General features: G+C 52.0%; 54 protein-coding genes and 1 pseudogene. 17 read left to right on the forward strand and 38 right to left on the reverse strand.

Annotated features, from left to right (window positions below):
• The first annotated feature begins 734 nt into the window (after window positions 1–734).
• Both AC3G2T_RS21260 and AC3G2T_RS21265 read left to right on the forward strand, forming a co-directional pair.
• Complete coding sequence (locus AC3G2T_RS21260) at window positions 735–1,190, forward strand: MarR family winged helix-turn-helix transcriptional regulator (protein ID WP_474685302.1); 456 nt, start codon at window positions 735–737, stop codon at window positions 1,188–1,190.
• Between the two features lie 65 nt (window positions 1,191–1,255).
• A complete protein-coding gene (locus tag AC3G2T_RS21265; protein WP_488436809.1) occupies window positions 1,256–2,071 on the forward strand; it encodes an SDR family oxidoreductase in 816 nt (271 codons plus the stop codon).
• A gap of 121 nt (window positions 2,072–2,192) precedes the next feature.
• On the opposite strand, the gene AC3G2T_RS21270 is transcribed toward AC3G2T_RS21265, so the two are convergent.
• Window positions 2,193–3,167 carry an S-layer homology domain-containing protein gene (locus tag AC3G2T_RS21270; RefSeq protein WP_488436810.1) on the reverse strand — a complete coding sequence of 325 codons (975 nt, stop codon included), beginning with the start codon at window positions 3,165–3,167 and terminating at the stop codon, window positions 2,193–2,195.
• Window positions 3,168–3,438: 271 nt separating this feature from the next.
• On the reverse strand, window positions 3,439–3,783 hold the full coding sequence (locus tag AC3G2T_RS21275) for a winged helix-turn-helix transcriptional regulator (RefSeq protein ID WP_488436811.1): 345 nt from the start codon (window positions 3,781–3,783) through the stop codon (window positions 3,439–3,441).
• 148 nt (window positions 3,784–3,931) lie between these two features.
• Here AC3G2T_RS21275 and AC3G2T_RS21280 point away from each other — a divergent pair, with 148 nt between their 5' ends.
• A complete protein-coding gene (locus tag AC3G2T_RS21280) occupies window positions 3,932–4,297 on the forward strand; it encodes a DoxX family protein (RefSeq protein WP_488436812.1) in 366 nt (121 codons plus the stop codon).
• A 50-nt stretch (window positions 4,298–4,347) separates the two neighbouring features.
• Here AC3G2T_RS21280 and AC3G2T_RS21285 read toward each other — a convergent pair whose 3' ends face one another.
• The 10 genes from AC3G2T_RS21285 to AC3G2T_RS21330 all read right to left on the reverse strand — a co-directional run bounded on the left by AC3G2T_RS21285 (window position 4,348) and on the right by AC3G2T_RS21330 (window position 14,785).
• Window positions 4,348–5,010: a bifunctional 2-keto-4-hydroxyglutarate aldolase/2-keto-3-deoxy-6-phosphogluconate aldolase gene (locus tag AC3G2T_RS21285; protein ID WP_474685307.1), complete on the reverse strand. Its 663-nt coding sequence runs from the start codon at window positions 5,008–5,010 to the stop codon at window positions 4,348–4,350.
• A gap of 30 nt (window positions 5,011–5,040) precedes the next feature.
• Entirely contained in the window at window positions 5,041–6,012 is a 972-nt protein-coding gene (locus AC3G2T_RS21290; RefSeq protein ID WP_488436813.1) for a sugar kinase, read from the reverse strand.
• A gap of 445 nt (window positions 6,013–6,457) precedes the next feature.
• Window positions 6,458–6,841 carry a hypothetical protein gene (locus tag AC3G2T_RS21295; protein ID WP_488436814.1) on the reverse strand — a complete coding sequence of 128 codons (384 nt, stop codon included), beginning with the start codon at window positions 6,839–6,841 and terminating at the stop codon, window positions 6,458–6,460.
• Between the two features lie 824 nt (window positions 6,842–7,665).
• A complete protein-coding gene (locus AC3G2T_RS21300) occupies window positions 7,666–8,526 on the reverse strand; it encodes an inositol monophosphatase family protein (RefSeq protein WP_474685310.1) in 861 nt (286 codons plus the stop codon).
• Between the two features lie 990 nt (window positions 8,527–9,516).
• Window positions 9,517–10,287, reverse strand: a complete 771-nt coding sequence (gene fabI, locus AC3G2T_RS21305) for an enoyl-ACP reductase FabI (protein ID WP_474685311.1) — start codon at window positions 10,285–10,287, stop codon at window positions 9,517–9,519.
• A gap of 197 nt (window positions 10,288–10,484) precedes the next feature.
• Window positions 10,485–11,477, reverse strand: coding sequence for a UV DNA damage repair endonuclease UvsE (gene uvsE / locus AC3G2T_RS21310; protein ID WP_488436815.1), 993 nt, complete (start codon window positions 11,475–11,477; stop codon window positions 10,485–10,487).
• A 105-nt stretch (window positions 11,478–11,582) separates the two neighbouring features.
• Window positions 11,583–11,903 carry a hypothetical protein gene (locus AC3G2T_RS21315; RefSeq protein WP_474685313.1) on the reverse strand — a complete coding sequence of 107 codons (321 nt, stop codon included), beginning with the start codon at window positions 11,901–11,903 and terminating at the stop codon, window positions 11,583–11,585.
• A gap of 344 nt (window positions 11,904–12,247) precedes the next feature.
• Window positions 12,248–12,568 (reverse strand): hypothetical protein, encoded by a 321-nt coding sequence (locus AC3G2T_RS21320; RefSeq protein WP_474685314.1) that lies wholly within the window; start codon window positions 12,566–12,568, stop codon window positions 12,248–12,250.
• An 8-nt stretch (window positions 12,569–12,576) separates the two neighbouring features.
• The gene (locus AC3G2T_RS21325; RefSeq protein WP_488436816.1) at window positions 12,577–13,734 is read right to left on the reverse strand and encodes a D-alanine--D-alanine ligase; all 1,158 of its coding nucleotides are present in this window, start codon (window positions 13,732–13,734) and stop codon (window positions 12,577–12,579) included.
• Window positions 13,735–13,771: 37 nt separating this feature from the next.
• A complete protein-coding gene (locus tag AC3G2T_RS21330) occupies window positions 13,772–14,785 on the reverse strand; it encodes an amidase domain-containing protein (protein ID WP_488436817.1) in 1,014 nt (337 codons plus the stop codon).
• Between the two features lie 218 nt (window positions 14,786–15,003).
• On the opposite strand from AC3G2T_RS21330, the gene acnA reads away from it, so the two are divergent.
• Entirely contained in the window at window positions 15,004–17,718 is a 2,715-nt protein-coding gene (acnA, locus tag AC3G2T_RS21335) for an aconitate hydratase AcnA (protein WP_488436818.1), read from the forward strand.
• Window positions 17,719–17,851: 133 nt separating this feature from the next.
• Here the strand turns inward: acnA and AC3G2T_RS21340 are convergent, their stop codons facing one another.
• Window positions 17,852–18,763 carry a cation diffusion facilitator family transporter gene (locus AC3G2T_RS21340; protein WP_488436819.1) on the reverse strand — a complete coding sequence of 304 codons (912 nt, stop codon included), beginning with the start codon at window positions 18,761–18,763 and terminating at the stop codon, window positions 17,852–17,854.
• Window positions 18,764–19,000: 237 nt separating this feature from the next.
• Entirely contained in the window at window positions 19,001–19,744 is a 744-nt protein-coding gene (locus AC3G2T_RS21345; RefSeq protein WP_474685319.1) for an IclR family transcriptional regulator, read from the reverse strand.
• Window positions 19,745–21,167: 1,423 nt separating this feature from the next.
• Here AC3G2T_RS21345 and AC3G2T_RS21350 point away from each other — a divergent pair.
• The 4 genes from AC3G2T_RS21350 to AC3G2T_RS21365 all read left to right on the forward strand — a co-directional run bounded on the left by AC3G2T_RS21350 (window position 21,168) and on the right by AC3G2T_RS21365 (window position 24,500).
• Window positions 21,168–21,797: a PadR family transcriptional regulator gene (locus AC3G2T_RS21350; RefSeq protein ID WP_474685320.1), complete on the forward strand. Its 630-nt coding sequence runs from the start codon at window positions 21,168–21,170 to the stop codon at window positions 21,795–21,797.
• A complete protein-coding gene (locus tag AC3G2T_RS21355) occupies window positions 21,794–22,171 on the forward strand; it encodes a hypothetical protein (RefSeq protein ID WP_488436820.1) in 378 nt (125 codons plus the stop codon). The genes AC3G2T_RS21350 and AC3G2T_RS21355 overlap by 4 nt, the downstream gene beginning before the upstream one ends.
• Before the next feature lie 59 nt (window positions 22,172–22,230).
• Window positions 22,231–23,250, forward strand: coding sequence for an alpha/beta fold hydrolase (locus AC3G2T_RS21360; protein WP_488436821.1), 1,020 nt, complete (start codon window positions 22,231–22,233; stop codon window positions 23,248–23,250).
• A 236-nt stretch (window positions 23,251–23,486) separates the two neighbouring features.
• Window positions 23,487–24,500, forward strand: coding sequence for an alpha/beta hydrolase (locus AC3G2T_RS21365; RefSeq protein WP_488436822.1), 1,014 nt, complete (start codon window positions 23,487–23,489; stop codon window positions 24,498–24,500).
• Between the two features lie 306 nt (window positions 24,501–24,806).
• On the opposite strand, the gene AC3G2T_RS21370 is transcribed toward AC3G2T_RS21365, so the two are convergent.
• Together AC3G2T_RS21370 and AC3G2T_RS21375 are read right to left on the reverse strand one after the other, a co-directional pair.
• The gene (locus AC3G2T_RS21370) at window positions 24,807–26,522 is read right to left on the reverse strand and encodes a sensor histidine kinase (RefSeq protein ID WP_488436823.1); all 1,716 of its coding nucleotides are present in this window, start codon (window positions 26,520–26,522) and stop codon (window positions 24,807–24,809) included.
• A gap of 125 nt (window positions 26,523–26,647) precedes the next feature.
• On the reverse strand, window positions 26,648–27,055 hold the full coding sequence (locus tag AC3G2T_RS21375) for a sensor histidine kinase (RefSeq protein ID WP_488436824.1): 408 nt from the start codon (window positions 27,053–27,055) through the stop codon (window positions 26,648–26,650).
• Window positions 27,056–27,328: 273 nt separating this feature from the next.
• On the opposite strand from AC3G2T_RS21375, the gene AC3G2T_RS21380 reads away from it, so the two are divergent.
• Window positions 27,329–27,901: a phospholipase A2 family protein gene (locus AC3G2T_RS21380; protein WP_488436825.1), complete on the forward strand. Its 573-nt coding sequence runs from the start codon at window positions 27,329–27,331 to the stop codon at window positions 27,899–27,901.
• An 841-nt stretch (window positions 27,902–28,742) separates the two neighbouring features.
• On the opposite strand, the gene AC3G2T_RS21385 is transcribed toward AC3G2T_RS21380, so the two are convergent.
• From AC3G2T_RS21385 to AC3G2T_RS21460, 16 genes are all read right to left on the reverse strand, one after another.
• A complete protein-coding gene (locus tag AC3G2T_RS21385; RefSeq protein WP_488436918.1) occupies window positions 28,743–30,059 on the reverse strand; it encodes a deoxyguanosinetriphosphate triphosphohydrolase family protein in 1,317 nt (438 codons plus the stop codon).
• Between the two features lie 191 nt (window positions 30,060–30,250).
• The gene (gene folE, locus AC3G2T_RS21390; RefSeq protein ID WP_474685330.1) at window positions 30,251–30,838 is read right to left on the reverse strand and encodes a GTP cyclohydrolase I FolE; all 588 of its coding nucleotides are present in this window, start codon (window positions 30,836–30,838) and stop codon (window positions 30,251–30,253) included.
• 21 nt (window positions 30,839–30,859) lie between these two features.
• Complete coding sequence (locus tag AC3G2T_RS21395; protein WP_488436826.1) at window positions 30,860–31,438, reverse strand: TetR/AcrR family transcriptional regulator; 579 nt, start codon at window positions 31,436–31,438, stop codon at window positions 30,860–30,862.
• 118 nt (window positions 31,439–31,556) lie between these two features.
• Window positions 31,557–31,766 (reverse strand): YneF family protein, encoded by a 210-nt coding sequence (locus AC3G2T_RS21400; RefSeq protein WP_474685332.1) that lies wholly within the window; start codon window positions 31,764–31,766, stop codon window positions 31,557–31,559.
• A 92-nt stretch (window positions 31,767–31,858) separates the two neighbouring features.
• Window positions 31,859–32,893, reverse strand: coding sequence for an HD-GYP domain-containing protein (locus tag AC3G2T_RS21405; protein ID WP_474685333.1), 1,035 nt, complete (start codon window positions 32,891–32,893; stop codon window positions 31,859–31,861).
• A 38-nt stretch (window positions 32,894–32,931) separates the two neighbouring features.
• Window positions 32,932–33,453: a methylated-DNA--[protein]-cysteine S-methyltransferase gene (locus AC3G2T_RS21410; protein ID WP_488436827.1), complete on the reverse strand. Its 522-nt coding sequence runs from the start codon at window positions 33,451–33,453 to the stop codon at window positions 32,932–32,934.
• A gap of 299 nt (window positions 33,454–33,752) precedes the next feature.
• Entirely contained in the window at window positions 33,753–34,934 is a 1,182-nt protein-coding gene (queG, locus tag AC3G2T_RS21415) for a tRNA epoxyqueuosine(34) reductase QueG (RefSeq protein ID WP_488436828.1), read from the reverse strand.
• A 30-nt stretch (window positions 34,935–34,964) separates the two neighbouring features.
• Window positions 34,965–35,567, reverse strand: a complete 603-nt coding sequence (gene lepB / locus AC3G2T_RS21420; protein ID WP_488436829.1) for a signal peptidase I — start codon at window positions 35,565–35,567, stop codon at window positions 34,965–34,967.
• Window position 35,568: 1 nt separating this feature from the next.
• Window positions 35,569–36,120 (reverse strand): DUF402 domain-containing protein, encoded by a 552-nt coding sequence (locus AC3G2T_RS21425; RefSeq protein WP_488436830.1) that lies wholly within the window; start codon window positions 36,118–36,120, stop codon window positions 35,569–35,571.
• A 138-nt stretch (window positions 36,121–36,258) separates the two neighbouring features.
• On the reverse strand, window positions 36,259–36,690 hold the full coding sequence (locus AC3G2T_RS21430) for a GNAT family N-acetyltransferase (protein ID WP_474685338.1): 432 nt from the start codon (window positions 36,688–36,690) through the stop codon (window positions 36,259–36,261).
• 1,154 nt (window positions 36,691–37,844) lie between these two features.
• The gene (locus AC3G2T_RS21435; RefSeq protein ID WP_488436831.1) at window positions 37,845–39,509 is read right to left on the reverse strand and encodes an extracellular solute-binding protein; all 1,665 of its coding nucleotides are present in this window, start codon (window positions 39,507–39,509) and stop codon (window positions 37,845–37,847) included.
• A gap of 60 nt (window positions 39,510–39,569) precedes the next feature.
• Window positions 39,570–40,013, reverse strand: coding sequence for a carbohydrate ABC transporter permease (locus AC3G2T_RS21440; RefSeq protein ID WP_488436919.1), 444 nt, complete (start codon window positions 40,011–40,013; stop codon window positions 39,570–39,572).
• Window positions 40,014–40,442: an ABC transporter permease family protein gene (locus AC3G2T_RS21445; protein ID WP_488436832.1), complete on the reverse strand. Its 429-nt coding sequence runs from the start codon at window positions 40,440–40,442 to the stop codon at window positions 40,014–40,016. It abuts the gene before it with no gap.
• A 14-nt stretch (window positions 40,443–40,456) separates the two neighbouring features.
• Window positions 40,457–41,392: an ABC transporter permease gene (locus AC3G2T_RS21450; protein WP_488436920.1), complete on the reverse strand. Its 936-nt coding sequence runs from the start codon at window positions 41,390–41,392 to the stop codon at window positions 40,457–40,459.
• Window positions 41,393–41,562: 170 nt separating this feature from the next.
• Complete coding sequence (locus AC3G2T_RS21455; protein WP_488436833.1) at window positions 41,563–42,660, reverse strand: response regulator transcription factor; 1,098 nt, start codon at window positions 42,658–42,660, stop codon at window positions 41,563–41,565.
• On the reverse strand, window positions 42,654–44,468 hold the full coding sequence (locus AC3G2T_RS21460; protein WP_488436834.1) for a sensor histidine kinase: 1,815 nt from the start codon (window positions 44,466–44,468) through the stop codon (window positions 42,654–42,656). The genes AC3G2T_RS21455 and AC3G2T_RS21460 overlap by 7 nt, the downstream gene beginning before the upstream one ends.
• 413 nt (window positions 44,469–44,881) lie before the next feature.
• Here AC3G2T_RS21460 and AC3G2T_RS21465 point away from each other — a divergent pair, with 413 nt between their 5' ends.
• The 4 genes and pseudogenes from AC3G2T_RS21465 (at window position 44,882) to AC3G2T_RS21480 (ending at window position 47,473) form a co-directional block, all read left to right on the forward strand.
• Window positions 44,882–45,496 carry a superoxide dismutase gene (locus tag AC3G2T_RS21465; protein ID WP_488436835.1) on the forward strand — a complete coding sequence of 205 codons (615 nt, stop codon included), beginning with the start codon at window positions 44,882–44,884 and terminating at the stop codon, window positions 45,494–45,496.
• A 707-nt stretch (window positions 45,497–46,203) separates the two neighbouring features.
• Window positions 46,204–46,455, forward strand: a pseudogene (locus tag AC3G2T_RS21470) (HD-GYP domain-containing protein); the annotation flags it as partial.
• Between the two features lie 64 nt (window positions 46,456–46,519).
• Entirely contained in the window at window positions 46,520–46,762 is a 243-nt protein-coding gene (locus AC3G2T_RS21475) for a hypothetical protein (protein WP_488436836.1), read from the forward strand.
• A gap of 27 nt (window positions 46,763–46,789) precedes the next feature.
• On the forward strand, window positions 46,790–47,473 hold the full coding sequence (locus AC3G2T_RS21480) for a Crp/Fnr family transcriptional regulator (protein WP_474685346.1): 684 nt from the start codon (window positions 46,790–46,792) through the stop codon (window positions 47,471–47,473).
• On the opposite strand, the gene mutY is transcribed toward AC3G2T_RS21480, so the two are convergent.
• Entirely contained in the window at window positions 47,470–48,621 is a 1,152-nt protein-coding gene (gene mutY, locus AC3G2T_RS21485) for an A/G-specific adenine glycosylase (protein WP_474685347.1), read from the reverse strand. The two genes, AC3G2T_RS21480 and mutY, sit on opposite strands and share 4 nt — an antisense overlap.
• A gap of 108 nt (window positions 48,622–48,729) precedes the next feature.
• Here mutY and AC3G2T_RS21490 point away from each other — a divergent pair, with 108 nt between their 5' ends.
• Together AC3G2T_RS21490 and AC3G2T_RS21495 are read left to right on the forward strand one after the other, a co-directional pair.
• A complete protein-coding gene (locus AC3G2T_RS21490; RefSeq protein WP_488436837.1) occupies window positions 48,730–49,296 on the forward strand; it encodes a hypothetical protein in 567 nt (188 codons plus the stop codon).
• 31 nt (window positions 49,297–49,327) lie between these two features.
• Window positions 49,328–49,708, forward strand: coding sequence for a c-type cytochrome (locus AC3G2T_RS21495; protein WP_474685358.1), 381 nt, complete (start codon window positions 49,328–49,330; stop codon window positions 49,706–49,708).
• On the opposite strand, the gene acpS is transcribed toward AC3G2T_RS21495, so the two are convergent.
• The 4 genes from acpS to AC3G2T_RS21515 all read right to left on the reverse strand — a co-directional run bounded on the left by acpS (window position 49,692) and on the right by AC3G2T_RS21515 (window position 52,842).
• Window positions 49,692–50,102 carry a holo-ACP synthase gene (gene acpS / locus AC3G2T_RS21500; protein WP_488436838.1) on the reverse strand — a complete coding sequence of 137 codons (411 nt, stop codon included), beginning with the start codon at window positions 50,100–50,102 and terminating at the stop codon, window positions 49,692–49,694. The two genes, AC3G2T_RS21495 and acpS, sit on opposite strands and share 17 nt — an antisense overlap.
• Window positions 50,103–50,190: 88 nt before the next feature.
• Window positions 50,191–51,039: an SDR family oxidoreductase gene (locus tag AC3G2T_RS21505; RefSeq protein ID WP_488436839.1), complete on the reverse strand. Its 849-nt coding sequence runs from the start codon at window positions 51,037–51,039 to the stop codon at window positions 50,191–50,193.
• Entirely contained in the window at window positions 51,036–52,118 is a 1,083-nt protein-coding gene (gene uxuA / locus AC3G2T_RS21510) for a mannonate dehydratase (RefSeq protein ID WP_488436840.1), read from the reverse strand. Before uxuA ends, AC3G2T_RS21505 begins: the two co-directional genes overlap by 4 nt.
• Before the next feature lie 22 nt (window positions 52,119–52,140).
• Window positions 52,141–52,842 carry a GntR family transcriptional regulator gene (locus AC3G2T_RS21515; RefSeq protein WP_488436841.1) on the reverse strand — a complete coding sequence of 234 codons (702 nt, stop codon included), beginning with the start codon at window positions 52,840–52,842 and terminating at the stop codon, window positions 52,141–52,143.
• Window positions 52,843–53,554: 712 nt separating this feature from the next.
• Between AC3G2T_RS21515 and AC3G2T_RS21520 the strand changes: the two genes are divergently transcribed.
• Window positions 53,555–55,117, forward strand: a complete 1,563-nt coding sequence (locus AC3G2T_RS21520) for a copper amine oxidase N-terminal domain-containing protein (protein ID WP_488436842.1) — start codon at window positions 53,555–53,557, stop codon at window positions 55,115–55,117.
• Between the two features lie 254 nt (window positions 55,118–55,371).
• On the opposite strand, the gene AC3G2T_RS21525 is transcribed toward AC3G2T_RS21520, so the two are convergent.
• Window positions 55,372–56,043: a hypothetical protein gene (locus tag AC3G2T_RS21525; RefSeq protein WP_474685360.1), complete on the reverse strand. Its 672-nt coding sequence runs from the start codon at window positions 56,041–56,043 to the stop codon at window positions 55,372–55,374.
• Between the two features lie 345 nt (window positions 56,044–56,388).
• On the opposite strand from AC3G2T_RS21525, the gene AC3G2T_RS21530 reads away from it, so the two are divergent.
• Complete coding sequence (locus AC3G2T_RS21530) at window positions 56,389–57,075, forward strand: class I SAM-dependent methyltransferase (protein WP_488436843.1); 687 nt, start codon at window positions 56,389–56,391, stop codon at window positions 57,073–57,075.
• Window positions 57,076–57,493: the final 418 nt, after the last annotated feature.

Below are 57,493 nucleotides of genomic sequence, written 5' to 3' on the forward strand. Positions count from 1 at the left end.
TTTATATATATATCGAATTATAGTAAATTGCAACCAAACGACACTCAACTACATGCGTGCCATCTCATCACGAATACCTTTATATGGATTTCATCCCACAGTTAGGGTTTTGTTTGCAAAGCCAGTGGGAATTTTCGACGAAAATGAATCTGAGCCCCTGTTCGCCGCGAAAAGCCTGCACAATTGCAGGAATTTTTCGTGGCCAGCGTATCAACCGAGCAAAAACTGCACTTTTGCAGGTTTTCCTCGCGCTACCAGGCAGATTGTACGACCGGCTCTAGCGTGTGGGGCTCACAACAGCCTGGCTTTTTCGAAACCGGACCACCAAGGAGCAAAAGGGTGCACTCACACAGTAGACCTGATTATTTTTGGCGTCCACGACGCCATGGGAGTTTTTGCAGGCTTTCGACGCGTTGCCAAGTAGATAAACTAGCTCTTGTGAGCGGTTTTTCTCGCAGTCTGGCTTTTTCCAGTTTCTACGCACAACGTTACCTATGTTCCCAAGCCCTTACGACCGGGGTTCTCGGCAATCCGGCTTATTCGGTCTACGCACAATGTTACCGGCGGCGTTGCCCCAGCTCTTGCGGGCGCACCTCCACACTTTAAGGTGCCTCGGCGGGCACCTTTTCTCGTTTTTCCGCGGCCATCTCCGAATTTGGTTTGACAACCCCGGTCCTTTTGCACTATTCTATATTTAGTTAAATACTTAACTATATACGTAGCAGGTGATTTTGATGTCGGATCTTCAGCAGTATGTGCTTGACCCTCCACTGCATACGCAAGCTTTTTTTGCTTTGGTCGATACGACGGCTCATTTAGTCGGCGTTTCCGAAAAATACTGGAGTTCCCAAGGGCTTAACGGCGCCCGAATACGGGTACTGGTTGAAATCTCCAAAGAAGGCGGAACGATTCTGCCTTCCAAACTGGCGCAAAAAATTGGCGTGACCAAGCCGAATATCAGCACTTTGCTGGTCCCTTTGGAAAAAGACGGCTATATCAGCCGCTCCAGCCACCCGGAAGACGGCAGAAAATCGGTGATCGCTATAACCGCCGAAGGCCGGGAACTTTTGCACAAACACCTGCCGGGAAATCGCCGGGAAATCGCCGAAAAAATGAAAAGCCTGAGCGAAGCGGAGTTGAATCAGCTTATTTCTTTGCTGCGCAAGCTGACGAAAGCAGGTCAGGAGTAGCCTTATTTTTTTCACTAATTAGTTAACCATTTAACTATCACCCCACCATCAAAAGGAGCGATCGTATGTCAATTATGATTACTGGCGCCAACGGCCAATTAGGCAAATTCATTATCAAGCATCTCCTGCAAAAAGTCGCGGCGAGCTCCATCGTTGCATGTGTGCGCCAACCGGACAAAGCGGCCGAATTCGCCGACCAAGGGATAGAAGTCCGATATTGTGATTATGACCGGCCCGAGTCTCTTGAACCGGCTTTTACCGGAGCCTCGAAGCTGCTGCTCATTTCCAGCTCCCACACCGATGATACGACCCGCATCCGTCAGCATGCCCACGCCATAGAAGCGGCCAAAAAAGCGAATGTCGGGCACCTCCTTTATACCGGATTTGCTTACCCGGAAAAAGGTTCCGTTTCGCTAACACATCTGCACTTGGCCACAGAATACGCGATCCGCACCACGGGTCTTCCTTACACGTTTTTCCGAAACGCTTTGTACACCGATTTCATCGCCTCTCTCGGTCTGAGCGAAGCTATTGCTAACGGCGAACTGGTCACGTATCCGGGCGAATGGCGGTTTAACACTGTGACGCGCAGCGATCTCGCGATGGGCATCGCGGCTGTTCTGGCGGCGCAGGGTCATGAAAATCGAACGTATGAGCTCACCGCTTCCCGTTCGTGGAGCTTTAGCGAGCTTGTGCAAATTTTATCGGAGCTTGCAGGCAAGCCGATCGCACATCGTGAGGACCCTTCCGTCAAAAGCTGGATTTACGGATTTTTGGCCCGAATAGACACGTCCTCCACCTCGCCCGATCTGGAAAAATTAAACGGAGGAACATGGGTCCCCCTAAAAGAAGCCGTCGGCAGTATGCTCAAAAAGCAATAATGCGCTCGACACAAAAAGCGCCTGCTTCGCAGTCGAAGCAGACGCGTATTACGTTTTCGTGCAAAAGGGGCCCGTCACCTCAAGTAGAAATTTCTGCTTTTGGGACAACCCCTTTCCCTCTTTACGGCAGCAGCTGCAAATACTTCAGCATGCGCTTCAGCATGACTGCGGCTTGCGCGCGGGTAGCCAAATCATTTGGAGCAAAACGGCCTCCGCTTGTTCCTTCAACAATGCCTGTCTCAACCATGTGAGACACGGCAGCTTCGGACCAAGCCCCGATGAAATCCCTGTCTCCGAATCGGGCCAACTGCCCGCCGGCGGCCGCCTTGGGGGCACTGCCTTTGAGCTTCAGCGCCCTGGACAGCATGACGGCCATCTCCGAGCGCGTGATCGGCGCTTCCGGCTTGAACGTGCCGTCATTGAAGCCGCTCACGAGCCCGGCCTGAGCCGCCGCACCGATGCTGGGCGCAAACCATTCTGTGCCGGCAACATCGGCGAAAGCGCCGGCTTTGGCCCCGGTTCCAGCCAGGCCGAGCGCCCGAACGAGCAGCGCCGTAAATTGGCTGCGGGTAATCGCTTTGTCGGGCTGAAACTTGTCGGCGCTTTCCCCGTCGATCAGCAGCCGAGATGCGAGCAGCTCCACATCCGTCTGCGCCCAATGGTCTTTCAAATCCGCAAAAGATTTCCGGATGACGAGAACGGCCAAAGCTTCCGAGGTCTGCGCGGGAATCGAAATCCAAGCTGCGCCGTCCTGCAGCGATACCGGAACAGACACGATCCTCAGACTTCCATTAGTAGTATCGTACGATACAACTACAGCCTGTTTGGGATCGATCCCGCTTTTCAGCTTCCATACTGCGGCCAGTTCCTGGGCTGAGCCGAACTCCAGCGCTTTGACGCTGCCACCGCTCTCCAGCAAAAACGATGCGACGAGCGGAATTTCCGTCACTGACGCCCCGGCTTCGCGGGCTTTATTAGTCAGCAGCTCCGCCGTTTGTCCGCCCGCCGGCACGAGCCTGATGCGAAGGAAAGCTTGCTCCGCATCGCGGGCACCGACTGCTTTCTTAAGCAGAGAGGCCAGCACCGACAGGTTCAAACGCAACAGCGCTCCGTCAGCGGTTTCCGCTTCAAGCGTTGCATCGCCGGCGCTCTCGACGCCCTGCAATTTTTCCGCGGTTGAAAACGAATTTTGTAGAATTTTAGAAGTTGAATGGTACGGGCCCACAAAATGGCCGGCTTGCCACACGTCCCGGGCGGCTGAAAACTCGCACTTTTGAAATGCTACAAAGAAAAAGAAACCGCTCCTTTTGCAATGGCTGCTTGACGCTTCCATTTTAACAAAGAACGGTTATTTATCGCCTTGTCTTTTAACCTTTTGTGTCTATTTCACCGTACAACTCATTCAAATGCTCGATATGAGCCACTCCCCAATCATTCAATGCCTGCAGGACCGTATGCATACCTTTGCCGTATTCCGTAATGGAATATTCAACTTTTGGGGGAACTTGCTGATAAACTTCGCGATGAACGATATCGTGATACTCCAACTCCCTTAATTGTTGGGTAAGCATTTTTTTGGTTATATCCGGTATCGCTTTTTGAAGTTCGCTAAATCTCATTGTGCCGTTTGAAAAAAGGCGAAGCAGAATAACAGGCTTCCATTTCCCGACAAAAATTTCTAACGCCGTTTCAAATTTACAATAGTTGGCCATTGGTCATCTTCCAATCCTTTATTTTCCCAAGGTATATTTTTGTATACTATGTTTAATTTAAGTAACTACTTCTCAAAAGAAATCCTATAGCTTATTATGCACCTATCGGTCAATGGTTACAAGAGGGACATCACTAAGGGATAAGGAGTTGGCGGAATTAATGAATGCTGCGTTATGGATTATGCAGGGGATTTTAGCATTTGGCTTTATTTATTCCGGTTGGATGAAGGCGTTTCAGTATGAAAAAACAAAAACGTCCTGGACTTGGGCGAATGATGTGCCGAAAGGGTTTGTTTCCTTTATCGGGTTAGCGGAATTGTTGGGGGTACTTGGGTTGATTTTGCCTCAAGCGACGAACATCGCGCCTGTATTAACACCGCTTGCGGCAATCGGGCTTGGCGCAGTCGTTTTTTTCGGGGCCTTATTCCATGTTATGCGTAAAGAATACCGGAAAATTGGCGTGAACATCGTTTTCTTGGCGTTAGCCGCGATTGTTGCGATTGGCCGGTTTTAACGGCTAAAAAAATACGCTCCGCCTTGAATTCGACGGAGCGCGTGCATATCCTACTGTTTGGCGGCCCGGTAGGCCTCGATATATTGGGCGGCTTTTCTCGCCACAAGGCTGTAATCGCCGGATTTGACCGCTTCACTGGTCAAATCGGAACCGATGCCGACCGCTACCGCGCCTGCCTTCACCCATTCGCCGAGGTTGCTCAGCGATACGCCGCCGGTCGGCATGATGTTGGCCTGCGGCAGCGGGCCTTTAATGGCCTTAATCATTCCCGGCGAGTAGAGATTGCCGGGGAACAGCTTTACAATATCGACGCCGAGCTCAAGCGCCGTCTGGATTTCCTGGATCGTCATGCAGCCCGGCATGACGGGCACCCGGTACCGGTTGCATAGCGCAACCGTGTGCGGGTTCAGCGAGGGGCCGACGACGAACTCGGCCCCGCTCAAAATCGCGGCTCGCGCCGTCTCGGGGTCGAGTGCGGTGCCGACCCCGATGACCGCGCGCTTCGCCGCGTCCTGCGCTGTGCTCGAGTAGCGCTTCGCCAGCTCCTCGATGGCGCGCAGCGCAAAAGGCACGGTCATCGTTACTTCGATGACCTTAATGCCGCCGGAAATGGCCTGCTCGGCCATTTCCACGACTTCGTCAGGCGTGTCGCCGCGCAGCACCGCGACCACGCCTTCCTCGGATATTTGCTGAATCAGTCTGATTTTGTTCATCGGATTCTACACCTTTCTGCGAATAAACATTTAGCGTTCAATATGTTTAACGTCATTAAGCACGGCCTCGACCTGCTCCCAGGTCGGAGCGCCTTCCCAATCGCCCTCGGTCTGCACCACGAGCGAGCCTACCAAATTCCCGATGCGCACCGCTTCGGGATAATCATAACCCTTGAGCACGCCGACCAGGAAGCCTGCGCAAAATCCGTCCCCCGCCCCGACCGTATCCACCAGATGCTCCGCGCGGAAATACGGCACAGCGGTCACGGACTCCCGGTCGACGACATAAGTCTCGTCGTCTCCGCCTTTTACAATAGAAATGCCGGGCAATTCGCGCAGCCTGCGGACGATTTCGTTCCAATCCTCCGTCTCGTAAAGCAGCTTCAGCTCGTCCAGCCCCGGAAGGAAATAATCGGCCTCCCGGGCAAGCTCCAGCAGCGTTTCGCGCGCTTCATCGATGCTCCACAGCTTCAGGCGGAGATTCGGGTCGAAGCTGACCTTGACGCCGTGCCCCCGCGCAATGCGGATAGCTTCGGCCGCGGTCTGCTTGCAGGATTCGCTCAAAGCCGGCGTTATGCCCGTCACATGCAAAATTTTCGCCTGAGCGATGTAAGACTCGTCCAGATGCTGAGGCGTCATGCGGCTGGCCGCCGAATTTTTGCGGTAATAATAGACGGAGGTTTTGCCCATGAGCACCTCGCGCATCATAAGCCCCGTAGGCGCCTCCGCCGTAAGCTCGGCACGCGATACGTCGACGCCTTCGCCGCGGATTTTTTTGAGGATCATCCGCCCCAGCGGGTCTTTGCCGAGCCGTCCGCACCAGCCGACCCTGGCTCCGAGCCGGGCCGCGCCGATCGCCAAGTTGCTCTCCGCGCCGCCAAACAAGCTGTGCAGCTCGGAGGAATATTCCAAACCTTTGCCGTTCGTAGGCATCATAAGCGCCATCGTTTCCCCGAAAGTGACGATCTCCGGAGCGTTCGTCTGCATTTGCTGATTCGTCATGCGACCTCCATCCATTAACCGGAACGCAGCGGGGCGTACCGGCTAATTGAAACGTTTAAACTGTTAATATAGTTTATATTATAGTGCATGCCGGCTCTTTATACCAGAGCTGTTTGAAGGGCTGTGAACGGCTGCAAGGGTTTGACCGCCGCCATGCGTCGGCGGCACAATGCGCGTCAGGGATTCGTGTTTTTTCGAAAACCGGCCGCCGGAACTTGCGCATCTGCTTGTTGGCAATGCGGTGAGCGCCTGCAGAGGCAGAGTGCCTGAAAAAGAGCCGCTCTGTTAGGAGGGCATGGCGTACCCTCTCTGTGGTCGACCGACCGCACGAAGCGGCTTGACGAGCCAAAAACCTGCGAAAGTGCAGGCTTTTTCTGTGTTTACGGTTCATTTTTAGGAAAAGCCTGCAAATGTGCAGGAATTCCCGGTAAAAATGAGCCTGAGCTCAAGTATTCGTCAAAATTGATGCACATTTGCAGGAATTTTCAGTTGCAAGCGTATCAACGCGCAAAAAACTGCACTTTTGCAGGTTTTCTTCACGGAACCAGGCAGATTGTGCGACCGGTTCTGGCGTGCAAGTTTCTGGGCTGGTTCTCCCCTCCTCATCGCCAAACAGATGTGCCGCCCCCAAATGTTCGAGTTTTTCAACAGTCTGAAGCTCGTATTTTTTGCTCCTTGCTGCGCTTGCGGAGAAATATTCCTGCGAATCTGCGGCAATTACAGCTGCTGCGCAGAGTTCTGATAGTCGCAGGCTCTCCCTCCAACCGAATCGGTTCCATTCAAAAAAGCAGCAGACCTGAATATTTTCATTCTGTGGGGTGACATCCATGCGCCATAAGAGTTTTTACGGGCCTTCCCTTTTGTTGACCGCCATGCCGCATAACGAACGACTGTGACGTCTCAGACGACAAAACGAAACATTTTTGCTCCGGACGTACCTTGCCCCATATCAAAAATTTGAGCTACCGCGCCCAGTTCCTCCTAATAAAATATCAAGACTTCTCAGGCACTTTGAACGCTTGCTGCACAAACCCATTCGCCGCTCCAACTGCTGCGCCACATGCACCCGCGCACAAAAAACGAACGGCGCACGCGGTCCCCTAACTGCCACGCCACATGCACCCGCGCAAAAAAACGAGCGGCACACGCGGTCCCCCGGCTGCCGCGCCACATGCACCTGCGCACAAAAAAACGAGCGACGCACGCGGTCCCCCGGCTGCCGTTCGTTTTTTGTTCATTCGTTGTTACACTCCCTCGTGTCTAGGAGTCTGTCTGACGGAGTTACTTTGTGCATATCCCAGTAAATCATGACTGCAAATATGCCGTTAACGCTTCGTAGAAGCCGTCATTTGCATGCACACACCTTCTACTGGAGTTCATCGGACAGACTCCCTAGCAGAACGTTTCAAAAAAAACATTCATACAGGACAACCGGTTCGTCTGCGTTATGATCCGTAGGTTCCCGGCGATAACGAACTGGGCGAGCGTTATTCGCCCTTATTTCTTCGTAGCTGCGTTTTAACGAACCTGAGCGTCGTTATCGGGCTCACCCATCGTTCAAACGGGCAGTTTATTTCGAAGTAAGGGGGCCTCAGTTCGTTAGATTCACGTTTTAAGACTTGTACGGTTCATTACAGTTTGTGTGGTCGTATGCTAGAAGCCGGTAGCTTCCGCTTGAGCGAGTTCCTGCTGCAGCTCCTCGTGGATGCTGCCGTTCGTAGCCAGCACGTTGCGCACGGACAGACTGTACGGCCTGCCCGCCGTATCCGTAACTTTGCCGCCCGACTCCGTGATCAGGAGAGCTCCCGCAGCCATATCCCAGGCGCTCAATCCAATCTCCCAAAATCCGCTCAAACGGCCCGCGGCCACGTAAGCCATATGCAGCGCCGCCGAGCCCGCTACGCGGAGGTTTCTCACTTTGGGCGCCAAGGCTTGGGCGCCTTTCATATTGACGGGAAGCGCACCGTCCCGATCGGCCGGGAATCCGGTTGCGACCAAAGAATCCGCGAGCTTGGTTTCCCGCGATACGGCCGTTACTTTGCCATGCCTGTAAGCGCCTTTACCTTTTTCGGCGACAAACAGCTCGTCGCGAATCGGGTCGTAAACGACGCCGACGATGACATCGCCTTTGTGCGCGAGAGCAATCGATACCGAGAAAAACGGGAATCCGTGAACGAAGTTCGTCGTACCGTCGATCGGATCTACGATCCACAAATACTCCGCGTCGCTGGCTTCCTCCAGCGCTTTTGCCGAAGCGGCAGGGCCGGGCTCAACCCCCTCCTCGCCAAGAATCGAATGATGCGGAAAGTGCGTCAAAATAAGATTTCGAATCATCGTCTCCGAACCCTTATCCACTTCCGTCACAAGGTCATGCGGGGTATATTTCTGATCGATCCGGTTGATGTCTCCCAGCTTGCTTTTGATCCATTCCCCGGCTTTGGCCGCCGTGTTAATTGCAACTGCAGTAAAGCTTTTGCTCCCCACCACAAAGGGCTCCTGGGTTCCGCTTGCCATTTATATCAACTCTTTCTTGAATATGAATTTGATACACTTAGTATAGTAAATTATACGCAGAAATTACTAGAGCGTTTCATCCCAATTTATTTGTGCATTTTTTACATAAATATATATAATTACATTTTTGTCCATTATTCCTGTTTTTTTTAAAAGATTGCTCGGCGCATCACTTTTCGTATGCGACCGTCCCCTATTCGCACGGCTTGGTGCTTGTTGTCCATCGTCCCCGAGAGGAAAAGGCGGCTTGGCAGGGAGAAAGCCTGCGAAAGTACAGGTTTTTTTCGTGAAAATGGTTCATTTTGGCGAAAAGCCTGCGATTGTGCAGGAATTTTCGATGAAATCGAGTCTGAGCCCATGTTTGTGGCGAAAAGCCTGCACATTTGCAGGAATTTGTCGCGGTTGGCGGATTAACCGGGCAAAAACTGTACTTTTGCAGGTTTTCTCCGCATTTCCAGGTAGATTTGCTATTTTCCAGCGTGTGTACGGGTAATCTCGACAGTTTGATTTGCAGGCTTTCTTCGTGCAACCAGGCAGATGGCGAGACCGGCTCTGGCGTGTGGGGTGGGGGGTGGGGCATGGGGCGTGGCGTGTGCGTGGGGCGTGGGGCATGGGTGCGGGGTGGGGCATGTGACGTGTGGGGTGTGGGGTGTGGCGTATGGCGTGGGGCGGGTGGGGTTCTGGGCAGCCTGACTTTTGCAAGTTTTCTGCACACTGTGTTCCAAAGTAGATGCGCCGACTTCTGGTAGGCGGGTTTGTGCGCAGGCTGACGTTTACTAGTGTTCAGCACGTTGTGCTCCCAAGTAGATGCATCAGCTCTGGCGGGCGGGTTCTGGGCAGCCTGGCTTTCTCAGGTTTTCCGGCACCTTACCGGCGGTATCGGCGGTGTCTTTGCGGGCAGGGGATGTTTCCACATCGTGCCGCCGCGGGAGATTGGAACGAAAAAAATCCGCACGCCTGTTAGGCAGTACGGATTTGTTGAATTGAGCTTTACACGCCTACGATATGGTAGCCGCCATCCACATAGATGACTTCACCGGTAATTCCGCGGGACAGGTGGCTCATGAGGAACATCGCCGTGTCCCCGACTTCGGCTGTTTCCGTCGTGCGGCGGAGCGGCGCTTTTTCCTCTACTTGGCGGAGGATCGAGTTGAAATCCTTGATGCCTTTGGCCGCCAGGGTGCGGATCGGGCCGGCGGAAATGCCGTTTACGCGGATGCCGTATTGTCCGAGGTCGTTCGCCAAATAACGCACGCTCGCTTCGAGCGCAGCTTTGGCAACGCCCATGACGTTGTAGTTCTTCATCGCGCGCTCGGCGCCGAGGTAGGTCATCGTCATGATGCTGCCGCCTTCGGTCATCAGCGGGTATACGCGCTTGGCTACAGCCACAAGCGAGTAGGCGCTGATGTCGTGCGCCAGGGCGAAGCCGTCGCGGGACGTATCCACGAACAGACCTTCCAGCTCTTCGGTTTTCGCGAACGCGATGCTATGTACAAAACCGTGAAGCACGCCGAACTGCTCTTTCAAGGTGCTTGCAAGCGTATCGATTTCGGCGTCGACGGTGACGTTGCACGGCAGCAGGATCGATCCCGGGATCGTATCGGCAAGCTTGCGCACGCGCTCCTCGACGCGTTCGTTTTCATAGGTAAAAGCGAGCTTTGCGCCTTGCGAAGCAAGAGATTGGGCGATTGCCCAGGCGATGCTGCGGTCATTGGCGACACCCATGACCAATATATTTTTGCCGGATAATAATTGACTCATTTTTTCAAGAAACCCCTCTCACCAATGGTTTGTACTTCGAGTATCCCAATCTTCAAAGTACCCCATTTTTCCAAACATTTCAAGGACAATTCTCACCGATCGCCGAATGGGGTCCGACCACCCGCCGTGCAGCGCCGCAACGCGCACCGGGAGAGGCGCGCGCCTCCCCTCCCCTGCAAGCACCGACCTTCACAGACTCACAGCTCGATAGAAGCCTGATTGACGACGGAAACGCCGCTTCGCTCCCGCAAATCGTCCATTAGCCGAAACAAGGCGGAGTCCTTCATTTTGGCTTCGATCATAACGTCCAGTCTGGGCGTGATCGGCGCAATTTTTTTAAGGAAGGCGAGCAGCGGCTCCGTTTCTACATAATCGGCATGACTTCGCGGATCATGCTCGCTTTTCGGGCTGGAAACGTGAATTTTCGGCGGCAGCATAGCGGCAGAAGCCGGATCGGACCGGGAAGCGTCTGCATAACTCCACGTCCGCAATATTCTCGGCCACAGCTCGGCGGCATCCTCCCCGTTGTTGTTCACTTCATGATGATGAATATCCAGCACCATGGGCGCCTGTACCCGTTCCGCGAGCTCCAGCGTCTCCATGGCCGTGAACGTTTTATCGTCGTTTTCCAGCGTAATCCGCCGCCGGACTTCGGGACGCAGCGCCGCAAAATTCCTCGCAAACCGCTCGCCCGCCGTCTCCTTATCGCCGTATGCGCCGCCGACATGAATGTTGCACATGGCCTCGGGGCCGAGCCCCATCGCATTCAGCATCGCGTTATGACGTTCCAGATCCGCTCCCGACTTCCGCAGCACATCCTCCTTGGGAGTGCTCAGCACCGTAAAATGTTCCGGGTGGAAGCTGACCCGCATCCCATGGCGCCTGACGTAATCCCCCGTCTCTTTGAATTCGGCCGCCAGCACCCGGATCGGATCCCAGTCGGCCAGCAGCTCATGACCGATCAGCGGGATCAGCCTGGAGGAAAAACGGTACACCATAATGTCATGCGCGCGGTTATGCCGCAGCAGCCGCAGCGAATTATGCAAATTTTCGGCGCCCAGCCGCTCCAGTTTGCGAATAGCCGCCTCGCGGTCCGCCAGCTTGCTGAAACCCGAAACCGTCATTGTCTTGGACGGAGAAGCGCCTGCGACCACAGTCGACATAGCCACGTACCCAAAGCGAACGATCATGCGCGCGTACCTCCCGTGCTTTTTGGCATAGGTTTCCCTATCCATGAAAAGGACATACCCGGCCGGCGCGGCGCCTTAGCCTTCCCCCTGCCTATGCCCTCACTGCTACATGGAGGAGACAAACACGACGAACCTGTAGCTCAAAAAAGCGGAAGCTCCGATTATCAAAGGACTGAGCGCCTGCAAGCCGATTCTGGTGCCTGCATCTTCCTTGCGCAGACAGAAATAATTTCCCGCAAACCAGATCGTCAAATAGGCCGCCAGCACGCCCAAAGCCGCCAGCCGCTCCTCCTGCCCGGGTGGAGACATAAAGCCGTAATACCCCAAAATGATCCATATGAGCGCATAGGGAGCCGGAATCCCCAAAATGATATTAAACAGCCAATATGCCGAAAAACGGCCGCCTCTCACATCCATCCCCTTCACTGTACACCACTCCCTGCCCGAAACTCGCCTATTCCAATAGTGTAGTCCCCGGACGCGGCGAGAGTAAGTACTAACTTCACATAGTACCATGACCAACCCCTCTGAAACTATGAGATAAACCTCTATCGAAGTCTTTCGAAGATGAGCGACCGCGTTTAGAGGTAGGTTTATTCGCCAATAAGAATGCTGTTCTTCGCGCTGTAAAGAACTTTAACATTCTTATGTAGTGAAAAAACACCGCCTCTCGCAAAGTCCTGCCGACAAGCCGGGTTGAGGATCGTGCCCTCCATCCGGTTTGCCGTCAGTCCCATGCGCAGGGACGGTGTTATTTTCGTCATGCCGTTTTATTGCTGCTGCTCGCCAAAAAACATTTCGTGCGCCAGCGCCGTTTGAATGCGCGCTTCCTCTTCGTTCAGCCGGCGCACCAGCTCCATCTCGACCTGCGTCACTTCTTCGCCCTGGAAATTGATTTCGGCGATGGAAGCGACGATTTTGACGATCGCGATAGCCTGGTTGTCAGGCGTGTAGGCGATGACCTTTTGTCCGGTGGGAAATACCCGGAACCCGCTTTTCACCATTTTGCCGCGGCCGTACTCAAGCAGCTCGTAGAGCTCCTGACCGGATTTGAATTTGCAGACGGAATTGAACTCGGTTTGAAATCCCATAGCTTCATCTACTCCACATCAAAAGTATATTGAATCGCTTGCTTCGCTTGATGCCGCTCGATCGCCAAATGGATCAAATCGTCCAGCAGTTCGCCGTAAGGCTTGCCGGATTCTTTCCATAATAGCGGGTACATGCTGAATGGGGTGAAACCCGGCATGGTGTTGATCTCGTTGACATACACTTTGTTATCGGCTTTGCCGAGGAAAAAGTCAACGCGGGACAAGCCGCTGCCATCCACGGCCTGAAAAGTGCGGATAGCCAGTTCTCGAAGCTGGTCCGCCGTCTCCTGGGGAATTTCCGCAGGAATGATCATGGCGGATTTGCCGTCAATGTATTTTGCTTTGTAATCGTAAAATTCATTCGAAGAAACGATCTCGCCCGGGACGGACGCCTGCGGCTCCTCGTTGCCGAGCACGCTGACCTCGATTTCCCGCGCATCGATGTTTTCCTCGACGATCACCTTGCGGTCATATTGGAAAGCGAATGCAACGGCTTTGATCAGCTCCTCCTGATTTCTCGCTTTGGTGATGCCGACGCTGGAACCCAGATTAGCCGGCTTGACGAAGCACGGATACCCGATCGCGGTTTCGAGCTCCAGCAGATGATAGGTCCGGTCCTTTTCCCATTGCTTACGGGTGAAATAGCGGAACACGCACTGCGGCAGCCCCTCCTGCGCGAACACTTTTTTCATCATTACTTTATCCATGCCTACGGCGGAAGCAAGAACGCCCGCCCCCACGTACGGAATGTTCGCTATTTCCAGCATTCCCTGAATCGTGCCGTCCTCGCCGAAGGTGCCGTGGAGCAGCGGAAATACGACATCAAGGCCCGCAGACGGAGCCTGTGCCGCACTATCGGCGCTTTTTGCGGAAATGTGGACTTCGCCCTTGGCTGACAGCGAACCGAAGATTGGGGCCAGCGCGTTGGAGCCCTTGGCGCCGGAGGAGGCCGCGGATTGGCCGAAAGTCAACGCCTGCACATTGGCCGGAGGGGCTTGAAGCTGAGCCCCGCTCTTCCATTCTCCCTGCTTCGATATATAGAATGGAGTTATTTCATATTTATTGAAATCCAACGCTTTCATAACGGCGAGCGCGGTTTGCAAAGACACATCATGCTCTCCCGATTTTCCACCGTAAATCAGCCCTACTCGTATTTTGCGGTTCATTACGTACCTCCGTCTAGTATTCCTACTTCATAATCTACTACATGTCATCGGCAATTCGAACAAATACGTAACGCGTACGTTCGTTCCAAGCCGGCGAATCCCGGTAGTCCCAATAACGGTCGCGGCTGTTATAGGTATGCGCATTGACCAGCGGCATGCCGTTGGCATCCATGGACGTGACGAACGTGTTGTGTTGACACCGTCCGTTGCCGTCCCAATCGTAGCTTATCATATCGCCGGGTCTCAGCTCTGTGGGATCGGTCACCGCAACACCTTGCAATCCCCGTCGGCTGTTCGGCACGAACGATTGCAGGCTGTGGGCAACAGCCCAACTGTAGCTCCAAAGCTCCTGGGAGCCCTTTTTTCCCGAGTACCACCAGCCCGCTCCCCTTTTCCCAGTATAGTCCATCGGCGCCCCGCCTGCAAAGAGGCACTGAGATACATAATTCGTACAATCCACTTCATATTCCAAATATTTCGGATTCGCCGTACTCCACCACGTTTGCGCGTATTCGACCGCTTTTTCCCGATTGTATCGGATTTTCCTTGGAAGGGTTTCACCGCTGTTGAGTATACTATGGTTGAGATACGGGAGCGACGGAGAACGGTTCGTAAGGACCGGTTCTTCCACCTGGTCGGAAAAGAAAGTTCCGGGCTGCCCCGCCGGCATGGATTTCTCGTGTCCGAGCATTTCCGCGCTTCTGACAAGCCATTTTCCGGCGATCGGGTCAAGCAGCACTCGTTCCGCTTCAATCCGCTGTTCGGTATGCCGGGCGGAGCCGATCCGGTAAAGCAGCTGACGGCGCAGCTCGATATCGGCGATGACGCCGTGCGCCGTTTCTTTGACGCGGGTAAGGCGAAGCTTCGTTTCACTGCGCAGCGGAACCGCGTTGCGGTCCTGATAGCTGCGGGACAGCCGCCCCAATCTGGCCTCCTGCATCCCGATATAAGCGCTGTCTGCGACAAAAGCTGTTAGCGATTCGGCCGAGCATCGCAGCTCCGCCTGATTTTTGGCGTGAACGTAGTTATAGAGCGCCGGTTTCCAGGACATGGCTTTGTACCTCCGAGCAAGCATGAATTTGATTCAATATATGTTTTTTTTAGATGAAAAATGATTTAAACATGGAATAAACGAAGAGTTACTTTACAAAATAGTGCTAAATAATCCTTTACGGGAACAATGTAAGACGGTATACTTGAAACAGAGGGTATAATGAAATTCAGTTTCATCTAATGAAACGAATGAAGTTTAATTGAGGAGGAAACATCATGTCTAACAAGGACTCTTTTTCCGTACGCAAGCAGTTGAACGTCGGAAGCAAGACTTTCCAGTATTACAGCTTGCCTGACTTTGAAAATCAGGGCAACGGCACGATCAGCAACTTGCCGTTTTCCATTAAGGTACTGCTCGAAGCGGCTGTCCGCCAATTCGACGGCAGAGCGATCACGAACGAACACGTCAAACAAATTGCCGGCTGGGCTAATGGCCGCGATGAAAACAAAGAAATTCCTTTCATTCCTGCCCGTATCGTTCTTCAAGACTTCACAGGCGTACCTGTCGTCGTTGACCTTGCGGCAATGCGCGCGACAATGGCCCGTGAAGGCGGAGACCCTAAACGGATCAACCCGCTTGTACCGGTTGACCTCGTTATCGACCACTCCGTCATGGTTGACGCTTTCGGATCTCCGGACGCTTTGAACACGAACATCAACCTGGAATTCGAAAGAAACGAAGAGCGCTACCGATTCCTCCGCTGGGCACAAACCGCATTTGACAATTTCCGTGCCGTGCCTCCTTCAACTGGTATCGTTCACCAGGTTAACTTGGAGTATTTGGCATCCGTTGCAGCGACCAAAACCGTTGACGGCGAAACCGTCGTATATCCGGACTCGCTCGTAGGTACCGACTCCCATACAACGATGATCAACGGCCTTGGCGTCGTAGGCTGGGGCGTCGGCGGTATCGAGGCGGAAGCCGGCATGCTCGGACAACCTCTTTACTTCGTAGCACCTGAAGTTATCGGCTTCAAATTGACAGGCAGCCTGGCTGAAGGCGCAACTGCAACCGACCTGGCGCTGACCGTTACCCAAATGCTGCGCAAAAAAGGCGTAGTAGGCAAATTCGTAGAATTCTACGGCCCTGGCCTCAGCAACATCTCCCTGGCTGACCGCGCAACAGTTGCCAACATGGCTCCTGAATACGGCGCGACAATCGGTTTCTTCCCGGTTGATAGCGAAACTTTGAACTACCTGAGAGGCACAGGCCGCGAAGAAGAGCAAATCGCGCTGGTCGAAGCTTACTATAAAGCGCAAGGCATGTTCCGCACGGACGCTACTCCTGACCCTGTGTTCACAGACGTCATCGAGCTTGATCTGAGCCAAGTCGTACCAAGCTTGGCAGGTCCTAAACGTCCTCAAGACCGCATCGAGCTTACGAACATGAAGGAGTCCTTCAACTCCATCATCCGTACGCCGATCGACAAAGGCGGATACGGCCTGACTGAAGAAAAAATCGCGGAAGTCATCGATGTAACCTACCCTAACGAAACGGTAAAAATGGGTACGGGCGCAGTCGTTATCGCAGCGATCACTTCCTGTACGAATACATCCAACCCTAGCGTTATGCTTGGCGCAGGACTTGTGGCGAAGAAAGCCGTTGCCCTCGGCCTGAAAAAACCGGCGTACGTAAAAAGCTCGCTGACTCCGGGTTCCCTGGTCGTTACCGAGTACCTGATCAAAGCAGGCTTGCTCGAGTCTCTTGAAGCGCTCGGCTTCCATGTTGCAGGCTACGGCTGCGCAACTTGTATCGGTAACTCCGGTCCGCTTCCGGACGAAGTAAGCAAAGCGATCGCAGACAACGATATGACGGTAGCTGCCGTGCTTTCCGGCAACCGTAACTTCGAAGGCCGCGTTCACGCTCAAGTAAAAGCGAACTACCTGGCTTCTCCGCCGCTTGTAGTTGCCTATGCGCTTGCAGGAACAGTAAACATCGACTTGGCAAAAGATCCTATCGGTTACGACCAAAACGACAAACCTGTATACCTGAAAGATATCTGGCCTACAAACCAAGAGATTCAAGAAGCGCTGAGCACCGCTCTGAATGCAGACATGTTCCGCGACAAATACAACAACGTATTCCGCGCGAACGAGCGCTTCAATCAAATCGCGGTTCCGGAAGGCGATCTGTACGAGTTCGATACCAACTCCACGTACATTCAAGAGCCTCCGTTCTTTACGGATCTGGGTACGGTTCTTGACGATATCGCCGATATCCGCGGCGCGAAAACTTTGGCACTCATGGGCGATTCCGTAACAACGGACCATATCTCCCCTGCCGGCAACATCAAAGTTGACAGCCCTGGAGGCAAATATCTGATCGAGCACGGCGTGAAAAAAGAAGACTTCAACTCCTACGGCTCCCGCCGCGGCAACCACGAAGTGATGATGCGCGGAACGTTCGCAAACATCCGTATTCGCAACCAAGTGGCGCCGGGAACTGAGGGCGGCGTAACGACTTACCTGCCAACCGGCGAAGTTGAATCCATCTATGACGCTTCCATGAAATATCAAGATGCCGGCACGAACCTTGTCGTTATCGCCGGTAAAGAGTACGGTACAGGTAGCTCCCGTGACTGGGCGGCCAAAGGTACGTTCCTGCTCGGCGTAAAAGCCGTTATCGCAGAAAGCTTCGAGCGTATTCACCGCAGTAACCTGGTCGGCATGGGCGTACTGCCTCTCCAATTCGTGAACGGCGAAAGCTGGAAGTCTCTCGGCATCACAGGCCGTGAAACATTCGACATCACGGGCCTCAGCAACGACGTTCAACCGGGCTCCACTGTAAAAGTGACAGCTGCCCGCGAAGACGGCTCTACATTCGCATTCGACGCCCTCGTGCGTCTGGACAGCATGGTTGACGTAGACTACTACCGCAACGGCGGTATTCTGCAAACCGTTCTCCGTCAAATCATCGCTGAAAAGAAATAATCGTTCGACACGCAAAAAATCCGGGATTGCCGTTTTGGCAAACCCGGATTTTTTTGTGTTCAGGCCCTGCGCTGGGAGTCTGTCCGATGAACTCAGTGGAAGGTATATTTATGCAAAATAGTCGGACAGACTCCTATTTAGCCGGACGAGGAGCCGTGGATTCGTCTTCGTACCACGGGTTCAGATGCACAAGCACCTCGTCTACGTCCGCATGCGCGTCCTGTATTTTCTTTTTGATCAAACGGCTGATATCGTGCCCTTCCTGGATCGTCAAATTCCCCGAAACGCCGATCCGGGCGTCTACCAATATGTAATGGCCGTGCTCCCGCGCACGCAGGCGATCGATTCTCCGGACCTCCGGCACAGAGCGGATCAGCGCGGCGTACTGTTCGATTTGCTTCGCGCTCACGCTTCGCTCCATCAGCACGTCGAACGATTCGCTGCCCATTCCATAGGCCAATTTCAGCACCAGAAACGAGACGATCATCCCTGCGACGGGATCCCCGTAACTGAGCAGCCGGATATCGAAACGGTCTCCGAGCAGCGCCAGCCCGATCCCCACGGAAGCGGCTATGGAAGCATACACATCCGCAAGATGGTCGTAAGCCGTGGCGATCAGGCCTTTGCTGTTCGTTTGACGCCCGACGCGTATGGTATACATGTATAAGAGCTGTTTCCAGATCAAGGAGACCACTGCGGCTGCAAAAGCGATAACGTGCGCCTGCTCCGGCGTTTCGAACAGCGCGCGAATGGAGTGATAGCCCATGTACAGAGCCGCGCCGCCCAAAATAATCGCCACGATAAAAGCCCCCAGCACCTCCGCCTTGCCGTGCCCGTAAGGGTGATCTTCATCGGCCGGTTTGTTCGACACGCGCATGGAGCTGTACGCGGTGGCCGAAGCAATAACGTCTCCCGCGTTATGGATACCGTCGGCGATCAGCACCTGGCTTTTGAACACGATGCCGACGACGATTTTGATGGCGGTCAGCACGATGTTGCTCGCCAGGCTGATCCAGATCGCCAGCATGGATGCCGTATTGCGCATCGGTGAAGCCACTCCCTTCCATCTTCTAGTATGGCCCGCCGGAAGCAAAACATCCCTCATCCCGCCTTCGGATGAGGGAATGCCGACGATTGACCGCCAACTCCGCCGGACAGGCTCCTGCGAGTCTGTCCGATGAAACACAATATGCAAAATGACAGCAATTATGCGGCGTGAGCGGTAATGTATGCAGTCATTAGTCACCCGGTATGCACAAAAGCAACTCCGTCGGATAGGCTCCTAGCGCAGCATCGTACCCATATGCCGCGCCGCTTCCATGATCAGCGGCGCCTGCTCTTGCATCAGCTCCAGCGTGAGCCTGTTCGCTGGGCCGGACACCGCGAGGGCGGCGACAAGGCGCCCCCCGCGGTCAAGAATCGGTGCGGACACTGCCGCCGCACCGGGTTCGCGCTCTTCGACGCTCGTGGCGTAGCCGAGCCGTCTTGTTTCGCCGAGCTGCTGCCGGAACGCAGCCTTGTCCAGCCCGGCCGGCCAATCGGCCGAGGACAACAGGCGCTCCTGCAGCGCAGGCTCGGCAAAGGCGACGAGCACCTTGCTCGAGGCGCCGACGTAAAGCGGCATTCGCGCCCCGACAGGGGCAACGCGGCGAATGGCGTGGTTGCTCTGCACGGCCTGGATGCGCACGCGCTCGAGGCCGTCCTGCACGTACAGCGAGATCGTCTCGCCGAGCTGGGCGCGCAGCTGCTCCATCTCCGGCAGCAGAATGAGGCCGGGGTCGCCGTCCTGCGACAAATTCGCGGACAGCTCCCAGAGACGGTAGCCGAGCCGGTATTTATCCGTCGCGGCATCGCGCATGATGAAGCCCTTGCCTTCCAGCGAGGCCAGCAGGCGGTGCACGGTGCTTTTGTGCAGTTCTACCCGGCTGGCGATTTCGGTCAGCGTTAATTCGGACGCCCCCGTAAAACAAAGCAAAATATCTAAAGCGCGCTCAACGGCGCGAACTGTCAGCTTGCCATCTTCCATTACTAAACACCGCTCTCATAGCAAGGTTGTTTCACCATATGAAACTGAGTTCCTTCTAGTATACCAATAACAGCCGCATATACGCAACCATTGTTAATCGGCCGTCGAGCAGCTCCACAACAGCCATATTTCGGCACTTCCATGTCCGTTTTGCAGACATTCTCGTCCCGTTGAAAACATCGAATTAAACGGCTGGCTCCGACAAGTTCATTGCCCACTCGAAGCCCTGCGCGGGCTGTTTGTTTGTGAAGCGGCTTGCCAGCCCGGGTGCCGCCGGGTAGCAAGCCGCGAAAACCCGCCTATTGAAAAACTCGCTTGCTGGGAGACGGCACGTCCACTTAGGCACGTAGAAAACCTGTAGAAATCAGATGCTTGATAAAACGGCGGGATTGAGTAACCTGAGGGACGGCCTTCTTCCCCAACATACTCATCTCTTGCACGGGTTGCGGCTCTGAGGAAGGGGGCACAAGACGATTGGTTGGGGAAAACCTGCAAAAGTGCAGGTTTTTTCCGCAAAAGTAGTTCATTTTGGCAAAAAGCCTGCAATTGTGCAGGAATTTTCGATAAAAATGAATCTGAGCCCATGTTCGCGGCGAAAAGCCTGCACATTTGCAGGAATTTATCCTGGTCAGCGCATCTATCGAGCAAAAACTGTACTTTTGCAGGTTTTCTTCGCGCAACCAGGCAAATGGTGCGGCCGGCTTTGGCATGGGAGGGTCTGGACAGATGGTCCGCCCGGCTCTGGCGTGGGAGGGTCTGGACAGATGGTCCGCCCGGCTATGACGTGGAGGGGGTCTGCGCAACCCGAAATGTGAGAGTTTTTCATCCCACACTCGTGCTTCAGCTTGCGAAAATTCCTCCACAATCCAAGCTGTTGAGAAAGTCCCATGGATTTCCCCGCCGCGTCCTGCACATCTTCGCAGGTTTTCCCCGAGTTGATAAGCAGATTTGCCTCCCTGGCTGTTTTTTTTCAACACTCTCGCTTTCGCAGGTTCGCGCTGCTATGATCGCTTAGCACCTTCACGAACGGCCTCACCCGAAATTGCCTTCTTCTTCTTCTGGCTACCTTAAAACAGAGTGCCGCGATTTTCTCGAGCACACTGACTTTGCGGGTTTCCTAGGTGACGCCAGCGATTTTGGCGTACAAGTGGCCACGGCCTTTCAATCCCCAAAATATGTATAAATTTCACGGTCAGGTGCAGCATATTTCCTGTAGTCAGGCCCTTGGCAATGTTGCCAAGCTCCTTGGTACTGTAGTCAAGCTCCTTGGTGCTATAGTCAAGCTCTTGGCGCTGTAGTCAGGCTCCTTAACGATTACCGAATTTTGGCTGCATAGCGCAAATTCCGGAGGCTTGACAAAAGATAATCCGCAGTGAGATGATATCTCTTGAAGAGACATTAAACAAAAGCCGGGTGAACTTTTATGAAAAATAACGACATAACGGAGCCGGCTTCAGCATCGGCGCGGCCGGCTGCGGATAATTTCGAACTTACCTCGACTGCATGGACGATATTGGGTTTTCTTTCTTTGCAGCCGCGAAGCGGTTACGAAATTCGCGAGGCCGCGAAACGATCGGTTCGCTTTTTCTGGGGCATCAGTGACGGGCAGCTGTATCCCCAGCTGAAAATACTTGAGGATCTGGGGCTGATCGAAGCGCCCAACGGCGTCGAGGGCCCCAGGTCGCGCCAGCGGTGGCAGTTGACGGGCACGGGCCGAGAAGCTCTCCGCAAATGGCTTGTCAGCCCGTCCGCCCATTTGCAGATTCGCGATGAGAATCTGGTCAAATTTTTATTTGCCGCCCAGGAAGGGCCGGAGCTGCTGCTGCATTTGATCCGGGAAAGACGGGAAAGTTTCACCTGGTTTTTGAACGCAATTAAAGGAACCCAGCCGGGAAGCACGTGGGAAAGTCCGAAGGAAGACTCCTCCCTCGCAGGACCGCTGCTGCTGCAGCGCTATGGAATCGGGTTCGCGGAAGCGGTCCTGGATTGGTGCGACCAAGCCGAGGCATCGCTGCTCGGGGAATCTGTTAACGGCAAGGAGGAATCCGTATGACAAACGGAATGCAGGCCAGCGCCAAAAAACCGGCAGCAGTCACGTTCGCCCAGGTTTTGATGTACTTGGCGGCGGCTGTGAACATTGTGAACGGCATCTATTCGCTAGGCAGCGAAGGAGCGGTTAAAAAAATGCTGTGCCTGGCCATGATCGTCGTCGGCGCCGCCTCAATATGGGTCGGAGCCCGTCTTAGCGAACCCCACGCGTCCCGGCGCAGTTTTGCCGTCTCGCTCTCTATCGTGATGATCGCGCTGCGGTTAATCGAATTTGCCGTCTGGCAGAGTCTCGGGTTTTTGCTAGGTGTTATTTTGCCGGTGCTCGTTATTTGGAGACTAAGCGGCTCAGAAGCGAAAAATTGGTTCGGCTTAAGATGACAATCTGACAATCGCCGTGCGCAGAACCCAAGCCACGGCGGGGAGGAGTTGCTGCAACGATGAAACTGATCAAGCGACTGCTGCTAATCATCCTTGCTATTATAGTTATCGTCTCGATCGCCACAATCACTTACGCGGCTACCCCTCTCTCTTCCTGTACGTTTTCTGAAAACGTAGTTTCCGACGTGTCGACAAGCGGCCTCGGCCAGTCGGACTCGAACGGCGGGAAGCCGTCCGCTGCGGATCATGTGCAATATGCGGACGCGAATGATCATATTCGTCTGGCTTACCGGGCGTACGTTCCCGCAAACCCGAAAGCTGTTGTCATTTTCTATCACGGTTCGGGCGCGAATAGCGGAGCAGGCTATCAGCCAATAGGGGAAGAGCTGAGTCAAAATTTCGGAATTGCCACGTATTTGCCGGACATTAGAGGTCATGGCTTGTCCGAAGGTCCCCGGGGAGACGCGCCAAGCGTCCAGCAGGTGTACGATGATGTCACAAGCATCATTGACGCTGCGCACCGCCAATTTCCCTCCGTGCCTGTATTTTTGGGCGGGCATTCCGCGGGAGCGGGGTTAGTGGTCAATTATATCAATTCGCCGCATCCCGAATCCGTGAACGGCTATTTGTTCGTCTCGCCGGATTTCGGTCCGAAATCCAACACCATGAAAGAGGGCAACGGGAATTTCGCGACCGTATGCGTCAAAGCGTTCGTAGCCAACGCTCTGACCGGCGGGCTGCTCAAGGGGCATGCCGTCGGTGTCCGGTACAACTACTCGGAGGAACAATTGAAGTCGAGCATCGGGCTCGTCCAGTACAACAGCGTCAATATGGCGCTGGCGCTCAATCCTTCGAAGCCGTCGCAGGAAGTTGCCCGAATCGGCAAGCCTTTCGGGTTATGGGTCGGGGCTGAGGATGAAATCATGGATCCGCAAAAAGTAGCTGCATTCGCCGGTCTGGCAACGCAGGTAAGCCGGCAATCATCGACGGAAATCGTGCCCGGCGAGAAACATTTGACGATTTTGAACGATACCGCCAAGCTGATGGGCCCTTGGATTTTACAAGCGTCGGCGCATTGATACGAGCCTCCATCTCCACCCTTTTACGGTGGTTGTGGAGGTTTTTTTCTGCCCGAGCCAATACTCCTCTCCCTCCCCGTTCGGAAGGTTCCATTATTACAGGATCGTTACAGCAGGCTTACAAATTCCGTGCGCCGATTGACTTGTAAGCGCATACAGATTAACATTAAATTAAAGAGGTACTAATCAGAATATTTTGTAAAATCGAATATTTTTCATGCAAGGAGGGACGCTTCATGTCTACTACTTCTGTAACACCCGGATCTCTTCACCCTCCTTTGGAGCAGGCGGCAACAGTACCGCTCCTGCGCAAAAAACGGCTGATTACGACCATCCTGATTTCATTTTTGCTGCTCTGCATGAGCTTATTGCTCTCTTTCCACGCTTATATCGCCTGGACTTTGGCGCGGCCGCACATCGATCCGCTGCACTCCAATCCAATGCAGGCTGTCGGCCTGCACTACTCGAACGTGAGTTTTCCTAGCCGCAACGGCTCCTCTACGCTTGAAGGCTGGCTTATTCCCGGCAATTCGGATAGAACCGTTATTTTCTCGCACGGCTACGGAGGCAACCGCGAAGAACTATGGGTTCCGATCTATACGTTAGCCCGCGAGCTGCATAAGCAGCAATACAACGTTTTGATGTTCGATTACGGTTATGTCCAACCGGGCAACAGCCGCGTTATGACCGGCGGCATTCAAGAATCGCAAGAGCTGCTGGGAGCCATCGACTATATCAAACAGCTGTCCGGCGGGCAGATTTATATTTGGGGCTTCTCCATGGGCGCCGGAACTGCGCTGCAAGCCGCTCTGCAAAGCGGCAGCGACATATCCGGCATGATTCTGGACAGCACCTTCCTGCTGAACCCCGATACGCTGTACCACAATATGAAACAGTACGTCAACCTTCCCAGGTTCCCTTCGCTGCCGCTCGTCCGCTTGTTTTTTCCGCTGCTTAACGGGGTAAGCCTTAAGGAAGTGCCTTACAACAAGGTCACAAGCACTTCATACGACATGCCGATCTTCTTCATTCACGGAACCGACGACAGCAAGGCGCCTTATGACCTGATCGAGGACATGTACGCGAAGCAAACCGACCACTCGAAGACGAAGCTGTGGATTTTGCAAAATGCGCAGCATGAACTGCTCTATCGTGCCGAGCCCCAAACTTATTTGAGCAGAACGCTCGGCTTTTTGCGGGGAATTTCCAATCCCGCGCCCATTGATTCCGGTATTTCCTCCTCCCTATAAACCTCGGCCCCTGATGGGGTCAATTTTTTTGCCACAAACATTTTCAATGTCACATGATCCGTTGATTATCTTACATGCTCGACTTGCTGCTATCGTTTTTAAATGGTAAGTATTTACCATAGCATAATTTCAGGAGGACTAGCATGTATCGAATTTTTAAGACGATGAAAAAATAAGCACTTATCTCTTCTGATAACACGTCTAATCGTAAAGAAATGGCTATAATCCAAGTATATATTCCTTCTTTTCATAAGTTCCTCCAGAGAATAATATTCACTGATTTGTAAATTGAAATATAAATCAAACTCATAGTACTATATGCAAATTAAATTCATTACCTTCATTTGTAGTTAAGAGCTGTATAGTTCCTTGATATTTTTTTACTAGTTTAGTTACAATAGCTAACCCCAATCCAAAATTCCCGTCTCCTTTTGTTGAAAAGCCTGATTCGAAAATTTTCTCGCTGATTTCTACAGGGATTGGCTCGCCAGTATTAAATACGCTAATTTTAAGCCGACCATTTACTATGGAACCAGTAAGTATTACCTTCTTTTCTTTCGACATAATTGTTGCATCAAAGGCATTGTCCAGTAGATTACTAATTATTTTAACTACATCAGTGGCTTTTACTGTGCTTTCACTTAGGTCTCTCATATTGGCAAGTTCATGTTCGAATATGATCTTTTTATCAATCGCTAGGGCTGCCTTTGCTTGAACTAGAGCACAAAGTGCTGGATTGTCTATCATGATTATATCGTTTAGCGCCACCGTTTCTCCAATAATTTCCTCTGTATAACTCTTCAATTCATCATATTTTCCAAGCTCGATCAAGGAGTGAATTGTACTTACGTGATTATTGAAATCATGCCTTTGTTCCTTAATTGCATTAAAAAGGCCAAGAATGTTACCTGTATATATACCTTGAGCGCTTAAAAGAGCTTCCTCCTTGGATCGGTTTGTAATTCGAAATATTGTTACAAAAATAATCAGAGCTATTAATGTAACTAATGAGGTAATAAGGAATAATTTCATTTGTTGCTTGTATAATGATTGTTGAATACTTTTGTAATCAGAAACTATGCACAAGAGTAAATCCGTATGATATGCACCTAAAGTGACATTTTTTATTGGAACATATGTCCTCATGATATCTTTATCATTAACTTGTCCAAAGGTACTGACTGTTTTTCCGTACTTCATTCCGTCTAAAGCTATATTTACCACGTTTTCGTCTGGGTACGAGTAACTTCCGAATAATATCTTTCTTTCTTGGTACCAATTTGGTTTCTCGGGATCTTGATTAATGAGTCCTCCAATAACAACGGGATTTAAGACTCCAATTTCGATAAGCCAATTATTTTTTTTAATCATTTCAGAGATTGTTGTTTCTACGCCTGTGGCTTTTTTATATTCCAAAAAATGTGTATCGTGAACATAAGGATCTATTAAGTAATTTGTATCTCCATCATTGTAATAACCCCATTTATCTATATTAATTCTGTTCGTTGAAGATGTATCAAAAGGCCCGCTCCAATAATCGGGTAGAAATTGCCCGAATGTTAATGATCCGCCAATTTTAGCCTCATGCTCATTCAATAATTGATTAAAGGCATCAAACCAACCATTTGTCCACCCCCTTGTACTCATGCCAATTTCTTTTGGGTCTGTTGATTTATAGCCAATAATATCATCATCTTTTTTCTTTAATAAAGTGATACCATCAACCATTAATTTATTTTTTATTTCAATAAGTTTGTTATTGTCGACTTTCTCAATATCTGGGGGAAGTGCGTATTGTACAGCTATTGATGCTGTTCTAAGGTTAAGGCCTAGCATATCCTCAAATAGTTGCTCCCCAATATTAGAATTATGTATCGATATGGTAATGCTATTAACCATAGTTGTTATTTTATCTTGTTGTTCTTGTATTAAGGTATTTTTAGTAGTCGAATAATAAGTAATATTTATAGCGAAAATGCCAACTAAAGCCAGGGTTATCGCGATTAATCTAGTTTTCTTCAAAGGCAGGCCATCCTCCCACTTTAGTTTGTTAAAAAGGCAAGCTTCGAACCTTGGTTCTACGGTGGCGCAATCGTCAACCGCACCTAAGAGTAGTTAGCTAGCGCTAGCCAACAGTTCTTTATTCATCAAGCAATCCCCTCCTTTAAAGGCAGAATAATGTGGAATTTGATTATATTCATATCGGAATCAACCTTAATATCGCCGCGATACTTTTGGATTAGATTATGAATAATAGCTAACCCTAATCCTTGATGCCCCTCAGTTTTCGAACTATAACCGGCTTTGAAAAATTGGGTTCGCTGATTCTGATCTATCTCTCTTTGGATGGGATTTGTCACAGCGAAATGAAACTCCTTCCCCTCAACCAAACACTTACATTCAATCCAGAGATTGTCACCTTCAAGCTTCTCAACTTCATCAAAAGCATTGTCAATCAAATTTCCAATAATCCTCACAATATCTACAGACATCGCTCCCGAAATAGTGTAGTTGATACTCTCAAAATCATGGATGAATTGAATTCTTCTATTCATTGCTGAAACCATCTTAGCTTGGATAATTGCCGCGATCTCAGGCTGTCCACAGAAATATCCGCTTGGGCGCAATTTTTTAAAAAAAAACGATCCACAACGTTTCGCTCTTGCTACGCTGCTGCAAATTTTATTATGAAATTAACTCCCTTTACTATCACATTATTTTCCATTATACTAAATGTAGTTGCACAACAAAAAAATGTTATTAGAGGGATTATTTGGGATGTTTAAAAATGTGATTAAGTTTTTACTGTATTCGCAATTATTTTCAGCATGATTCTACCTAATAGACTTGTATACGCAACTACAGACGTTGATAGCAACAATTTTGATGGTGTAAGTAAATTAGTTAAAAAATATGTAGTAAAGTCTCAGAACAAAGGGGTTTACTTTGATATTGAAAGAGCAAAAGAAGACGGTGCTTCTACAGATTTGATTGAAATCGGCAGAATATTGAATACTTACATTGATGCTAACAAAGAATTTAAGTCGCGATCATCACAGCAAGGATTAAGCATAAGTTTTCCTGTGTATGGGAATTGGTGTGGGCCTGGCTATGGAAGTGGGACTCCAATTGATATACTAGATACCGCTTGTATGGTACATGATAAATGCTACGACAGCACAGGATATTTTGCTTGTAGCTGTGATAGAGAATTGATTACAACTATCGGTGACAACTTGTACAGAATGGGTACAAAAGAAAAATTAGCAGCATATGCTATAGGGACATATTTCAATCTGGCACCTTGTAACCCTTTTAAAATTATTTCGGATGAAGTCCTAGGTGAATTAAATCAAAATAATTCATGTTCTGCTCCAGTAGGTGATAGCCATATTGAATAAACATCTTGTATCGGTCATCTGCATAATTTTGGGTCTAGCAAGCTATGTGCCCAACATTATCTTAAAATTACCCTCTATCTGGTGTCTTTATTCAATACCTTTAGGCGTTATTGGGTTGATCTATGCAGTAAAAGCCAAAAGTAAATTACTTGCATACGGAAATCTGATTGTAATCTTTAGTTTTTTCATTATGTGGTTTGGTGGATATGTTATTGTGTGGTTTGGAACATTATTTTGACTATTCTGATCAAATCGAAGCAATCCCCGCCAGCCCATAGGCCGGTAGGGGATTGCGCTTTTTGAAACATCATAATAAAAGAAAGCATTATTTGCTATGATGATAATAATTGCGATTATGGAAATCATCATCATTCTTGTGTTTTTCTCCACATTTGTTCCCCCATCTTTATCGAAAAAATCGATTTTTGGCGTTCCAACCCATCTTTAGTGGAAATATTCATAATTATTTAAAACCTTCCTAGACTGACTGAATTTCTTAGCTGAATTATATCAAATTAATTCCTTAATATTAACGGTATTACGTTGATAAATAGAAACAAATGTAATAATTTCGAATTAACAAAATGGCATTAATGAACAGGCGGTGTTGAATTGAACATTGGCGAGAAATAAAGAGGCTGTGGGAATATCCCCCTCTATTGCGGCCATTTACTATATTCCTCTAATATACTCCCGGTTCGACTCATTCCTGCAGAATGTGCAGGTTTGCGCGCTCCCATACCCGTCCGTGAACGGCTGCGCTGTCTTCGTTTTCCCCGGCGGCGGCTTCGCCGAAAACAAAAAGGCCCTGTCCGCATCCTGTGCGAACAAGGCCGTAAAACTAGTCCATCTCGTAAATGGAGCCCGATTTGCTTGCAAACAGCTCCGCGTATACTTTTTCCGCGTAGGCGTCCGTCATCCCCGAGACATAATCCGCGATAAAACGCGGCCATGTCCATTGATCCTTGTGCCGCTCGTAGCTGTCCATCCAATCCGGCGGAATGATCCATTGGCCTTTCTCCGGATCTTTGAAGCTGTTCCACAAGCTTTCCACGATGATCTCGCTGCGCTTTTGCAGGCGTTGGACACGGAAATCTTTGATCAGCGTCACCCAGGCGAGCTTTTTCACAATTTCCATCGTCCTGAGCAAATCCATATCTTCCGCTCCGTCTTTGACGAGCGTCACCTTTTTCCAACCTTTATCGGGGTCGTCCAAAATGTCCAGGCGGTTCGCAAAGCTGCTCACCCAGCGCGCCTTCATCTCTCTGCGGGTTCTCGACTCCTCGCGGTGGCACTCGATAAAAATTTGCTGCCACTGCTCCAGGTAATCGGACAGCACTTTGCGCACCATGGTCTCGATATCGACCTGTTCCCAGCCGAATTTCTTGCTGTTGGGATCGCTGACGATCTCCAGCACCAGATGCTTGATCAGCCGCTGATCTTCGAAAAAGGTCGCGTTCATCTGAATTTTTCCGGCGCGGATGCCGTCTTCGATGTCGTGCGTGGAATAGGCGATGTCATCGCAAAGATCCATGAGCTGGGCTTCCAGCGTGGAGCAGCCTGCCGGCATCTGCCACTGCTCCCTGAGCTCGCGAATGACTGCCCATTCCGACGCGTACACGCCTTTGATCCGCCCTTCTTCTTCCAGCAAAAAAGGGTATTTGTTAATGCCGAGCAGGACGGCTGACGTCAAATCGAGGCCGCTGTCGCTGCCCGCTCTTTTTTCCAAAAACATCAAAATGCGGAAATTTTGCGCGTTGCCTTCATACTTGAGCCCATGTTCGCTGAGCAAAATATGATTCAGCACTTCTTCCCCTTTATGTCCGAACGGCGGATGCCCGAAATCGTGAGCAAGCGATGCGCACTCCACGACGGTCGGATCAATGACTAATCCGGGATGCTCCTGCTGTTTCAGAAAAGGATTCGTCCGCTCCAGCCGTTTCGCCACTTCTCTGGCGATTTGCGCCACTTCCAGCGAGTGGGTAAGCCTTGTCCGGTAATAGTCGCCGGAACCGGCGCCGAACACCTGCGACTTCCCCTGCAACCTGCGAAAAGCCGGCGATTGAATCAGCCGCGCGTAATCCCGTTCGAATTCGTCCCGTTCTTCACTCACTTTAGAGGAAGCCGCTTCTCCAGGTCGAAGCTTTCTAAGGTTCATCATAAGCGTTCCTCCAAATCTTCGATGCAGCTGATATATATATTGCTGTCAAAAGCTTTCTATATGTTTCGTAATTCAGAATACTATATTCAATTGCGGTGCAACAAGTCATACACGCCTGCCAAAGCAAAAAAAGGGAATGCCGCACAAGGCCTTTGTCACCCGTGCATACACTCCCCCTGAGAGCCCGATTATTTCAACAATGAGAGAAATTCGGAGCGCAGCGTCGCATCCGTGCGGAATGAACCGCGCACCGCGGAAGTCACGGTCTGGCTGCCGTATTTTTTCACGCCTCTGGAGCACATGCACATATGCTCGCCTTCAACGACGACCATAACGCCGTGGGGCTTCAGCACATCGTCCAAAATGTCGGCGATTTCGGAAGTAATCCGCTCCTGCACCTGCAGCTTGCGGGTAACGACATCGACCAGACGGGCGAACTTGCTCAGTCCCGCCACTTTGCCGCTCGGCAAATAGCCGACATGCACCTTGCCAAAAAACGGCGCCATATGGTGCTCGCACTGGCTGTAATAGATGATGTCCTTGATGATCACCAGCTCTTCGTGCTGCTCGTCAAACGTTACGCCCAGCACATCGCTTGGATTGGCGTCGTAGCCCGCGAATATTTCTTCATACATGCGGGTTACCCTTGCCGGCGTGTCCAGCAGCCCCTCCCGGTCGACGTCTTCGCCGATCAGGCGCAAAATTTCTCTGACATGATGCTCGATGAGCTCGCGGTTTTCGGCGACTCTTGTATTTCTGTATTCGATGGATGCCACGATTCGTTCGCTCCTTTTTCTCTACTTCATAAAAGCCTGAATCAGCTTGATGCTGTCCCGCATCGCGGCGCCGTCTTTATGCGCTTTGGTCAGCAGCAGTCCGCCCTGCAGCAGCGATACGATCGGCAGCACAAGCTCGGACGGCTGCATGCCCTGCAGCTTCAGCTCTCCCCGCCGGCAGCTTTCCTGCAAGCACGCTTCCACCATCTCTTCCAGCTCGTTAAAAAAACGGCTGAGCGGTTTTCGCAGCTCCTCCGAGCGGTCGCTCAACTCCAGGGACAAATTGCCGAAAAAGCAGCCTCTGCGGCACTCATGCTCCTCGCAGAAGGCCAGCATCCGCTCGAACAACGCCATGACGCGCTGCTTGGGCGACAGCTCCGGGTTGCCGAGGCTCGGCTCCATCACCGATTCCCGCATGTGCTGCACCTTGCGCTCGATCACTTTAACGCCAAGCTCTTCCTTGCTTTTGAAATGGTAATAAAAATTGCTCTTGCATACCCCGCTGCTGGACAGAATCTCTTCCAAACCGGTAGCCCGAAAACCGTTGTCATGAAACAGGTCCATGGCCGCTTCCAAAATTCTGTCTTTATTGTTCGCCATGAAATATGCCACCTCTTGATAGTACTGGTACGTCCTAGTCACACCGGACGGCAAACGGAAGGGCCGCCTTGAAATCCGTTCATACGGTCATCGGAAGCCCTCCCGGCATTCCATGAGATTATTTCCACTTTTGGTTCTTCATCATGTTCTGAACTTTCGTCATTTGCTGCTTATTCATGTTGTAGCCCATTTGTTTGGCCATCTTTTGCAGCATTTCCGGATTGCTCTGCATCGATTCGATCTGCTTTCTCAAGTAAAACACGCCGATGAAAAAGCCCCCTGCCAATCCGGCAATCAGCGTCAGAATCGGGATGATGATATTCCACATACATGTGCCCCCTGCTTGTACAAAAATAGGATTCCCTTATTTGCTCATCATAGCATTTCTGCTCATTCGTTTACAAATGGACGGCGCGATTATTACGAGAGCACCTGCTCGATAAATACGGTGGTGTGCTTCGCCAGATCCATTTCCTTGACCTCGAATTCTTTCTCGCCCGCTTCCTGCTTGATGATTCTGATAACCGGGCGGCTCGGCAGGCCCCTGTGCTGGCCGACGACAACGCCGGATTCCCGCGTAGAGAGCCGAACCGACGTGCCGGTCGGATACACGGAGACGATCCTCAAAAAGTGGATCAGCACATCGCGGTCCAGCTTCGTTCCGGCGAGCGCCATCATATGTTCGCATGCTTCGTGAGGCTGCATTTTGCGCCCTGTGGACGTATCGAAGAGCAAATTATCGTACATGTTGGCCACAGCGGTAATTTTCGCATAGAGGTGAATATGGTCGGCTTCAAGCCCTCTCGGGAGACCTGTGCCGAGCAGGTCTTCATGATGCTGGAAAGCGACGTGCGCGATCAGCAGGCTGAACTCACGCTTGTTTTTGAGCAGCTCGAAGCCGCGCCAGGTGTGATGCTTTTTCAAATCCGCCGAATCGTCGTCGCAAATCGCCTCGATTTTTCCGACATCGTGCAGCAGCGCTCCGATCGCCAGCTCTTTCAGCTGCATCGCGTTCAATCCCATGTTGATGCCGATCAGTACGGACATCATGCAGACGTTACTCGCATGTACGTACATCGTGTTATCTTCGGTGCGAATATCGGATAACTGAACGAGCACATCCTTGTTCTTCATCACTTCTTCCAGCAGCGTATCGATGCTGATGCTCATAGAACGGGTGCTGAACTCTTTGCCCGAACGAATGGCGTTGAACGTCTCTCCCATCTGTTTCATGACGGCCCGCTTCGTCTCATCCGAAATGATCTCGGGAATTTCCACATCTTCCATCAGCGGATCTTTGATATAGATCATGGAAACTCCGATCCGGTTCAGCGTATTGATCATGAATACGGTCAACTGCACGCCTTCCGAAAGCAGAATAGCCCCGTTGCTGGAAAAAATCGTCCGTCCCAAATATTGCCCTGGCTCTACGGAATCCAATTGCACGTACTTCATATCGTTCACTCCATGATAGTCGTATTGTGGTTCAGTCGCTACTTCCGAATCCCTTCCAGTTCGAGCAGGTTCACTTTGATATCCAGCCCTCCGCCGTATCCGACAAGCTGGCCGTCCGCCCCGATAATGCGGTGGCAGGGAACGATGACAGGCACCGGATTGCGGTTGTTGGCTCCGCCCACCGCTCTGACCGCTTTGGGGGAACCGATCGCCTCGGCTATATCTTTATAGGAAGCCGTCCGGCCGTACGAGACGGCGAGGAGTGCATTCCACACCCGTTTTTGAAACTCCGTTCCGCGCAGATCCAGCTTGTAATCGAACGACGTCCGTTCTTTGCGAAAATACTCTTCAAGCTGCTCCGCTACCGGCTTCAAAGCCTCTTCATCCTCAACCAGCTCATAGGAGCCGAACCAGCGGTTTGCCCAATCCATGATCCTCGTCCGGTTGTCCCCGAACGTGCCGAATTCGATCAAACACAGCCCCTGCTTGCCGGAAACAAGCACCAAAGGCCCGATTGGGGCCGTTATTTCAAAGTACGTCAAAACGGCTGCCGTTTGCATGAAGCTGTCTCCTTCCCATGTATATCCATCTGTCTTGCTGCTTTAATTCTCTAAGCCTATCATATCCGAAATCGCGAGAACGTGCAGTGACATATTGTAGCATTGGCTCTTACCAAGCCCCCGGGGCGGAAAATAAAAACAAGCCAGGGATCGCCGAGGCTTGTTTTGTCGATGTGCGGGCCGCGGTGGCCGCAAGCCCGATAGGCGTGGCCGCGGCGGTCGCGAGCCCGGCGACGCGGACCGGCTGGACCGCGGCGGGCACGGCCTACGGCCGGGCCTTGGCATGGCCGGGCCGGGCGTCACGGCCCGCTGCCGCCGGGCCGCGCCGGCGCGGCCTGCGCTTTTTCCAGCTCGCGGATGACGGCAGGCTCCCGCTCTTCGTCCAGCGCCCGGTCGAGCGCGGCGCCCGCTTCTTCCCCGCCGATCCGCCCAAGCGCCCATGCGGCGGTCGCGCGAATTTCCGGGCGCGGATCGGCGCGCAGCAGCTCGGACAAAACCGGCACCGCCGTCTTGTCCTTAAAATTGCCGAGCGCGATAATCGCATTGCGCTGGATCGGCTTTTTCCCCCGCCAGGACGAGGCGCTCTGCCCGTACTTTTCTTTGAACTCCTTATTGCCCATCGTCAATAGAGGAATAAGCAGCGGCTTGACCTTTTCCGGATCGGGCTGCAGCTCGGGCTGGTGCATCCAGTTCTTGCCCTTGTTTTTCGGGCACACGATCTGGCACGTATCGCAGCCGTACAAGCGGTTGCCGATTTTCAGCTTGAATTCGTCCTCCACGTACCCTTTGGTCTGCGTGACGAACGAAATGCAGCGGCTGGAATTCAGCTGCCCCGGCCCGACCAGCGCACCGGTCGGACAAGCGTCGATGCAGATCGTGCAGTCTCCGCATTGGTCCATGATAGACGTATCCGGCGGAAAAGGGATATTGGTGATCATTTCCCCCAAATATACCCACGATCCCCATTCGGGAGTAATGACGGCGCAATTTTTGCCGCTCCAGCCTATGCCCGCACGCTCGGCGACAGCCCGGTCGGACAGAGCCCCCGTATCGACCATGCTTTGCATTCTGGCCCCGTCGACACGCTCGGCGATGAACGCCTCCAGCTTCGCCAGACGGTCCCGCAGCACATGATGATAGTCGACGCCCCATGAGGAGCGCGAGATGATTCCCCGGTAAGCGCCGGGCTCCGAACGCGGTGGATCGGGCAGCTTGGACGGGTAAGCGATTGCAATCGAGATCATCGACTGCGGCTCCTCCAGACTCAGCTCGGGCCGCACCCGCTTCTCGATATCCGGCTCCTCGAAACCGGACTCAAACCCCTGCTCCCTGTGCCGGAGCAAAATTTCTTTCAACTCGTCGAACGGCGCCGCGGTCGTGAAACCGATTTTATCAATGCCCAGCGACGGCCCCGCCGCGACGATCTCCTGTTTTAGCCTAAGCCAATCCTCCCGTGTGCCCGCATGTATGGAAACGCTCATCCTGCTCACCTCCCGCTGACGCAAGCTCCCCTACAGTCCGGACATTTCGTCAAAAGGCCACAGCACCCATTCCGCGCGCCCTTCGATCAGGCTGACCGGGACCGTGCCGAATCTGCGGCTGTCCGAGCTGGCCTGCCTGTGGCGGTTGTCGCCCATGACGAACACGCTGCCTTCCGGCACCTCCGTGAGGCCAAAATCGCCGTCATTCAGCATCGTATCGGTATACGGCTCCGCAACCATGCCGCCATTAACATACAAATAACCATCTCGGCCTTCAATTCGGTCCCCGGCCACGGCGACGACTCTTTTCACAAGCAGCGGATGCTTTTGCTGCCCATGACCTGCTCCGGGCTCGTGCAAAATGACGATCTCGCCCCGATGAGGCGCCCGGATATAAGCAATCGCCTTATTTACAAAAAGCCATTCCCCCTCCTGCAGCGTCGGCTCCATAGAGCTTCCTTTGACCGTCGAAAGATTAAACCCGAACTTGTGAACCAAAATAACGACAAGCAGCGCGACGAGCATCGATTTGGTCCAATCCCACAGCTCGTGGCTCAAGCTTTTGCTTTCCGTTTGCCCAGCCGTGCCGGATACGATCTTGTTCCTTTCATTTCTTTGCAGAAAGAAACTCAAACTACGCCCCTCCGTTCTTCCGCTTTTCCCAAGTTTCAAAATAGCGCATGACTACGTCGTCCTGAAAAGGCGGCTTCCCGCCGCGGGCTATTTCCAATAATGAGGCAAGCCCGGCCTGTACCTTCTCCTGAACCAACGGGGAGTAATGGTAATTCGTTTTGTGAAGCTCGTATTCTTCCTGATCCACGACATGAACCGCTCCCCCCGGCATGCGGATGACATCCAGATCGTAATCGATATAAGTTATAATATTCCCCGACACGTAAGGAGGAGATGCAATATTGCAATAATATCGGATACCGCTGTCTTCAAGCAGCGCCACGACATTGAACCACCGCTTCGGGATAAAAAAAGATACCCCCGGAACCCGGCTGACCCATTCCTTACCGTCCGCCTCTTGAATCTTGGTCTGGCTGTTGATAAAAACCATCATGGCCTCCTTGCGATGATCCGGGTGGAGCACGCCATCAGGCACGAGCCAATTCGTGAGCCACATTCGGTGAAGGTGCCCATCGTGTTTGAAGCTTTTAATTACGTATGGCGTAAATTCCATGTCACAATGCCCCTCTGCTCATCCAGCCAAAATGATTCCGATATTATATAGAAAAGCATATCTTACCCCCAATTGCAACGGCGGACAAGATATGCTCCAAAGTTCGAACTTATTGATCTGTATATTTCTGCACTACGGTCAACAACTGACCTTCTTCAAAATGCTCAGGCGATGAACCGCCCGGGAAAAATCCGACGTGCTGTAGCCCGCCGATTCGTACACAGGCAGCACCATTTCATTGTGCGCATCGACAGTTACCATAATTTTGTTAACTTTCCGTTGGAGGAACCGCTGCTTCATCGCTTCGATCAAAGCTTTGCCGATGCCTTTACGTTGATATTCACTAGCAACCGCGATTCTATAGTAGTAGCCGTTGTTGTTATCAATGGTGCCGATAATTACGCCTAAAATCTGCCCTTCCTCTTCAGCGATCAAGACAAGTTCAGTATCCCAAGATAGCTGGCGTGCAAATGCTTCCATCGTTTCCTCGTAACAGATTTCCGACAAAACATCTTCCAAGAGTTCAGTGACCGATGAAGAATCTGCAAGCTGAAATGAACGAACGTGCATACGGTTCTCTCCCAATTCCAAAATTTTTTTGTACCGAAAATTTTTTTGGTAACGTCAATAATACGACAAAAAAATGCGAAATCCTGCTGAAACGGTGAAAAAACTCACAAAAACTTAAAGTTTTTTGTGCTTTTTTGCTGAAATCGCTTTATTTTAAGCGCTTTCAAGGAAATTGCAGGACTTTTTTACTGCTATCGCCCAAAAATGAGAATAGTCCTGCCGGAAATCCAGCGCAAATTTCAGCTGCGAATACCGCAGATCAGGGGCACCGTTACCGCCGCAGGACCGATTATAGACAAACCAGTACCTAGGAGTCTGTCCGATGAACCACGTAGAAGGTATATATAAGCAAAATGACAGTCATTATGCAGCGTGAGCGGCAATATTTGCAGTCATGATTCACCCGGTATGCACAAAAGTAACTCCATCGGACAGACTCCCGACACTCGCCAAAACCTGCGAAAGTTGGAATGCTGAAAAAGTCCCGACTCGCTATTAGGCCCGTTTAATAGACAACCCTCCACCCGGCACTCGACAAAACCTGCGAAAGTGCAGGTTTTTTCCGTCAAAGCGGCTCGTTTTGGCAAAAAGCCTGCAATTGTACAGGAATTTTCGCTGAAAGTGACCCTGAGCCCGTGTCCCCGCTGAAAAGCCTGCACTTTTGCAGGAATTGTTCGTGGACAGCGATCAAGGACGCAAATTCATGTATTTTTGCAGGTTTTCTTCCTGCAGCCAGGCAGATTGCGGTTATCTCCTCTGATGCGGAGAGGTTTTTGGGCAGCCTGATGCAAGAATGTTTCGTTTTCGTCGTATCAGCAAGAAAAAAACTGCACTTTATACGAAAATTGACTCAGTAGACCTGTATTATTTTCATTCTGTGGGGTAACGTCCTCGGCATCATGGGGGTTTTTGCAGGTTTCCCCCGTTCTCCCCGTTTTCCCACGCTATCCCGCTATCTTCGCTATCCTCACTATCCCCGCGTTGCCAAGCAGATGGGCGCCTTTTGGTGTTGCGTGTTTTTTCGACAACCCGGAAAGAAAGTACAGGCTTTCTCCCCGTTGCCAGGTCGATAAGCCCGCCTCTGGCATGCAAGTTATTCATGCTTCAATGTCGAATTCTCCCTCGAATCACTCTCGAATCCCCCTCGCACCGGATTATTTCATTTGTTCTTTTTGCTCCTTCACGATGTCCCAGACATCTTTGGCGAGAAACGCCTTGTCTTTATTTTGCCGGTACCAATCGTCCATGTACTCCTCCAGCTTCTTGCCGCCGGCTTTGTCCCATGCCGCCTGCGCATCCTTGATCGCTTGCTCGGGGCTGTATTTGCTGCCGCTGATGATCGCTTTGACATAAATGTCGGTAATTTCCTTCAGCACGCTCGTGTGAATGACGTTCAGATCGCCCGGGAAAGAAGGCATATGTTCGCCGATCGTAATGCCCGGATATTGGCGGCTCGGGTCCAGGTACGTTTTTTGCGCTTCTTTGTACATCTCCAGGCCGGCCTTTTGCTCGGGAACGTCCGGATTGAACTGGTTGACGACGTAACTGCATTTGTCGGCCGCGCGGGTCAGGAACATTTCGTAGTCCCCCGCATAGTTGACCTCATTTTTCGATTTTGTCGGATTGATAATTTGCGGACAGCCGTTTGCGCCTTTTTTCCAATGGACGCCTTCGTCACCGTAGATGATTTTGCCGGCCGCCTCGGGCTGCATCATGAACTCGATATAACGGGCCGCCGCCTCCGGGTCCTTCGCCTTCGCGTTGATCACGGTGCTCATTTGCACCGGATTGTCGATGGCGCCCGTGAACAGGCCGAACGGCGATTTCGGAAAAGCAAGCGGAGCGATCTCGGCGCCCGGCACATTTTTCTTCAGCGTCGCGAGATCCGCCGTCGTAAATTCGAACCAGCTTACGCTGGAATTCACATAGATGCCGATTTTGCCGTTAAGGAAATCCTGCTTCGCTTTCATCCCGTCTTTGTCGTTGATGTAATCCTTATCGACGATGCCGCCGTCGTAAAGCTGCTTTTTGAAGGCCAGCGCAGCAAGGTCGTTGTCCCACAGCATCGCCGCTTTGCCGTCTTTGACGCCCCAGGAAAGCATGCTTTTGGACATCGAGCCGCCGAACATTTCGTTCACGGCCGTCTCCGAATACGTGCTGATGTTCATGCCGTACGTATCCTTTTTGCCGTTGCCGTCAGGGTCCCGCTCGGTGAACGCCTTTGCAACCTGCAAAAGCTCCTCGGTCGTCGCCGGGGCTTGCAGGTTCAGCTTTTTCAGCCAGTCGGTGCGGATGAACATCGCATGCAGCGGCACCGCTTCTTTCAGCTTGCCGATTTCATACAGCTTGCCGTCCGGCTTCGTGCCCGCTTTCCGCAGCTGCGGGTACTGCGCGAGCAGCTTTTCGTAAGTCGGCATAAATTGTAAAAGATCGTCCAGAGGCAGCAGCTGCTTCTGCTCATAAATGCCGTTGCGGAGCGGCGTATTGTATTCGTTGACGACATCGGGGGCCGAGCCGGAAGCGAACAGCACGTTCAATTTTTTCGTCGATTCGCTGCGCAAAATAGGCACGAACTTGACGTTGACGGGACCGGTCCGATTGATCCACGCGGTCCAGCGGTTCTCCTCGTATGAGCCTTCGGAAGCAGGAACCGCTCCGCGGTCGTACATCGATACGGTAATATCTCCGCGCTTGGCGGGCGTCTGGGCGGTATCCGGCTTGCCGCTGTCCGCCATGCCGCCCGAGCAGCCCGCGAGCAGCGCCCCGACAGCCGCAGCCGCAGCAATGGCAAGACTTGCCTGCTTCATCCGTTGTCTCATTCCAAAATCCCGTCCTTTTTTGGTGGATTAGGAGATGCCCGGCATCTCGATCGGTCGTCGTTACCCTTTTACGGAACCCAGCATAACGCCTCTAACAAAATATTTTTGCAGAAAAGGATAAAACAGCAGCATCGGAACGATCATCGTCACGACGCCGGCCGCTTTAATCGTCTCGTTCATGACCAGCTGCTGCGCAGCTATATCCGTCGTCGCCGTCTGGATGATGTCGTTTTTTTGCAGGATAGCCTGGACGACGACGGTTAAATTTTGCATATCGGTTTTGTTGATGTACATGAGCACGCTCATAAATGCGTTCCAGTAGTGCACCCCGTACAGCAAAGCCAGCGTGGCAAGCATCGGCAGCGACAACGGCAGCATGATGCGGACCAGCAGAGCGGTATCGCCGCAGCCGTCGATGGTGGCGGCTTCCTGTACCTCATGAGGGATGTTCTCAAAATAGCTGCGCATAAGCAGCATATTGTAGGTGCTGATCAGCCCCGTCAGTCAAATCGACCAGTAGGAATCAATCAGCGACAAGCTTTTTACGACCAGGTACGTCGGGATGACGCCTCCGGAGAACAGCATCGTGAACACCATTGCCAGCGTCACCAACCGTCTTCCCGACAAGTAAGACCGCGAGAGCGGATAGGCCGCAAGAATCGTTGCGAGCATGCTGAACAGGACGCCTCCGCACGTAATCAGCGCGCTGTTTTTCAAGGCTTTCAAAGCGGGCGTTGCGATGAAAAAAAATTCATAAGCCGTCGTCCGGAAGCCTACCGGCCACAACGAAACGCGCCCCGCTTCGACGGCGGCCCTGTCGCTGAAAGACACCGCAACCGTATGTACGAACGGGAGCAGACAGGTTAAACCGAGCGCGATCAGCAGCACGCCGTTGACGGCGCTAAACATTCGTTCTCCTCTTGTCGGCTTCACGCTTCCCCTCCTCGTCAAAATAAAGCCTGGTCAAACTTGCGGGCGATCCCGTTAGCCAGCAGCACGAGGCCGAAGCTGACGGCCGATTCGAACAAGCCCATCGCTGCGGACAGACTGAACTGCGCTTGCTGGAGCCCCATTTTGTACATATAGGTGCTGATTACTTCGGACACGTCGGCGACGGCCGGATTTTGCAGGTTGTACACTTGATCGAAGCCGACCTCCATGACCCGGCCGACGGCCAGAATAAGCAGCAGCACGATGGTACTGCGGATTCCCGGCAGCGTGACGTGCCAGATTTGCCGCCATTTGGAGGCGCCGTCCATGCACGCCGATTCGTACAGGGAAGGATCGATGGCCGTGAGCGCGGCCAAATAAACGATTGCGCTGAAGCCCATTTCTTTCCATATCCCCGATCCGAGAAAAATGGCGATCCATGACGCAGAATCGTACAAAAACGTTTTCGGCTCGATCGCCAGCAGCTTCAGCGTCTTATTCACGGAGCCGTAGTCGGCGGCAAACAGCGTCAGCACAATGCCGGCCACAATGACCCAGGAGAAGAAATGGGGCAAATAGATGATCGTCTGCACCCAGCTTTTCAGCCACCGGGTCCGCACTTCATTCAGCATGACAGCCAACAGGATCGGAACCGGAAAGCCGAACACGATGCCGAGAAAGCTGAGCCAGAACGTGTTCCACAAAATTCGCACCGTGCCCGCCGAAGAAAACAGCAGTTGGAAATGCTTGAAGCCTGCCCACGGACTATGCAAAATGCCGTCTGCGAAGTTGTAGTTTTTGAAGGCTATCAATAACCCGCCCATCGGGATGTATTTGAAAATGATGTAAAAGGCAAACACTGGAAGGAGCATCGCGTACAAGGGGATGTTTTTCCTCAGTTTCCTTTTCCGCCGCATTCCCCGCCCGGCAGTCGGGGCCGGACTTTTCTCCATCGCGCTGTTCACGGCAAGCTCACTCCTTTCCTGCACCGGACAGACGGTTCCGGATCGCGCCGTCCGGCATGCCGACACACACGGCCGGCACGCCGGACGAGCCCCTACGACACCGCCCAGGGACCCCTAGCCATGCGTCCGGCACCCTACGACAAGCCTTACGGTACCCGCTACGGCATCCTCCGGTATTCTTTGGGCGACATGCTGTACTGCTGCTTGAACACATTCGTAAAATAATTCGGCTCGTCAAAGCCGACTGCGCAGGCGATCTCGAAAATTTTCAAATCCGTGCTCCGCAGCAGCACAGCGGCTTTGTCCATCCGCACGCGGTTCACATAATTCGTGAAGCTGTCGCCGACGGCCTTTTTGAACATGACGCTGAAATAGCTCGGATTCAGGTTTACGCGGTCCGCCACATCGGTCAAGCGGCACGCCTTGTCATAGTGCTCCTCAATGTACTTGAGCGCCTTCTCGATGGCCGTATCGCTTTTGGACGCCTGCCACTGTTCCAACAACCGGATAAAGCTCTCGGCTTGCTCGCCGGCCCAACCGACGATGTCCCCTGCCGTTCCGTTCGCAGCCGGCATGTTCCGCGCCGCGGCCGCCAGCGAGCCGTCGTCCAGGTCGGGGAACTGCTTGCGGACCGTGCCGTGCAGCGCCGCCGACAGCGTCAGCGCCCGGAGCGCCTCCTCGTCCGGCGACAGCTGCCGCAGCTCGCCGACCATTTTGCGCAGCTGCTGCTGCACATACCCCGCTTGTCCTTGCAAAATGCCGGACATCAGCTGCAATTCCAGCTCCTTGACCCCCGCCTGATTCAGCGCCAGCTGCCCTTCCGCCACAGGCTGATTGGAGCCGGACAACCTGGTCAGCCTCTGGCTCTCCCGCGCCTGAATATGCCTCGACGCCTTGCCCAGCACGCTGCGGATATCCTCCTCCGTGCACGGCTTGACCAGCAGGTCAAGCGCACCGTGCCGCACAGCCGCCTGCGCGTACTCAAAATGCCTGTACGCGGTAATGACGATCACCATCATATCCGGATAGCTCTCGCGAAGATGTCCCGTAAATTCCATCCCGTCCATAACCGGCATGCGGATATCCGTCAGCACGAGGTCCGGCTTGAGCCGATGAACCAATGCCAGCGCGTCCTGCCCGTTGCCGGCCTCCCCGACCACTTTCCAGCCGAGCTCCTGGCTTTCCAGCATTTTGACCAATCCTTTGCGAAAATTAGGCTGGTCCTCCACAATAATTACATTCCCGCTCGTCAGCATGCTCTGGGCTCATCCTTTCCAACGGAGTTATACGGCAAAATCAGGCGCATCCCGGTCCCCTCGCCTGCCGTGCTTTGAATTTCAAGCCGATACGGAGCGCCATGCAATAGCGCAATTCTTCGCATCACGCTGCGCACCCCGAGGCTTTCCCGGCCGTCTTTGCGTTGGGGCAGCGCAGAGCCGTCAAAATCCAGCAGCCTGACAACCGCCTCTGCTTCCATCCCGCAGCCGTTGTCCTCCACGACAATTTCCAGCGTTTCTTGTTTGCGCCTGGCCCGGATCGTCAGCTTTTTCTCGGACACTTTGTTGCGGAAAGCGTGCATGAACACATTCTCTACTAACGGCTGCAAAATAGATCGCATCATTTCACAGCCCAACACGTCGTCGTCCGCCTCGATCCTCGTTTCCAGATCGGTCTCGAACAGCTCCTGCTGGATTTTCACATAATTCCGGATCTGCTGCAGTTCCTCGCCAACCGTCGTCAACGTCTGCACGGGCATCAGCGAATATTTGAGCATATCCGAAATCGCGGCAATTAATCCGGCCGTCTCCTCTTCGTTGCGAAGGTACAGCTTCCAGTAAATTTCGTTGAACATATTGTGCAAAAAATGGGGATTCAGCTGCGCCTGCAGCGCTTTAAGCTCCGCCTCCCTCTCGCTAAGCTGCGTCAGGTACACCTCTTTGATCAGCCGTCCCACCTGCTCGGTCATCGCGTTGAAGCTGTCGCCGATAAAAGCAAGCTCGTCCTTCGTCCGAACCTCGATCCGCGTATCAAAATCCCCCGAGCGCACTTTGCGCAGCCCTTGCAGCAAATCCGTGAGCGGCCGCAGCAGCTTGCCGGTCGACAGCATAATGAGCACGCTCGTTACCAGCGCGATGATCAGCCCGGACACCAGAATCCGCTCCAACTGCTCGCGGTTCTTGGCGCGTATCTCGGTCAGAGAAGTGCCGCTGACCAGCTTGAAGGAGATCGTTTTGGAAGCGTTCTGGACGTACAGATGATTGTCGAGCACCTTGGTCTCCTCAAGGCCGTTCATCACCCGCAAATCTTTACGCGTATCCGGCGTCGTATTCGTGTAAAGCAGCTCCTGCATCTGATTGAACAAATACACTTGCCCCAGGCCGTCTTTCGTAATTTCCTTGAGCGAGCTCGAAAAAAACGTTTCATCGATCGCCATGACCAGCACGCCGTACGTCGCCAGCATATTATTTTTCATAAACCGCGCCACAATGATCGTATTGCGGTAGCCGCTCGGCTCGATCGAGCTGGGCACAGCCATGTTCATCCACACCATGTCGCCGGAGCTGTTGTTGATTTTGGAACGGATCGTCCGGAACAGGCTCTCGTCCAAATGATTGATCGACGAAGTCGTGTAGCTGAAATACGACGGATTTCCGTTCAGGTCGTACAAGTAAAGCCCGGTCATATTCGGAACGTCGAGCTTGATTTGCAGCATCTGCTCTTCGATCTGTTTTTTATCGAAATAAATGTGAAAAGGGTCGGAAGGTGTATCCGAATTGTTGCTTTCGTTAATGCGGCCGATCATTTTTTCAATCTGGGGGTTGAAGACGATCGTTTGCGAAATGCGGTTGATTTCCTGCACCTTGAGTTCCAGCTTGGCGAGCGCTTCTTCATTCGTCTTGGAGAATTGCTTGCTGATCTCTTGCTCGAACAAGTCGAGATTGTTCCGGTATGTGAGGTATCCGGTAATGCCGAAAGCGAGCAAAATAATACAGGCAAGATTCACGATCAGCTTGACCTGGAAGCTGCTGTTGATTCCTGTAATTAATCGAAGCCACAATCGCACGCTTTTTCGCCTCCATGCTTGAAACTGCATCGCCATTCATTATTGGCACGATTTATTATGAGAATATGAAGTTAATATGAAGTTAATTTTAAGATTATTTGAACGCGCCGGGCGGCATAATGGAAATTTTGGCCGGACAGACGCATAAAAAAGCGGAAAGTTTCGGAATTTAATCTAGGAGTCCGGCGGTAAAACTCAGAAGAATGACGGAGTAATGCGGCACCGGCGGCAACTCCGCCCGCAGTCTCCCGGGGATATCCGGACAATCAGGAGGTGAATGGACCAGTTTCGCCACTGAGCAAAATCGAACGCCTCGGCGGGCTGACTTAGTAAACATAAATGTTGATTTATTATACAAAATGGGTCATAATGAAAGTGTTGAAATTACATATTATTTAGGAGGTATTTTGAAAATGGCACATCAATTACCAGCATTACCATACGCAACCAACGCGCTGGAGCCTCACATCGATGCGACGACTATGGAAATCCACCACGGACGTCACCATAATGCATATGTAACGAACCTGAACGCAGCTTTGGACAAACACCCTGCGCTTCATGACAAATCCCTGAACGACCTGATCGCCGACCTGAACAGAGTACCGGAAGATATCCGCACTGCCGTTCGCAACAACGGTGGCGGCCATGCCAACCACTCCCTGTTCTGGGAAACGATCGGCCCTAACGCCGGCGGAGCTCCAACAGGCGCACTGGCAGCAGCTATCGAGAGCGAGCTTGGCGGTTTCGACAAGTTCAAAGAAACTTTCGCGGCAGCGGCTACAACTCGTTTCGGTTCCGGCTGGGCTTTCCTCGCAGTAGGCAAAGACGGCAAACTGAAAGTGTACAGCTTGCCTAACCAAGACAGCCCGATCTTCGAAGGCGAAACTCCGATCCTCGGCCTGGACGTATGGGAACATGCTTACTACCTGAAATACCAAAACAAACGCCCTGACTACATCGCAGCGTTCTGGAACGTTGTGAACTGGGCTGAAGTTGGCAAACGTTACGAAGCAGCAGCGAAGTAATGTAAACGCCGGGCGCTTCCCCCTTCGGGGCAACGGCTATGAAAGAACCTTCAACACCACTGTCGCAGTGGGGTTGAAGGTTCTTTATTTTGGGGCTTCGCTGCGCGAGCGAACCGCCCGGAAAGTCCGCGGCGGCACGTACAAATTCCGCGCCTCCTTTTGCGTGATAAAAGTCGCCCCACGGCGGTGCAGTTGGCTGTGGAGCGTCTTGGCAAGCCGAAAAGCCTGCGTTTGTGCAGGCTTTTTCAGCGAAAGCGGTTCGGGTTGGGGAAAAGCCTGCAATTGTGCAGGAATTCCCGCTCAAAATGAGCTTTCGACCGAGTAGCCGACGGAAAACCTGTATTTTTGCAGGAATTCTGCCTTGCAAGCTCATCTACGGGCAAAAAACTGCACTTTCGCAGGCTTTCTGCGGACGGTTGGACTGGTTGTTGCCCGTCAGGTCGGCGCAGCCGTTCATCTAGCGGCTTGGCAACCAAAAAGCCTGCATTAGTACAGGCTTTTTCCGCGGAAGCGGCCCGGTTCGGGGAAAAGCCTGCAATTGTGCAGGAATTTTCGATGAAATTGAATCTGAGCCCTTGTTCGAGGCGAAATGCCTGTACAATTGCAGGAATTTTTCATCGCCAGTGCATCAACGAGCAAAAAGCTGCACTTTTGCAGGTTTTCGTCGCGCAATCAGGCAAATAGTGCGACCCCGGCGGCTCTGGCGTATGGGTTTCTGGGAAGCCTGCACTTTATTCGGAAATAGTACACACAGTAACCCTGATTATTTTCATTCTGTGGGGTGGCGTCCACGACGTCATGGAAGTTTTCGCAAGTTTCCCGCACAATGCGCGCTGCAGCACCATGAACGGACGGACGGCAGCGGCTATCCTTACAACTTACGGGGAGAGCAGATTCACCCTTACTCCAGATGGATCGGTCTGCCGGACTACTACGACGCCATGATCCACGCCAGGTCCTGCCGTCCTGCCGTCCTGCCGCAAGGCCCTTCCTCCCCGCGATGCTCTCGAAGATGCTCTCGAAGTGCTTTACGCGAACGCCGGAAAGCTGTACGATATAGATATGGTCAAGCTGTTCCGCAGCAACGTCGCGATCTACCCCGTGGGTCTGAGCGTCTCCCGGTTGAACACCCACAGTATGCAGCGGCCTGTCGTACGTATACTAAGAAGCGCATCCGGACAAGAACTGAGAGACCCTTACGAAGTCGATTTGTCGCGTACGCTGAACATAATGATTGAAGAAATCGGAGAACAGCTGGTCGTTTGATTATGACCGAAATGAGATGAGCGCCTGTTGAAAACGATTGTTCAGCTTCTTCAAAATGTCCCCCTCTTTCAAGAGCTGTCTGAAGAAGAGCTCTTTGGTCTCGCCCCTCTTTTTACAGAAAAGAAAGTGAAGAAAGGCAGAATCCTTTTCCTGGAAGGCGAAATCGGGGAGGAAATGTATTTAATCAAGACGGGTGTCGTCAAAATTTACCGGTTGGACGATGCCAAGGAGATCATTCTTGCCCTGTTCCGCGAAGGCGACTTCTTTGGAGAAATGGCATTGATTCAAGAAGGTCTCACCCGTTCCGCTACCGCCGAAACTTTGGATGCCTGCGTCATGTACACCCTCAAACGCTCGGTATTTGCGCAATACTTGGAAAAGAGCCCCAAGCTGTGCTTGAAGCTCTTGGAGACGACGATGGAACGGCTGCGCAAAGCGAACGAGCAAATTTACGATCTTACTTTTCTCGGCGTCCGCTCGCGCATTATGAAAACGATCGTCCGCCTGTCCGAAGAACACGGAACTCCGACGAAAGACGGGCTTCTGATCGATGTGAAGCTCACCCATCAACAATTGGCCAACATGGTCGGCACCGTTAGGGAATCGGTCACAAAGGTTTTGCAGGAGCTTCTGGACGAAGGGTCGATCGAAATCGATAAGAAAAAGATCACGCTCAAAAATGTGGAAGCAATCCGGCGGGAAATCCGTTAACGGATTTCGGGAACACTGCGATTCGTTTGTCGTGACTGCTTCTGCCAAGCTTTCATAATCCGCAGAAAAACATTAGGAAACGCATACTGCTGCAGCTCATCCGCACCTACCCAGCGATAATGGAACGGAATCCATTCTCCCCCATCCCTCTGGCGGCCCATCTCGCCCAATTTGGCCCGATACACCTTCATGTCCCAAAAAATGTGGCTGAATGTGTGATTCGTATCCGCCAACCATTCCAAAGGACTTATTACGATCTGCTCTTGCTCCGCAAGCGTCTCCCGAAGCTCGTTCATCGTCTCGGCATCCGAACTCCACGAGGCCGCTTTCAGCTCGATATGCGGCAGCTCCCACATGCGGGCCAGCAAGCCTTCCTGCGGGCGCTGCCTGATCAGCCATTTGCCCTCGTTCTCGCCAGTGCCTTCAACCAAAGCTACGGCCCGCAGCTCGGGACGGGGCGGTTTCGCTTTCTTTTTAATGGGCAGCGATTCTTCCATGCCTTCTTCGCGCGCGCGGCAGTGCGCCATTACCGGACACGTCAGGCAGTGCGGCGAACGCGGCGTACACACCATCGCACCGAGCTCCATCAGTGCCTGATTGAAATCGCTAGCCGTTCCTTCCAAAATGAGCTCCCGCGCCAAATGCTCCATTTTTACGCGAGTCGCAGGCTTCATAATATCTTCTTCGATGAGAAAATAGCGCGACAGCACCCGCATCACATTGCCGTCCACAGCGGGCTCGGGCTTGTTATAAGCGATGCTCAGGATCGCCCCGGAGGTGTAGGGACCGACCCCTTTTAACGAGGAAATTTCTTCCTTTTCCTGGGGCACGATTCCCCCGTATCTTTCGTGGACTTCCCTGACGGCGCTCTGCAAATTGCGTGCGCGGGAATAGTACCCGAGGCCTTCCCACGCTTTCAGCACGTCCTCTTCGGGAGCGTTCGCCAGCGCCTCCACAGTCGGAAATTGCTCGGTAAAACGGTGAAAGTACGGGATTACCGTATCCACTCTCGTCTGCTGCAGCATCACTTCCGAAATCCATATATGGTAAGGATTTTTGCTTCTTCTCCACGGCAAATCCCGTTTGTTCGCACGGTACCAGTCAAGCAGACCGGTTGAAAAATAATGCTTTTGCTCTTCACTGTACATAAGCTCTTCTTGCTCTCCTTCTCTATCGGACCGGATCAAGTTATAATGGAACAATGGACATGACTTCATTATAAGAGAAGTGTGCAAGAGAAAACCAGAGGTGAAAGTATGCAGAACGCAAAGCAATCGGATTTGGCAAATAAAAGGAAAGCTTGGCTGGCCGGAGCAAAGCCGCTTATTCCGCTGCTCTTTATTTGGGGAGCCGAATGGATTTTCAGCGCCGCAGTCGATTTTATGATCATTTGGCGGGATTTTGACTGGCTCAAGCTGGCCGGTTTGATTACGGCGGTTGTCGCAAGTTTGATTCAGATCGGAGGGATGCGCAGGGAAAAAGGCGCCGCGGATCCCGCATCGCAGGATGCGGATCGCATAGGCAATCCGCTGCTTCTGCTGCTGCCTGGAGCGCTGCTGATCGCGGCGGTCGCACTGCTGGAAGCGATCGGCGCCGTAGGGCCGTTATTCGCGCCCGTGCTGCGCTCGTTCCTGCTGGCCGTCGGCTTCGTGCAATTCGGGCTGGTGCTGGGCAGACCGCTGGTCTACCTGGGGCTGTGGCTGTTCGCCTTATCCGCCATTATGGGCGTATGGTATTTGGGCTATTCCGGCATCATCCTCGAAGGGATGGGCGGCATCAGTCTGCTGGCCGGCGGCTACATGCTGCGCGTGTGGGCCAAATAGTATTTTGAGGGATGGAGGTTCGAGTGAAGTGATGAAGCAAAAGTGGTTAAAAAGCGGCGGCGCCCTGCTGATGGGGCTGCTGGTCATTAGCCTTGCCGCGTGCGGCGGCGGCAAGTCCGGCTCCCCGGCCGGATCGGCCGCACCCGCTCCTACCGCAGGCACGGAAAGCAATGAGGCGTTCGTCAAGGCGCAGGAGATGTTTACAACGAACAAGTGCATCAGCTGCCACGGCGTCGATCTCGCAGGCAAGGTCGGACCCAGAACGAACCTGCAAAAGGTCGGCGGCTCGATGAGCAAAGAGCAGATCGCCAACAAGATCAAAAACGGCGGCGGCGGCATGCCGGCCTACAAAGAAAAGCTGTCCGATGACGAAATCGGACAGCTTGCGGATTGGCTCAGCTCGAAGAAGTAACGCCTGCTTGCAATTGTTCCACGATGACATAAGCGGCAGCCATCGTCTCCGTATGCGTAATGCTGATATGGATGCGGGGGCTGCCGCTTATGCATGCCCGCTCCAGCGCGGCCGCCGCGACGGCGCATTCCGGCTTGCCGAGCGCATCCGGCAGCACCTCCACATCCTGAAAGCCGATCCGCTTGCCGATGCCGCAGCCGACCGCTTTCACGACCGCTTCCTTCGCGGCGAACCGCCCTGCCGCAAATTCCGCGAGACGCCCGCGCCGCTGCTGGGCAAGCTCTCTCTCCCGCGGCGTCAAAATCCGCTCCAGGAAGCGGTCCCCCACTGAGCTTTCGAGAATTTTGCGCAGCCTGGAAATTTCAACCATATCCATTCCAACCCCAATAATCATGGACTGCAGCCCTCCGTATCGATTCCGATATCGCTTTGCTGTTCAGCGTACATGATTCCATGGTGCAGGTCAAGGTTGTCCCGGCATTTTACACGCCCGAGTAGGCCATGAACCCGCCGTCTACCGGAACCGTGATGCCGGTAACGAAGCCCGCCGTGCTGTCATCGACCAGCCAAAGCAAAGTGCCCAGCAGATCTTCCGGCTTGCCGAACCTTCGCATCGGCGTGTGCGTAATGATTTTGTGCGATCTTTCCGTCAAGGAGCCGTCCTCGTTCGTCAGCAGCTTCCGGTTCTGCTCCGTCAGGAAAAATCCCGGCGCCAGCGCATTGACCCGGATACCGACATCGGCCATATGTACGGCCATCCACTGCGTAAAGTTGTTGATGGCCGCTTTGGCCGCGCTGTAGGCGGGCACTTTGGTCATCGGGCTCGGAGCGCTCATGGACGACATGTTGATCACGACGGCTCCGGGTTTGTTGATCATTTGTTTGGCGAATACTTGCGTAGGTATAAGCGTTCCTAGAAAATTCAGGTTGAACACAAATCCGAACCCTTCTTCGCTCAAGTCGAAAAAAGTCGTGATCTCCTTATTCAGCAAATCCTCCGGCTTAAACGTTTCGTTCGTCGTGCTCCCCTTCGGGTGGTTCCCGCCCGCTCCGTTAATGAGAATGTCGCAGTCGCCGAGCTTGCCCGCGATTTCGGCTGCCGCCTGCTTCATGCTCTCGGCATCCAGCACATTGCAAGCGACCGCGATCGCTTCGCCCCCCGCCTGCCGGATCGCTTCGGCGACGGCTTCGCCTTTTTCGGCTGTGCGGTTCAGAATCGCGACTTTGACGCCCTGCCGTCCAAGCTCCTTGGCCATAGCCGCGCACAGCACCCCGCTGCCCCCGGTTACGACAGCGACTTTGCCTTTTAGATTTTCATGAATGGGTATCATTTGACGACCTCCCGCTTTTTCATGCGTTCCAGCGAATCCCACACGCCCCACAAATACATAATGCCCAGAGCCCGGTCGTAAAGCCCGTACCCCGGCCGGCATTCCTCGTCCCAAATATGCCTTCCGTGATCCGGCCTTGCGTATCCGGTAAAGCTGTTGTCATGATACGCTTTGACAATACCCGCAATATCTACGGTACCGTCGCTCGTCCGATGGGAAGTTTCGATAAAATCGCCGTTCTCGTACACCCTTACATTGCGGATATGCGCAAACGGGATACGATCGGCGAACTCCCGCACCATCGCCTCAATATCGTTATCGGGATTGGCCCCGAGCGAGCCGCTGCACAATGTAACACCGTTGTACGGGCTGTCTACGAGCTTGAGCAGGCGCCTGATGTTCGTCTGGCTTGTCATAATTCTCGGCAATCCGAAAATCGACCACGGCGGATCGTCCGGATGAATCGCCATGCGGATATCATGCTGCTCCGCAAAAGGGATAATCTGCTCCAGGAAATATTGCAGGTTGCTCCACAGATCCTCTTCCGTCACATTTTTATACGCTTCCAAAAGCGGAGCAAGCTTGCTGAGCCTTTCCGGCTCCCAGCCCGGCATCGTGAAATCGGGATTGTCGGCGATGATCCGGACCAGTTCGCTCGGGTCGTCCATCCGTTCGACTTTGGCTTTTTCATAAAAAAGCGCCGTGGAGCCGTCCTCCATCTCCTTGAACAAATCGGTGCGCAGCCAATCGAAGACAGGCATGAAATTGTAGCAAATCGTTTTCACGCCAACTTTCGCCAGCTTTTCGATCGTTTTTTTGTAATTCTCGATGTACCGGTCTCTGGTCGGCAGCCCCAGCTTGATGTCTTCATGCACGTTGACGCTCTCGACTACCTCCAGGTGCAGGCCGTAAGGATCAGCCAACTGCTTATAGGCGAGAATTTTGTCCATCGGCCACTCTTCGCCCGCCGGCACGTCATGCAGTGCCCAAACAATGCCCTCAACGCCCGGAATTTGCTTGATCTGCTTCAGCGATACCGTGTCGTTGCCTTCCCCGTACCATCTGAATACCATCCTCATCCTCTGGTCCCTCCATCTCCCTTTAATCGGTAAAATATTGCGGATAGATCGCATGAAGCTCCGGAAGCTCCACATCCAGCTTGCTGATATGAGCCTCCAGTCTGGCGGCCGTCAGCGCCTCATCCCCCTGCTCAATCGCCGCAAGCAGCCCTTTGTGCTCCTCAATCACCTTATCCAGGTAATGGAACTGCTTGAGCGCCAAAAACCTCAGCCGGTTCAGATGCCCGCGCATATGATTGATCACCTGAAGCAGCGTGGCATTGCCCGTCACTTCCAGAATTACGCGGTGGAACTCTTCGTCCAGTTGAAGAAACAGCTCAATGCTGCCTTCGTTCCCCGCAGCTTGCTGCCTCCCGATCAGGTCCAGCAGCGTATTCTTCGTACGTTGGTGCTCCTGCGGGTCCCACATTTTAGCAGCAAGACGAAAAGCCCCGAGCTCCAGATGCTCGCGGATAAAACGGGCCTCGCCCACTTTGCGCTTGGAGATGTGGGCAATGCGCGTCCCCCTCTGCGGAAGCACCTCCAGCAGTTGCTCGCTCACGAGCAGCCGAATGGCCTCTCTGATCGGCGTGCGGCTTACATGAAGCGTCTCCGAAAGCTCATTCTCGTAAATCATGCTCCCCGGCTCCAGCCGCAGGGAAACGATGCTTTCCCGGATGGACTCGTAAACCTGGTCCCCGAGTGATTTGCGCTGCTGCGGCGGCAACGGCGACAAAAATGTCATATGACCACCTCACTGTTTTATTTAAGTATACTTGTGTTCTTGTATACAAATCAATATTTACCTTTTTTAATCACCCCTAAGCTGGAGAATGCAGGAAAATACTATGATTTTGTCGAAAATTACATGCTGCTTCTACTGCCCGCATCAACTGCAAAAAAAAGAGACTGTCGAGAAACTCTCGCCTGCCGGCACCGGCAAGTCATTAGCAACGAGCAGACACTCCTAAAAGTCAGGCTGTTGGAAAATCGCACGTCAGGAGCCAGCACATGTGCTTGAAACGCAGGAAAAAACTGCAAAAGTGCAGGTTTTTTCTCCGTAATTGGCTTATTTTGGCGAAAAACCTGCAAAAGTGCAGGAATTTTCGCTGAAAGTGAGCCTGAGCCCATGTCCCCGCTAAAAAACCTGCACTTTTGCAGGAATTGTTCGTGACAAGCGTTCAATGCCACAAATTCATGTATTTTTGCAGGTTTTCTTCGAGCAGCCAGGCAGATTGTGGTTATAGCCCCTGACGCGGGGATTTTTGGGCTGCCTGCACTTTATACGAAAATAGAACACAGTAGGCCTGACTATATTTTCATTCTGTGGGTGAGGTTCACGACGTCATGGGAGTTTTCGCAGGTTTTTGCGGGCTGCCGGGACCTTTCACGAATGCTGGCACCCAAAATTCAGGCCTCCTCGGCCGCCTCTAACAAAAAAAGGAGTTATTTTGACGATGCAACAAAAATCTTGCTTTTTACTGCTTACATGTTCAGCACTGCTTTCACTCTCAGTGGCGAATGCTCAAGCTGCGGAACCTTCGCATGCGAGCCGGCACGTGATTACGCTCAAACTGAACGACCCCCATGCGGTCATGAACAGCCAAACCGTGGAACTGCAGACAGCGCCTGTTCTTATCAACAGCACCACGATGGTTCCTCTGCGTTTTGTAGGCGAAGCATTTGGCAGCAGTGTCACTTGGGATGACCTTACAAGGACTGTTACCTTGACAGCCGAAAAGAAAACGATCTCGCTGACCATAGATAAGCCGACAGCCGCGGTCAATGGAAAAGAGATAGGCCTCGACCAGCCCGCTTTGATCGTGAACAATACGACTATAGTCCCCCTTCGCTTCATTGCAGAGAACATGGATATGAACGTAACGTATGACGCGAACACCCAGGCGATTTCTATGACAAGCAAGCAAACGGAAACGAAGCCGCCGCAGCCCTCACCCGCCGTTCCTAGCCTCATCAAGCTGGAAAAGCCCACGGTCGATAATCTGAGCATTGCCGAAAAGACCGATATTCCGGGATATTACATAAGCAGTAGCTATTGGAGCGCCTCCGTTTATGGAACCGTCATGTCATCGGATAATTCAGGAAACTTGTATTTTTTGACGAGGGGCAATTCCCCTACTTTCTCCATTAAAAAATTTAACCCCCGCACCGATGCGGGAGGACCTTTGCAACCCGCGGTAAGCATCGATGAGCGTTTTAATTTTACCTACAAGGATTCGAATGGGTTCACGAACCATTTGATGCATTGGGAAGTACAGCCCACTGCCCTGTTTTACGATGAAGCCCGCGACGAATTGTTCATTATGGCGGAGGCGGACGGCCCTTCTGCAAAGATATCCATTTTATATAAAATACTACCTTCGGTGAAACTAATCGGCTACGGTCTGGATCATGCCCTAGACCCTGCAAGCGACTTCTTTTCCAAGATCGACGAGAATCGCTATTACTTTAGCGACAAGTTCCAGAAAGAAATTATGGAAGCCGGAGCGGATGGGACCGTTCACTCGTTCGCGTCTCTGCCGCGGGAAACGCAAGGCCGCCTATCGTCGATCGTCAAGGATGGAAAGCTGTACTATTTGAATACCGACAGCAAAACGATTAATGTTGTAGAGTCCGGTTCGACCCGAGTTAAAACCACCTTAAACATGGATGCCATCTCCGGCGCAATCGCAAAGAACGGGTATTTTTACGCTTACGACAGCAAAGGCTTTTACCGGATCGATTTGAACGGTACGGTTGAAAATTACGTCAAGCTCGATCAATTGACTTATAACAAAGGGGTATATAATCCTGAGACCAACTCTTACGATCCGGTACCTTTTATTAGACTAAGCGTTCCGACGCCGGGAGAGGCCATCCCGGACAATCCGAGAGAACCCGGCAAGCTGATTCTCGGAAACAGCGAACAGTTTACGGTCGATACAGATGGAAACATCATCATTTATGACAGCCTGTCAAAGAACCTGCGAAAAATTAATGTTTACGGGAAAAAGCAATAGCACGGCTTCCTGGCGCGCCATTTCTTGAAATTCCAAAAAGACCGTTTCCGCCGCTTTTTGGCAGAACGGTCTTTTTTTATAAACAAGCTTGACCTTATCTCAGCGTCAACCTTCACGAGATTACGACAGAAATAATGCAGGTTCTTCGCCCCAATGGCATGGTCGTTATTATGGACTGCACATGCTCAAAATATAAAGGCCCCCCTCTATCATTCTCATGACTTAAGGGGCAGCCCACCTAGTACCAAGCCGCTCTATTTCGAATCCATCTTGATGTTATATTTTTCGGTAATAGGCTTCAATTTCGCCACGAAATCTCTTTCGGACTTTTGTGCATCGGACAACAATTGGTTGGCATGTGTAATTTTTGACATATCGTCTGCCGCAATTGCAGCGAATATTTCAGAAAAAGCTTGTTGATTCTTCTCCAAAGATGCAATATAAAGCTCATGTGCTTGACGAACCTCTTCTGTAGGCGTAGCGACTTTTTTCACTTTTCCCGCTAGTTCCGTAGTAGCCGGTAAAAACTTTTCCTCAACCAGTTGGCCGAAAGTATCGTTGTCTACCGCTCCGCTCGCAGAAGACTGGCGAAGTTGCTCCCAGGCAGTATTGACTTTTAAAACTTCCGCGGTTAGCGATTTAATATCATCAATATATTTGCTGACAGCTTCTTTTTCTTTCTTCTCTGCCTCTTCTTTTGCTTTCTTTTCTTCTTCTACTTGTTTGTTAGCCTCGTCCAGCTTTTGCTTCGCCTCCGCATTTTTAGGTTCTTCAGCTACAGCAGCGGAGAAAGCCGTAACGGCATCGCTATATTTTTTATCAGTCAAAGCCTTATTGCCGGTGTCCATACTTTCTTTAAACTTTGCTGATGTACACCCGGATAAAATGAATAGCAGTACAATCGAACCAATAAGCAATTTCTTCATAACAAACCACTCCCTCTGTAATATATATACAAACAAATAATATACTAGCATCATTTTCCAATAAAGTCATGTAAAATTTTGTATGATAAACAAGTAAATTGTCGAACATTGCAAACAACTGACGAAACCAAATTCCTTCGGGAAAATTATGACAACCTGTCAAAAAACCTGCGAAAAATTAATGTTTACGGAAAAAAGCAATAGCACGGATTCCTGCGCACCATTTCTTGAAATTCAAAAAAGACCGCTTCCACCGCTTCTTGGCAGAACGGTCTTTTTTATAAACAAGCTTGACCTTATCGCAGCGTCAACCTTTATTGTTAGGGAAACAAAGGAGGAACAACGATGCCGAACCATGATGAGATCTATAAAAATGAAGCTGAAACGTATCACCGATTAATTTCCAGGCAGCCTGACTTAACCGGATACTTTGAAGATATTAGGGGATTTAAGGGACTCGATATTATCGATCTGGGAGCAGGTTCGGGGAGAGTGACAACTCTACTAGCCCCACATGCAAAATCAATCATCGCTTTAGATGCTTCAGAAGCCATGCTTCGCATCACTGCAGAGCGCTTGGAAAAAACCGGATGCACGAACTGGTCCACTCAAATAGCCGATCATAGAAGGCTCCCTCTAAAAAACGCAAGCGCAGATTTACTTGTAGCAGGTTGGACGATATCGTATTTAGCAAATTCAGATGTTCCAAACTGGAAACAAAACATCCAGGAAATAATGGCAGAAATAATGCGGGTCCTTCGCCCCAATGGCACGGTCGTTATTTTGGAGACCATGGGTACAGGAACAGAGACGCCCAACCCGCCCCAAATGCTAGAACAATACTATAAAACGTTAGTTGAAGAGTATGGGTTCCATCACAAATGGATAAGAACTGATTATCATTTTGAAAGTATTCATGAAGCCGAAGAACTAACCGGATTTTTCTTTGGAAAAGATCTGGCCGCCAGAGTTGTTGAAGAAAATCTCGTATGTTTGCCGGAATGTGCAGGCATCTGGTGGCTTCAGCTGTAGTTCCACGCTATGATGGAATGAGGCTTCCGGCCGATAGTACACTGCGCCGTTTCGCGAAGAAAACCTGCAAAAGTGCATCTTTTTGCCCGTTGATACACCGACCACGAAACAATTCCTGCAATTGTGCAGGCTTTTCACCGATCCCATGGGCTCGGGTTCATTTCTTTCTAAAATTCCTGCACAATCGCAGGTTTTTCACCAAAATGAACCATTTTCACAGAAATTCCTGTACTTTCGCAGGTTTTCTCCCCGTTCTCGACCTGCTTTTGTGAAGCTTCCGGTCTCGACTATTTTCACAAACAATTTCAATTGTGAATGGGTCATAACAAATTTGTTATCTCCCCGATAATAAACATTCATTTTATTTATTTTAAAAGTCGTTGTATCATGTTTTAAGAAATAAAACGACAACAGGAGT

The sequence above is a fragment of the Paenibacillus sp. sgz302191 genome (assembly GCF_057749925.1).

What these genes read in the sequence shown, in the direction of transcription:
- AC3G2T_RS21260 (WP_474685302.1), top strand. Translation starts at nt 735, where the DNA reads ATGTCGGATCTTCAGCAGTATGTGCTTGACCCTCCACTGCATACGCAA.
- AC3G2T_RS21265 (WP_488436809.1), top strand. Translation starts at nt 1,256, where the DNA reads ATGTCAATTATGATTACTGGCGCCAACGGCCAATTAGGCAAATTCATT.
- AC3G2T_RS21275 (WP_488436811.1), bottom strand. Translation starts at nt 3,783, where the DNA reads ATGGCCAACTATTGTAAATTTGAAACGGCGTTAGAAATTTTTGTCGGG.
- AC3G2T_RS21285 (WP_474685307.1), bottom strand. Translation starts at nt 5,010, where the DNA reads ATGAACAAAATCAGACTGATTCAGCAAATATCCGAGGAAGGCGTGGTC.
- AC3G2T_RS21290 (WP_488436813.1), bottom strand. Translation starts at nt 6,012, where the DNA reads ATGACGAATCAGCAAATGCAGACGAACGCTCCGGAGATCGTCACTTTC.
- AC3G2T_RS21295 (WP_488436814.1), bottom strand. Translation starts at nt 6,841, where the DNA reads ATGGATGTCACCCCACAGAATGAAAATATTCAGGTCTGCTGCTTTTTT.
- AC3G2T_RS21300 (WP_474685310.1), bottom strand. Translation starts at nt 8,526, where the DNA reads ATGGCAAGCGGAACCCAGGAGCCCTTTGTGGTGGGGAGCAAAAGCTTT.
- fabI (WP_474685311.1), bottom strand. Translation starts at nt 10,287, where the DNA reads ATGAGTCAATTATTATCCGGCAAAAATATATTGGTCATGGGTGTCGCC.
- uvsE (WP_488436815.1), bottom strand. Translation starts at nt 11,477, where the DNA reads ATGATCGTTCGCTTTGGGTACGTGGCTATGTCGACTGTGGTCGCAGGC.
- AC3G2T_RS21320 (WP_474685314.1), bottom strand. Translation starts at nt 12,568, where the DNA reads ATGGGATTTCAAACCGAGTTCAATTCCGTCTGCAAATTCAAATCCGGT.
- AC3G2T_RS21325 (WP_488436816.1), bottom strand. Translation starts at nt 13,734, where the DNA reads ATGAACCGCAAAATACGAGTAGGGCTGATTTACGGTGGAAAATCGGGA.
- AC3G2T_RS21330 (WP_488436817.1), bottom strand. Translation starts at nt 14,785, where the DNA reads ATGTCCTGGAAACCGGCGCTCTATAACTACGTTCACGCCAAAAATCAG.
- acnA (WP_488436818.1), top strand. Translation starts at nt 15,004, where the DNA reads ATGTCTAACAAGGACTCTTTTTCCGTACGCAAGCAGTTGAACGTCGGA.
- AC3G2T_RS21340 (WP_488436819.1), bottom strand. Translation starts at nt 18,763, where the DNA reads ATGCGCAATACGGCATCCATGCTGGCGATCTGGATCAGCCTGGCGAGC.
- AC3G2T_RS21345 (WP_474685319.1), bottom strand. Translation starts at nt 19,744, where the DNA reads ATGGAAGATGGCAAGCTGACAGTTCGCGCCGTTGAGCGCGCTTTAGAT.
- AC3G2T_RS21350 (WP_474685320.1), top strand. Translation starts at nt 21,168, where the DNA reads ATGAAAAATAACGACATAACGGAGCCGGCTTCAGCATCGGCGCGGCCG.
- AC3G2T_RS21355 (WP_488436820.1), top strand. Translation starts at nt 21,794, where the DNA reads ATGACAAACGGAATGCAGGCCAGCGCCAAAAAACCGGCAGCAGTCACG.
- AC3G2T_RS21360 (WP_488436821.1), top strand. Translation starts at nt 22,231, where the DNA reads ATGAAACTGATCAAGCGACTGCTGCTAATCATCCTTGCTATTATAGTT.
- AC3G2T_RS21365 (WP_488436822.1), top strand. Translation starts at nt 23,487, where the DNA reads ATGTCTACTACTTCTGTAACACCCGGATCTCTTCACCCTCCTTTGGAG.
- AC3G2T_RS21375 (WP_488436824.1), bottom strand. Translation starts at nt 27,055, where the DNA reads ATGAATAGAAGAATTCAATTCATCCATGATTTTGAGAGTATCAACTAC.
- AC3G2T_RS21380 (WP_488436825.1), top strand. Translation starts at nt 27,329, where the DNA reads ATGATTCTACCTAATAGACTTGTATACGCAACTACAGACGTTGATAGC.
- AC3G2T_RS21385 (WP_488436918.1), bottom strand. Translation starts at nt 30,059, where the DNA reads ATGAACCTTAGAAAGCTTCGACCTGGAGAAGCGGCTTCCTCTAAAGTG.
- AC3G2T_RS21395 (WP_488436826.1), bottom strand. Translation starts at nt 31,438, where the DNA reads ATGGCGAACAATAAAGACAGAATTTTGGAAGCGGCCATGGACCTGTTT.
- AC3G2T_RS21400 (WP_474685332.1), bottom strand. Translation starts at nt 31,766, where the DNA reads ATGTGGAATATCATCATCCCGATTCTGACGCTGATTGCCGGATTGGCA.
- AC3G2T_RS21405 (WP_474685333.1), bottom strand. Translation starts at nt 32,893, where the DNA reads ATGAAGTACGTGCAATTGGATTCCGTAGAGCCAGGGCAATATTTGGGA.
- AC3G2T_RS21410 (WP_488436827.1), bottom strand. Translation starts at nt 33,453, where the DNA reads ATGCAAACGGCAGCCGTTTTGACGTACTTTGAAATAACGGCCCCAATC.
- queG (WP_488436828.1), bottom strand. Translation starts at nt 34,934, where the DNA reads ATGAGCGTTTCCATACATGCGGGCACACGGGAGGATTGGCTTAGGCTA.
- AC3G2T_RS21425 (WP_488436830.1), bottom strand. Translation starts at nt 36,120, where the DNA reads ATGGAATTTACGCCATACGTAATTAAAAGCTTCAAACACGATGGGCAC.
- AC3G2T_RS21430 (WP_474685338.1), bottom strand. Translation starts at nt 36,690, where the DNA reads ATGCACGTTCGTTCATTTCAGCTTGCAGATTCTTCATCGGTCACTGAA.
- AC3G2T_RS21435 (WP_488436831.1), bottom strand. Translation starts at nt 39,509, where the DNA reads ATGAGACAACGGATGAAGCAGGCAAGTCTTGCCATTGCTGCGGCTGCG.
- AC3G2T_RS21450 (WP_488436920.1), bottom strand. Translation starts at nt 41,392, where the DNA reads ATGGAGAAAAGTCCGGCCCCGACTGCCGGGCGGGGAATGCGGCGGAAA.
- AC3G2T_RS21455 (WP_488436833.1), bottom strand. Translation starts at nt 42,660, where the DNA reads ATGCTGACGAGCGGGAATGTAATTATTGTGGAGGACCAGCCTAATTTT.
- AC3G2T_RS21465 (WP_488436835.1), top strand. Translation starts at nt 44,882, where the DNA reads ATGGCACATCAATTACCAGCATTACCATACGCAACCAACGCGCTGGAG.
- mutY (WP_474685347.1), bottom strand. Translation starts at nt 48,621, where the DNA reads ATGTACAGTGAAGAGCAAAAGCATTATTTTTCAACCGGTCTGCTTGAC.
- AC3G2T_RS21490 (WP_488436837.1), top strand. Translation starts at nt 48,730, where the DNA reads ATGCAGAACGCAAAGCAATCGGATTTGGCAAATAAAAGGAAAGCTTGG.
- AC3G2T_RS21495 (WP_474685358.1), top strand. Translation starts at nt 49,328, where the DNA reads ATGAAGCAAAAGTGGTTAAAAAGCGGCGGCGCCCTGCTGATGGGGCTG.
- acpS (WP_488436838.1), bottom strand. Translation starts at nt 50,102, where the DNA reads ATGATTATTGGGGTTGGAATGGATATGGTTGAAATTTCCAGGCTGCGC.
- AC3G2T_RS21505 (WP_488436839.1), bottom strand. Translation starts at nt 51,039, where the DNA reads ATGATACCCATTCATGAAAATCTAAAAGGCAAAGTCGCTGTCGTAACC.
- uxuA (WP_488436840.1), bottom strand. Translation starts at nt 52,118, where the DNA reads ATGAGGATGGTATTCAGATGGTACGGGGAAGGCAACGACACGGTATCG.
- AC3G2T_RS21515 (WP_488436841.1), bottom strand. Translation starts at nt 52,842, where the DNA reads ATGACATTTTTGTCGCCGTTGCCGCCGCAGCAGCGCAAATCACTCGGG.
- AC3G2T_RS21520 (WP_488436842.1), top strand. Translation starts at nt 53,555, where the DNA reads ATGCAACAAAAATCTTGCTTTTTACTGCTTACATGTTCAGCACTGCTT.
- AC3G2T_RS21525 (WP_474685360.1), bottom strand. Translation starts at nt 56,043, where the DNA reads ATGAAGAAATTGCTTATTGGTTCGATTGTACTGCTATTCATTTTATCC.
- AC3G2T_RS21530 (WP_488436843.1), top strand. Translation starts at nt 56,389, where the DNA reads ATGCCGAACCATGATGAGATCTATAAAAATGAAGCTGAAACGTATCAC.